This window comes from Streptomyces diastaticus subsp. diastaticus (assembly GCF_011170125.1).
GTDB lineage: Bacteria > Actinomycetota > Actinomycetes > Streptomycetales > Streptomycetaceae > Streptomyces > Streptomyces diastaticus.
On record NZ_BLLN01000003.1, the window covers coordinates 286265 to 343467 of the forward strand.

General features: G+C 72.8%; 48 protein-coding genes, 1 tRNA gene and 1 pseudogene (2 of these 50 running past the window's edge). 22 read left to right on the plus strand and 28 right to left on the minus strand.

The window, feature by feature from the left end:
- On the minus strand, positions 1-799 hold the 5' portion of the coding sequence (locus tag Sdia_RS09725) for a rod shape-determining protein (RefSeq protein ID WP_100452851.1). 245 nt of this gene lie to the left of the window's left edge; only the first 799 of its 1044 coding nucleotides appear in the window; it begins with the start codon at positions 797-799; the stop codon falls past the left edge of the window.
- A gap of 235 nt (positions 800-1034) precedes the next feature.
- Between Sdia_RS09725 and Sdia_RS09730 the strand changes: the two genes are divergently transcribed.
- The gene (locus Sdia_RS09730; protein ID WP_185393734.1) at positions 1035-2306 is read left to right on the plus strand and encodes an MFS transporter; all 1272 of its coding nucleotides are present in this window, start codon (positions 1035-1037) and stop codon (positions 2304-2306) included.
- 883 nt (positions 2307-3189) lie between these two features.
- On the opposite strand, the gene Sdia_RS09735 is transcribed toward Sdia_RS09730, so the two are convergent.
- The gene (locus Sdia_RS09735; RefSeq protein ID WP_100452853.1) at positions 3190-3612 is read right to left on the minus strand and encodes a MarR family winged helix-turn-helix transcriptional regulator; all 423 of its coding nucleotides are present in this window, start codon (positions 3610-3612) and stop codon (positions 3190-3192) included.
- Positions 3613-3700: 88 nt separating this feature from the next.
- On the opposite strand from Sdia_RS09735, the gene Sdia_RS09740 reads away from it, so the two are divergent.
- The 3 genes from Sdia_RS09740 (at position 3701) to Sdia_RS09750 (ending at position 6127) form a co-directional block, all read left to right on the plus strand.
- Entirely contained in the window at positions 3701-4720 is a 1020-nt protein-coding gene (locus tag Sdia_RS09740; protein WP_100452854.1) for an NADP-dependent oxidoreductase, read from the plus strand.
- An 81-nt stretch (positions 4721-4801) separates the two neighbouring features.
- Positions 4802-5230: an organic hydroperoxide resistance protein gene (locus Sdia_RS09745; protein WP_100452855.1), complete on the plus strand. Its 429-nt coding sequence runs from the start codon at positions 4802-4804 to the stop codon at positions 5228-5230.
- Positions 5231-5296: 66 nt separating this feature from the next.
- Positions 5297-6127, plus strand: a complete 831-nt coding sequence (locus tag Sdia_RS09750) for an EI24 domain-containing protein (protein WP_115068694.1) — start codon at positions 5297-5299, stop codon at positions 6125-6127.
- Between the two features lie 72 nt (positions 6128-6199).
- Here the strand turns inward: Sdia_RS09750 and Sdia_RS30005 are convergent, their stop codons facing one another.
- Entirely contained in the window at positions 6200-6331 is a 132-nt protein-coding gene (locus Sdia_RS30005) for a hypothetical protein (RefSeq protein ID WP_258057275.1), read from the minus strand.
- On the opposite strand from Sdia_RS30005, the pseudogene Sdia_RS09755 reads away from it, so the two are divergent.
- Positions 6267-7146, plus strand: a pseudogene (locus Sdia_RS09755) (fibronectin type III-like domain-contianing protein); the annotation flags it as partial. The gene Sdia_RS30005 and the pseudogene Sdia_RS09755 sit on opposite strands and share 65 nt — an antisense overlap.
- 47 nt (positions 7147-7193) lie before the next feature.
- On the opposite strand, the gene Sdia_RS09760 reads toward Sdia_RS09755, so the two are convergent.
- Complete coding sequence (locus Sdia_RS09760) at positions 7194-8090, minus strand: SGNH/GDSL hydrolase family protein (RefSeq protein ID WP_115068693.1); 897 nt, start codon at positions 8088-8090, stop codon at positions 7194-7196.
- A gap of 545 nt (positions 8091-8635) precedes the next feature.
- Here Sdia_RS09760 and Sdia_RS09765 point away from each other — a divergent pair.
- Positions 8636-9130, plus strand: coding sequence for a DUF3145 domain-containing protein (locus tag Sdia_RS09765; protein ID WP_100452858.1), 495 nt, complete (start codon positions 8636-8638; stop codon positions 9128-9130).
- A 93-nt stretch (positions 9131-9223) separates the two neighbouring features.
- Here Sdia_RS09765 and Sdia_RS09770 read toward each other — a convergent pair whose 3' ends face one another.
- The 5 genes from Sdia_RS09770 to Sdia_RS09790 form a co-directional block, all read right to left on the minus strand.
- Entirely contained in the window at positions 9224-10495 is a 1272-nt protein-coding gene (locus tag Sdia_RS09770; protein WP_100452859.1) for a beta-ketoacyl-[acyl-carrier-protein] synthase family protein, read from the minus strand.
- A gap of 156 nt (positions 10496-10651) precedes the next feature.
- A complete protein-coding gene (locus Sdia_RS09775; protein WP_100452860.1) occupies positions 10652-10900 on the minus strand; it encodes an acyl carrier protein in 249 nt (82 codons plus the stop codon).
- A 72-nt stretch (positions 10901-10972) separates the two neighbouring features.
- Positions 10973-11974 carry a ketoacyl-ACP synthase III gene (locus tag Sdia_RS09780; protein ID WP_100452861.1) on the minus strand — a complete coding sequence of 334 codons (1002 nt, stop codon included), beginning with the start codon at positions 11972-11974 and terminating at the stop codon, positions 10973-10975.
- A gap of 17 nt (positions 11975-11991) precedes the next feature.
- Positions 11992-12933 (minus strand): ACP S-malonyltransferase, encoded by a 942-nt coding sequence (locus Sdia_RS09785; RefSeq protein ID WP_115068692.1) that lies wholly within the window; start codon positions 12931-12933, stop codon positions 11992-11994.
- 89 nt (positions 12934-13022) lie between these two features.
- The gene (locus Sdia_RS09790) at positions 13023-14249 is read right to left on the minus strand and encodes a PucR family transcriptional regulator (protein WP_100452863.1); all 1227 of its coding nucleotides are present in this window, start codon (positions 14247-14249) and stop codon (positions 13023-13025) included.
- A 765-nt stretch (positions 14250-15014) separates the two neighbouring features.
- On the opposite strand from Sdia_RS09790, the gene Sdia_RS09795 reads away from it, so the two are divergent.
- Complete coding sequence (locus Sdia_RS09795) at positions 15015-15827, plus strand: pirin family protein (RefSeq protein ID WP_115068691.1); 813 nt, start codon at positions 15015-15017, stop codon at positions 15825-15827.
- 1572 nt (positions 15828-17399) lie between these two features.
- On the opposite strand, the gene Sdia_RS09800 is transcribed toward Sdia_RS09795, so the two are convergent.
- Positions 17400-18242, minus strand: a complete 843-nt coding sequence (locus Sdia_RS09800) for a serine hydrolase domain-containing protein (protein ID WP_189399666.1) — start codon at positions 18240-18242, stop codon at positions 17400-17402.
- Between the two features lie 439 nt (positions 18243-18681).
- On the opposite strand from Sdia_RS09800, the gene Sdia_RS09805 reads away from it, so the two are divergent.
- A protein-coding gene (locus tag Sdia_RS09805; RefSeq protein WP_238156524.1) for an IS5 family transposase occupies positions 18682-19499 on the plus strand; the annotation gives its coding sequence in 2 pieces (ribosomal slippage) (positions 18682-19039 and positions 19039-19499; 819 coding nt in all).
- A 445-nt stretch (positions 19500-19944) separates the two neighbouring features.
- Here Sdia_RS09805 and Sdia_RS09810 read toward each other — a convergent pair.
- The 6 genes from Sdia_RS09810 to Sdia_RS09835 form a co-directional block, all read right to left on the minus strand.
- Positions 19945-21162: an acyltransferase family protein gene (locus Sdia_RS09810; RefSeq protein WP_100452867.1), complete on the minus strand. Its 1218-nt coding sequence runs from the start codon at positions 21160-21162 to the stop codon at positions 19945-19947.
- Entirely contained in the window at positions 21159-22250 is a 1092-nt protein-coding gene (locus tag Sdia_RS09815; RefSeq protein ID WP_100452868.1) for an alpha/beta hydrolase, read from the minus strand. Before Sdia_RS09815 ends, Sdia_RS09810 begins: the two co-directional genes overlap by 4 nt.
- Positions 22251-22509: 259 nt before the next feature.
- The gene (locus Sdia_RS09820) at positions 22510-23193 is read right to left on the minus strand and encodes a response regulator transcription factor (RefSeq protein ID WP_100452869.1); all 684 of its coding nucleotides are present in this window, start codon (positions 23191-23193) and stop codon (positions 22510-22512) included.
- Complete coding sequence (locus tag Sdia_RS09825) at positions 23190-24614, minus strand: sensor histidine kinase (protein WP_189399671.1); 1425 nt, start codon at positions 24612-24614, stop codon at positions 23190-23192. The genes Sdia_RS09820 and Sdia_RS09825 overlap by 4 nt, the downstream gene beginning before the upstream one ends.
- A 182-nt stretch (positions 24615-24796) precedes the next feature.
- Complete coding sequence (locus Sdia_RS09830) at positions 24797-25669, minus strand: DUF4429 domain-containing protein (protein ID WP_100452871.1); 873 nt, start codon at positions 25667-25669, stop codon at positions 24797-24799.
- A gap of 76 nt (positions 25670-25745) precedes the next feature.
- Complete coding sequence (locus tag Sdia_RS09835; protein WP_100452872.1) at positions 25746-26984, minus strand: alpha/beta hydrolase; 1239 nt, start codon at positions 26982-26984, stop codon at positions 25746-25748.
- A 1094-nt stretch (positions 26985-28078) separates the two neighbouring features.
- On the opposite strand from Sdia_RS09835, the gene Sdia_RS30015 reads away from it, so the two are divergent.
- Positions 28079-28498: a peptidase inhibitor family I36 protein gene (locus Sdia_RS30015; protein ID WP_229830618.1), complete on the plus strand. Its 420-nt coding sequence runs from the start codon at positions 28079-28081 to the stop codon at positions 28496-28498.
- A 449-nt stretch (positions 28499-28947) separates the two neighbouring features.
- Here Sdia_RS30015 and aceE read toward each other — a convergent pair whose 3' ends face one another.
- Positions 28948-31680 carry a pyruvate dehydrogenase (acetyl-transferring), homodimeric type gene (gene aceE, locus Sdia_RS09845; RefSeq protein WP_100452874.1) on the minus strand — a complete coding sequence of 911 codons (2733 nt, stop codon included), beginning with the start codon at positions 31678-31680 and terminating at the stop codon, positions 28948-28950.
- A gap of 447 nt (positions 31681-32127) precedes the next feature.
- Here aceE and Sdia_RS09850 point away from each other — a divergent pair, with 447 nt between their 5' ends.
- From Sdia_RS09850 to Sdia_RS09875, 6 genes are all read left to right on the plus strand, one after another.
- Positions 32128-32565 carry a DUF3052 domain-containing protein gene (locus Sdia_RS09850; RefSeq protein ID WP_100452875.1) on the plus strand — a complete coding sequence of 146 codons (438 nt, stop codon included), beginning with the start codon at positions 32128-32130 and terminating at the stop codon, positions 32563-32565.
- Between the two features lie 207 nt (positions 32566-32772).
- Positions 32773-33231 carry a peroxiredoxin gene (locus tag Sdia_RS09855; RefSeq protein WP_100453349.1) on the plus strand — a complete coding sequence of 153 codons (459 nt, stop codon included), beginning with the start codon at positions 32773-32775 and terminating at the stop codon, positions 33229-33231.
- Positions 33232-33386: 155 nt separating this feature from the next.
- A complete protein-coding gene (locus Sdia_RS09860; protein WP_100452876.1) occupies positions 33387-33962 on the plus strand; it encodes a TerD family protein in 576 nt (191 codons plus the stop codon).
- Positions 33963-34119: 157 nt separating this feature from the next.
- Positions 34120-34695 carry a TerD family protein gene (locus Sdia_RS09865; RefSeq protein WP_189499937.1) on the plus strand — a complete coding sequence of 192 codons (576 nt, stop codon included), beginning with the start codon at positions 34120-34122 and terminating at the stop codon, positions 34693-34695.
- A gap of 52 nt (positions 34696-34747) precedes the next feature.
- Positions 34748-35890, plus strand: a complete 1143-nt coding sequence (locus tag Sdia_RS09870) for a DUF475 domain-containing protein (protein ID WP_100452878.1) — start codon at positions 34748-34750, stop codon at positions 35888-35890.
- 131 nt (positions 35891-36021) lie between these two features.
- Positions 36022-36774, plus strand: a complete 753-nt coding sequence (locus Sdia_RS09875; protein WP_100452879.1) for a TerD family protein — start codon at positions 36022-36024, stop codon at positions 36772-36774.
- A gap of 64 nt (positions 36775-36838) precedes the next feature.
- Here Sdia_RS09875 and Sdia_RS09880 read toward each other — a convergent pair whose 3' ends face one another.
- Positions 36839-37825, minus strand: coding sequence for a TerD family protein (locus Sdia_RS09880; RefSeq protein ID WP_100452880.1), 987 nt, complete (start codon positions 37823-37825; stop codon positions 36839-36841).
- 185 nt (positions 37826-38010) lie between these two features.
- Between Sdia_RS09880 and Sdia_RS09885 the strand changes: the two genes are divergently transcribed.
- From Sdia_RS09885 to Sdia_RS09895, 3 genes are all read left to right on the plus strand, one after another.
- Positions 38011-39183, plus strand: a complete 1173-nt coding sequence (locus Sdia_RS09885) for an HpcH/HpaI aldolase/citrate lyase family protein (protein ID WP_100452881.1) — start codon at positions 38011-38013, stop codon at positions 39181-39183.
- Between the two features lie 135 nt (positions 39184-39318).
- The gene (locus tag Sdia_RS09890) at positions 39319-41760 is read left to right on the plus strand and encodes a phosphoribosyltransferase (protein WP_124287123.1); all 2442 of its coding nucleotides are present in this window, start codon (positions 39319-39321) and stop codon (positions 41758-41760) included.
- Positions 41757-42575: an HAD family hydrolase gene (locus Sdia_RS09895; RefSeq protein ID WP_100452883.1), complete on the plus strand. Its 819-nt coding sequence runs from the start codon at positions 41757-41759 to the stop codon at positions 42573-42575. The genes Sdia_RS09890 and Sdia_RS09895 overlap by 4 nt, the downstream gene beginning before the upstream one ends.
- Before the next feature lie 527 nt (positions 42576-43102).
- On the opposite strand, the gene Sdia_RS09900 is transcribed toward Sdia_RS09895, so the two are convergent.
- From Sdia_RS09900 to Sdia_RS09915, 4 genes are all read right to left on the minus strand, one after another.
- A complete protein-coding gene (locus Sdia_RS09900) occupies positions 43103-43729 on the minus strand; it encodes a DedA family protein (RefSeq protein WP_100453350.1) in 627 nt (208 codons plus the stop codon).
- 201 nt (positions 43730-43930) lie between these two features.
- Positions 43931-44152 (minus strand): FmdB family zinc ribbon protein, encoded by a 222-nt coding sequence (locus Sdia_RS09905; protein ID WP_164378604.1) that lies wholly within the window; start codon positions 44150-44152, stop codon positions 43931-43933.
- Between the two features lie 127 nt (positions 44153-44279).
- Positions 44280-45674 (minus strand): coiled-coil domain-containing protein, encoded by a 1395-nt coding sequence (locus Sdia_RS09910; protein WP_185392954.1) that lies wholly within the window; start codon positions 45672-45674, stop codon positions 44280-44282.
- 153 nt (positions 45675-45827) lie between these two features.
- A complete protein-coding gene (locus Sdia_RS09915; RefSeq protein WP_185392953.1) occupies positions 45828-46607 on the minus strand; it encodes a DUF4097 family beta strand repeat-containing protein in 780 nt (259 codons plus the stop codon).
- Between the two features lie 255 nt (positions 46608-46862).
- On the opposite strand from Sdia_RS09915, the gene Sdia_RS09920 reads away from it, so the two are divergent.
- Positions 46863-46937 (plus strand) — tRNA-Val (locus Sdia_RS09920).
- A 137-nt stretch (positions 46938-47074) separates the two neighbouring features.
- Here Sdia_RS09920 and Sdia_RS09925 read toward each other — a convergent pair.
- Positions 47075-47305: a DUF2277 domain-containing protein gene (locus tag Sdia_RS09925; RefSeq protein WP_100452886.1), complete on the minus strand. Its 231-nt coding sequence runs from the start codon at positions 47303-47305 to the stop codon at positions 47075-47077.
- Between the two features lie 54 nt (positions 47306-47359).
- On the minus strand, positions 47360-47974 hold the full coding sequence (locus Sdia_RS09930) for a DedA family protein (protein WP_189499938.1): 615 nt from the start codon (positions 47972-47974) through the stop codon (positions 47360-47362).
- A gap of 256 nt (positions 47975-48230) precedes the next feature.
- Here Sdia_RS09930 and Sdia_RS09935 point away from each other — a divergent pair, with 256 nt between their 5' ends.
- Positions 48231-48875 (plus strand): superoxide dismutase family protein, encoded by a 645-nt coding sequence (locus tag Sdia_RS09935; RefSeq protein ID WP_189499939.1) that lies wholly within the window; start codon positions 48231-48233, stop codon positions 48873-48875.
- Between the two features lie 69 nt (positions 48876-48944).
- Here the strand turns inward: Sdia_RS09935 and Sdia_RS09940 are convergent, their stop codons facing one another.
- The 3 genes from Sdia_RS09940 to Sdia_RS09950 form a co-directional block, all read right to left on the minus strand.
- Complete coding sequence (locus Sdia_RS09940) at positions 48945-49391, minus strand: DoxX family protein (protein WP_100452889.1); 447 nt, start codon at positions 49389-49391, stop codon at positions 48945-48947.
- An 847-nt stretch (positions 49392-50238) separates the two neighbouring features.
- A complete protein-coding gene (locus Sdia_RS09945; RefSeq protein WP_115068678.1) occupies positions 50239-51912 on the minus strand; it encodes an alkaline phosphatase D family protein in 1674 nt (557 codons plus the stop codon).
- A 136-nt stretch (positions 51913-52048) separates the two neighbouring features.
- Positions 52049-52702 (minus strand): HNH endonuclease family protein, encoded by a 654-nt coding sequence (locus Sdia_RS09950; RefSeq protein ID WP_115068677.1) that lies wholly within the window; start codon positions 52700-52702, stop codon positions 52049-52051.
- A 989-nt stretch (positions 52703-53691) separates the two neighbouring features.
- On the opposite strand from Sdia_RS09950, the gene Sdia_RS09955 reads away from it, so the two are divergent.
- Complete coding sequence (locus Sdia_RS09955; RefSeq protein WP_100452892.1) at positions 53692-54357, plus strand: HAD-IA family hydrolase; 666 nt, start codon at positions 53692-53694, stop codon at positions 54355-54357.
- Positions 54358-54407: 50 nt separating this feature from the next.
- Here the strand turns inward: Sdia_RS09955 and Sdia_RS09960 are convergent, their stop codons facing one another.
- Complete coding sequence (locus Sdia_RS09960; RefSeq protein WP_229830487.1) at positions 54408-55355, minus strand: peptidoglycan-binding domain-containing protein; 948 nt, start codon at positions 55353-55355, stop codon at positions 54408-54410.
- Positions 55356-55606: 251 nt separating this feature from the next.
- Here Sdia_RS09960 and Sdia_RS09965 point away from each other — a divergent pair, with 251 nt between their 5' ends.
- Positions 55607-57203: the 5' portion of an MDR family MFS transporter gene (locus Sdia_RS09965; protein WP_371874243.1), read on the plus strand. 569 nt of this gene lie beyond the right edge of the window; the window shows 1597 of its 2166 coding nt (coding positions 1-1597); the start codon lies at positions 55607-55609; its stop codon lies off the right edge, out of view.

Genomic DNA, 57203 nt, shown 5'->3' on the forward strand with positions numbered 1-57203 from the left:
CGAGGACGCCGGTGAGCGGGATGTCGATGGCGCCGCGGAGCCCCGCCGTGTCCACCTCCACCGACCGGGCGAGCCCGGTGGCGACGTCCCGGCCGTGGATCTCCGTGGTGCCGGTGCCCCCCGTGGCCAGGTCGCCGCCGCGCAGCGCCAGGTGGAGCGGGCGCACCGACTGGCTCGGCAGCATCAGTTCGTGGTGGTGGCGCAGGTAGGAGACGACGGAGTGGTCGATGGCGTTGCCGCCGACCGGGACGCGCTCGGCCGTCACGATCGAGCCCAGCGAGAGGACCGCGATCTGCGTGGTGGCGGCACCGCAGACCAGGATCATGCTGGCCTCGGGCCGCTCCACGGGCAGCCCGCACCCCACGGCGGCGGCGATCAGCGTGTCGACCAGCTCCACCCGGCGCGCCCCGACCCCCACCAGCGTCTCGACCGTCGCCCGCTGGGCCAGCGGGTCCGCGTCGTACGGCGTGCAGGCGGCGGCCCGCAGGCGCGGCTTGCGGCGCAGCGCACGGCGCACCTTGTCGCCGAGGAGGTGGCGGAGCATCCGCTTCGCCATGTCGATGTCGACGACGGTGCCGCCGCTCACCGGACGGACCACCCGGATGTAGCCGGGGGTGCGGCCGGTCATCTGCTCGGCCAGCGTGCCGACCGCGATGAGCGCGCCGGTGCGCGTGTTGACCGCCGCCGCGCTCGGTTCGTCGACGACGACGCCCTCGCCCTTGAGGAAGACCCGGGTCCGCGCGGCCCCCAGGTCGACGGCGAAGTGGCAGCGGCGCAACTGCTCCAGACTGGCGGTCACGGCAGGTCCTCCCGAGTGCGGTGACGGAAACGAGCCCGGTACGGGCGGCTCTCCTCGCATCCTGCGGCCACCGGCCGCGCCCCGCCCGCCGGAAGGGTCCGCGCGGGTGGCCGGGCGAGCGCGTACCGCCTCGGACCCGCTCGGCCCGCCGGGCCGAGGTGACGCGTTAGCATCCGCTCCTGTGCACAGTGAGACCTCGCAGGACGAGCCCCCGGCCCCGGACGACGCGCAAGCGATACTTCCCCCACCCCGCGACCCCGTGGCCGCCCCGCCCCGGCGCCGTCTGCTCGCAGACCTGACACCTCTGCGCACCTCGGCCGACTTCCGGCGGCTGTGGATCGGCAACACCATCTCCTGGGTCGGCCAGGGCATGACCGCCCTCGCCGTCTCCCTCCAGGTCTACGACCTCACCCACTCCAGCTTCTCGGTCGGCCTGGTCGGTCTCTTCTCCCTGGTGCCCCTGGTCGTCTTCGGTCTGTACGGCGGGGCCGTCGCCGACACCGTCGACCGCCGCCTGCTGGGCCTCGCCAGCTCCACCGGCTCCTGGCTGCTGGCCGTCGCGCTCGCCGTGGCCGCGCTCGCCGGCTTCCACCAGGTGTGGTTCCTCTACGCGATCGTCTCGCTCCAGGCGGTCTGCGCGGCGCTGAACGCCCCGGCCCGCTCCTCGATGATCCCGCGGCTGCTGCCCGCCGAGCAGCTGCCCGCCGCCAACGCGCTCAACTCCATGACCACCACCTTCGGCACCATGACCGGGCCGATGCTCGGCGGCCTGCTGGTCGGCCTGTGGGGCTACCAGGCGGCGTACCTCATCGACGCCGTCGCCTTCACCGCCGCCCTCTACGCGATGTGGCGGCTCCCGGCGATGCGCCCGCAGCGGGAGGACGGCAGCCGCGGGCGGGCCTCGGTCATCGACGGCCTGCGGTTCCTCGCGACCCGGCCCAACATCCGCATGACCTTCTTCACCGACCTGTGCGCCATGGTCCTCGCCCACCCCCGTGCCCTCTTCCCCGCCGTCGCGGTGGTCTGGTACGGCGGCGACGCGACGACGGCCGGACTGCTGGTGGCCGCCCCCGCCGTGGGCGCCCTGCTCGGCAGTGTCTTCTCCGGCTGGCTGGGGCGCGTCCACCGGCACGGGGTGGCGATCCTGCTGTCGGTCGGCGGCTGGGGGCTGGCCGTGGCGGTCTTCGGCCTCACCCGCGACCTCCGGCTCGGCCTGTTCTTCCTGGCCCTGGCGGGGGCTGCGGACGCCATCTCCATGGTCTTCCGCTCGACCATGCTCCAGGCGGCCACCCCGGACGCGATGCGCGGGCGGCTCCAGGGCGTCTTCATCGTGGTCGTCGCGGGCGGCCCGCGCCTCGGCGACTTCCTCGCCGGCACCGTCGGCGACCTCGCCTCCCCGACGGTCGCGGTCACCGGCGGCGGCCTCCTCTGCGTCCTCGCCGTCACCGTGCTCGGCCTGCGCTGGCGCGGGTTCTCCCGCTACGACGCCCGCGACCCGCAGCCCTGACCCGCACACGGCGACGGCGCCGCCTCCCCGTGGGACGAGAGGGGGCGGCGCCGTACCTGCCCGGCCCCGACGTCCGCCGCGCGCTTCCGACAGGTGCCGCACCGGCCGGCCGACGCAGTGGACCAGACCGGCGAGGACGTCGGTGAGCAGGTTCGTGAGAAGGATCTGCTCGGTGTTCGCACGGCCGGGGACAGGGCGTTCGGGAACGTGGCACACGGGCTCCGCACAAGGCGGCCGAGCCGATCGCGGTGGCGGTGCCCACCTCATCGGTCGCTGAACGCGAGCATGGTGCTTCGTGACGTGCCCACGCGATCTCTCGTGGCACGACCACCTGATCAAGGGGACATCCGCCCGTCTGTCCGTTCAGGCTCCGGCGCGTCAGGGGTCAGCCCGCCTCCGTGCCCGCCGTCGCCGTCACCTGCTGGAGCAGCCCCCAGGTGGACTCCACCACCGCCCCCGCCCGGCCCCGTCCTCGTGCCCCGCCCGCTCCCGCTCTCCCGCCGCCTCACGGCCACACCACCGCCCCGACCGTCCTTCCGGCCCGGTCGCCGTCTCCGGCCCGGGATGCCCCCGGCCCGGCCGGTGCCTCTGCTTCGGCTGTCCTCCGGCGCGGTCGCTTCCCCACAGCCCCGCCGTCGGCCCGGCGGCCACTGCGGAAGCCCGGCCGGCGTTCGATGCCACCTGAACGGCCATGCCGGGAACGCGGCCGCCCCTCCGTCAGCCCGGCCGGCGCTTGAGGCGTCCCGAACGGTCACACCGGGCGGCCCTGAGCCCACCACCGAGCCCGGCCGGCGTTCGAGGCCACCCCGGAGCCCTCCGCACCACGGCCACGAAACGGCCCGGCCGCCCGCAGGGCGGTGCCCGGCCCCGGGCCCGACAGGGCTCACTCCCCGGCCATCCTCCGCAACATCCCCCGAAGGGCCTCCCGCTCCTCGCGGGAGAACCCGGCCAGCGGCTCCCGGGCGAAGTCCAGGGAGTCGCGCAGTACCCGGGCGACCTCCCGCCCCTCCGCGGTCAGAGCGGCCACCTTGATCCTCCGGTCCCCGGGATCGGCCCGCCGCTCGACCAGCCCCCGCAGGGCGAGCCGGTCCACGATCCCGGTGACGTTGGACGGCTCGCACTTGAGCCGGCGGGCGATCTGCCGCATGGGCAGCGCCTCGATGGACAGCAGCCCCAGTACACGCGCCTGCGCCCCGGTCAGCGCCTGCTCGGCGGCGGCCCGGTCGTACTCCTCGTGGTACCGCGCCACGACGGCGCCGATCAGCTCGACGACTTCGAGGGTCAAGGGGTCCGTGCGGGTGGCCATGCGCCCCAGGATAGCCGGTTGCTTGACAACATGAAATATTCAGACGCATTGTTGTTTCACCTCATGAAACATTAGGAGGAGACACCGCATGACCGCACTTCCCTCGTCCGGCCGCGCATGGCACCTCGTCGCCCGCCCCGACGGCTGGCCCACCCCCGAGGACTTCGCCCTCCGCGAGGTCCCGGTCGAGGCCCCCACGGCGGGCCGCATCCTCGTCCGCAACCTGTACTTCTCGGTCGACCCGTACATGCGGGGCCGGATGAACGACGTCAAGTCGTACGTCCCCCCGTTCCCGCTGGACGCCCCCATGGACGGCGGCGCGGTCGGCGAGGTCATCGCCTCCGAGGCCGAGGGCTTCGCCGTCGGCGACCACGTCCTGCACGGCCTGGGCTGGCGCGAGTACGCCGGCCTCCCCGCCAAGCACGCCAAGAAGGTCGACGGCTCGCTGGCTCCCCTCAGCGCCTACCTCGGCGTCCTCGGCATGCCGGGCCTCACGGCGTACGCGGGCCTGCTCGACGTCGCCTCGTTCAAGCCGGGCGACGCCGTCTTCGTCTCCGGTGCGGCCGGTGCCGTCGGCAGCGAGGTCGGCCAGATCGCCCGGCTCAAGGGCGCCTCCCGGGTCATCGGCTCGGCCGGCTCCGACGAGAAGGTCCGGCTCCTGACGCAGGAGTACGGCTTCGACGCCGCCTTCAACTACAAGAACGGCCCCGTCGCCGAGCAGCTCAAGGAGGCCGCGCCCGACGGCATCGACGTCTACTTCGACAACGTCGGCGGCGACCACCTGGAGGCCGCCATCGGCCGCCTCAACCAGTTCGGCCGGGTGGCGCTCTGCGGCGCCATCGCCCAGTACAACGACACCGGTGCCGCCACCGGTCCGCGCAACATCGCCCTCGCCATCGGCAAGCGGCTGCGGCTCCAGGGCTTCATCGTCGGCGACCACAGCGACCTCCAGCCGCAGTTCGTCGACGAGGTCTCCGCCTGGGTCCGCTCGGGCGAGCTGAAGTACAACGAGACCTTCGTCGAGGGCATCGACAACGGCGTGGAGGGCTTCCTCGGCATGCTCCGGGGCGAGAACACCGGCAAGATGATCATCGATCTGTCCCGCTGAACGACTCCCTCGTCTAGGCTCGTGCACGGCCCGCCGGGGTCGTGGGCGCGAGCTCCGGCGGAACAATCAGGAGGAACACGTATGTCCGTCCAGCAGATATCCGTCGCCTACACCGCCGTCGCCACCGCCGAGAACGGGCGCGACGGCCGGGTGGCCACCGACGACGGCAAGCTCGACGTCGTCGTCAACCCGCCCAAGGAGATGGGCGGGAGCGGCGCCGGCACCAACCCGGAGCAGCTCTTCGCCGCCGGTTACAGCGCCTGCTTCCAGGGCGCGCTGGGTGTCGTGGCCCGGGCCGCGAAGGCCGACATCTCCGGCTCGACCGTCACCGCGCAGGTCGGCATCGGCAAGACCGAGGCGGGCGGCTTCGGCCTGGAGGTCGAGCTGGTCACCGCGATCCCGAACGTCGACCGCGCCACCGCCGAGGAGCTCGTCGCCAAGGCCCACGAGGTCTGCCCGTACTCCAACGCCACCCGCGGCAACATCAAGGTGACCCTCACCGTCGCCTGAGCCCCTCACCGTCGCCGGCCCACCCGCCCCGCGCACGCGGTCCGGGTGGGCCGGTAAGGTTCCCGCATGGGTGATCTCGGCGTCGGTTTCCGGTACTTGATGAGCGGCCAGCGCTGGGCGCTGTCTCATGGCAAGACCTTCGGGCTGGGGCTGCTGCCCGGCCTGATCACCCTGGTCGTGTACGCGGCGGCGCTGGTCGCGCTCGCTTTCGGCGCCGACGACCTGATCGCCTGGGCCACCCCCTTCGCCGACGGCTGGGGCTCCCCGTGGCTCGGCCTCTTCCGCGGCTTCCTCACCGCGGTCCTCTTCGCGCTGGGCCTGATGCTCGCGGTGATCACCTTCACCTCGGTCACCCTGCTCGTCGGATCCCCCTTCTACGACGCGGTCTCCGAGCGCGTCGACGCCTCCGTGGACGGCAACGTCCCCACCTCGGGCCGCTCCTTCTGGTACGACCTGTGGGTCTCCACCCGCGACAGCCTGCGCATCCTGGTCCGCGCCGCGATCTGGGGCGTGCTGCTCTTCGCGCTCGGCTTCGTCCCGGTCGTCGGCCAGACCGCCATCCCCGTCGTCGGCTTCTTCGTCACGGGCTTCTTCCTCACCGAGGAACTCGCCTCCGTCGCCCTCGCCCGGCGCGACGTCGACCTGCGCGAACGGCTCGCCCTGCTCCGCTCCCGCCGAACCCTGGCATGGGGCTTCGGGGTTCCACTGGCCCTGGCCTACGTGATCCCCCTCGTCGCCGTCTTCCTGATGCCCGGTGCCGTCGCCGGGGCCACGCTGCTCTCCCGCGACCTGCTCGGCGAGCCGACCGCCCCCACCGGGGACGCCGCCCCCGACACCGGCCAGGCCGCCCCCGCCGGCCTGGCGAAGCCCCCGGCCGACGCCCCGGCCGAGCGCTGACCGGCCGCAACACCCCTCCTCGGGAAGCCGGTTCCTCGCCGAGCAGCACGAGGAGGTCGCGGAAGGCCACCGTCAGTCGACCGCCTCCGGGACCAGCAGCCACGGGTACTGGGGCCTGTCCCACACCGCCACCAGCGGCGGGGCCGCCGCCCGCGAGGCCCGCGCCCTCGGCGGCGGCTCGGCCACCGTCTTCCCGCCGCACATCACCTCTCCGCTGGAGGGCCTGTGTGCCGCTCTCGGGGGAACAGGCCGTTCGGCGCCGACCCGCAGCACGAGATCGGCCCGGCCACCCAGGGCTTCGCCCTGACAGCCGTCTGCCGCGACGCCCAGGGCACCGTCCTCGGCACCGCGCCCGTCCCCGGCGGAGCGCCGACCAGTGGGTCGGCAGCGACCTGCCCGAGGGCGTCACCCACGACACCCTGCACAGCATCGAGATCACCGGCAGCTACACCCCGCCCGAGTCCGGCCGCCACACCTTCGGCACCCGCGGCCTCGGCGCCTTCCGCCTGACCGTCGGCGGCCGCGAACTCTGGTCCGGAACGCAGGGCCTCGGCGAGGGCCGCGACCCCTTCGAGGCGTTCTTCGGCGCCCCCACCGAACGCGCCACCGCCGAGCTGACCGCCGGCACCCCCGTCGACATCAGCCTGGAGTACGTCCGCACCCGCCTGCCCGACGCGCCCCTGGAGGGCGTCAGCGTCTCCCTCGTCCACCTGCTGCCCCAGCGTGATCCGGACGAGTTGATCGCCGAAGCCGCCCGGCAGACGGAGACGGCGGTGGTGGTCGTCGCCACCACCGAGGCCGGCGAGCCCGAGCGGCCCGCCCAGCGCCTCGCCGGGTTCGCCCTCGCCGAGGCCTCGCCCGGCGAAGCCACCGAGGTCACCGTCGACCTGCCCGACCGCGCCTTCGAGACCTGGGACGAGTCGACGGGCGGCTGGGTCCGCCGGCCGGGCCACTACGAACTGCGCGCCGCCCGCTCCGCGGCCGACCCGCGCCTGGCCCTGCCCCTCCGGGAGGACTGACCGGCCCGGCGGCCCGGGGAGACGCCCGGCGGCCCGGGCCGCCGGGCTCAGCCCTTCGCCGTCACCGCCCGGTAGGCGATGCGCGCGATGTGCGCCTGGCCGTTCCTGCTGGGGTGGAACCAGTCCCACGGCGAGAGCTGCGTCCCGGTGAAGCGGAAGTCGAACACCGCCCCGCCGTCCGTCCGGCAGAGCCGGTCCTGGGCGCACACCTGCGCCAGCACCCTGTTGTACGCCTTGACCCGCTTGTGCACCTTGGCCCGGCGCTTCACCGATTTCCTGTCGACCGCGTCCGGCTCCGACAGCATCGACCGGCAGATGCCCAGCGCCCACACCTGTTTGCCCAGCTCGCTGGTGCGCCCCTCCGACCAGAGCCGCTTCAGGTCCGGCACGCTCGCCATGTACACCTGGGTGCGGGGAAGCTCGGCGCGCAGAATCTCCATCGCCTCCTCCACCGACTTCCGGAAGTCGGCCACCTTGGTCATGTGGCGGGTGGAGGACCGGCACGCGTCGTTGGCGCCGACCATCACCGTCAGCAGCTCCGGCCGGTCCTGCACCGCCCGCTCCACCTGCGCCGGGAGGTCGGCCGCGCGTGCCCCCGAGACCGCGTGGTTCCAGCTCCGCTCCACCGCGCCCCGCTCCCCGAGCAGCCGCAGCGCCAGTGAGCGCACTCCCGGATCGCTGCCCGTGGCCCACGAGGCCTCCGGGCAGTCGGCCAGCACCGAGCAGGCGTCGAACCCCCGCGTGATCGAGTCCCCGACCGCCGCCAGCGAGGCCGGACGGGTGTCCCACCCCGTCTGCTCCCTGGCCCGGGGCGCGGCCAGCTCGTCACTGTCCTGTGAGGACGGCGCGCTCTGGCAGGCGGGCAGCACCGCCCCGAGGAGCAGCGCGAGGACGGCCGCGGTCCCGGCTCGCGCCCTGCGCCCCCGCACGTCCCGCTCACCCATCACGCCTCCTTCCGCCTGCCGTCCCGTGCCCGCCCTCGGGCGGGAGCCCCACCCGGTCAACGGTTCCGCGGTCCGGCGCGGTTCCGCGCCCCGCCGCGAGAACCGTCACAGGGCCCCCGGTACCTGCGGCACGGCTCCGGGGCCGCCATCGTCGCGCGGCACGGACCCCGGCGCGCGCTGCGCTCCGCCGGTCCGGTGCCAGGTGCCCCCGGCCGGCCCACCCGCGCGGGCCGGCCGTCACCCGGCCGCCGGAACGCCGCTCGGCCGAGCGGGTGGCGCCGGGCGTACGCCGGGCGCGCCCCGCCGGGTGAAAGCAGGCGGGTCCGGGGCGACCGGCCCGACGGTACGTCACCCCGCCACCCGTGCGGCACGGTAGCTTTGGCCCCGGGCAGTCCGGCCGGTGGCGTACGGACGCCCCGGGGGCGGCGCGGCCCACCGGTTCCGCTAAGTTACATCACGTCACATCTGTCCCATTTGGGAAATTCGCTCGGCACGGGTGCGAGGCCGCTCGGGACAGCGCCCTCGGTCCCACACTGGAGGTTCCGGTGACGACACGTGGAGTCCTGTACGTGCACTCCGCACCGCGCGCGCTGTGCCCGCATGTCGAGTGGGCCGTGGCCGGTGTACTCGGCGTGCGCGTCAGCCTCGACTGGATCAGGCAGCCCGCCGCCCCGGGCACCTGGAGGGCCGAGTTCTCCTGGCAGGGCCAGGTGGGCATCGCCTCCCGGCTCGCCTCCGCGCTGCGCGGCTGGCAGCAGTTGCGCTTCGAGGCGACCGCGGAGCCCAGCCCCGGCGCCGAGGGCGAGCGGTACAGCTCCACCCCCGGCCTCGGCATCTTCCACGCCGTCACCGGCATCCACGGCGACATCCTCATCCCCGAGGACCGGCTGCGAGCCGCCCTGGTCCGCTCCCAGGCCGGCGAGACCGACCTGGAGGCCGAGATCGCCCGTCTCCTCGGCAAGCCCTGGGACGACGAGCTGGAACCCTTCCGGCACGCGGGCGAGGGCGCTCCGGTCCGCTGGCTCCACCAGGTCGTCTGAGCGCTCCCGGCCCGCCGCCGCGCGCGACCGGAACACCGAAGGGCCCGCCTCCCCCGAGGGAGGCGGGCCCTTCGCCCGGCGTACGCGGGCCGGTCAGACCGTGCGGAAGGCGAGAACCACGTTGTGGCCGCCGAAGCCGAACGAGTTGTTGATCGCGGCGACGGTGCCCTCGGGCAGCGCGCGGGCCTCGCCGCGCACCACGTCCGCGCCGGATTCGGTGATCGCCGGGTCCAGGTCGTCGACGTTGAGCGTCGGCGGCGCCTTGCGGTGCTTCAGCGCCAGCACCGTGGCGACCGTCTCGACACCGCCGGCGCCGCCGAGCAGGTGGCCGGTCATCGACTTGGTCGCCGAGATCGCCACGTGCTCCAGATCCTCGCCCAGGATCTGGCGCAGCGCCTTCACCTCGGCGATGTCGCCCTGCGGGGTCGAGGTGGCGTGCGCATTCAGGTGCACGACCTCGGAAGGCTTCAGGTCGGTGTCGTCCAGCAGGTTCTGGAGCGCCGTCGCGATGCCCCGGCCGGTCGGCTCGGGCTGCGCGATGTGGTGGCTGTCGGCCGACAGGCCCTGGCCCAGCACCTCGCAGTAGACGCCGGCCCCACGGGCGGCCGCGTGCTCGGCCGACTCCAGGACGACGACGCCCGCGCCCTCGCCGAGGACGAAGCCGTCCCGTGCGGTGTCGTAGGGGCGCGACGCCTTCTCGGGCTCGTCGTTGTTCTTCGACATCGCCATCATGTTGGCGAACGCGACCACCGGCAGCGGGTGGATGGCCGCCTCCGTGCCGCCCGCCACGACCACGTCGGCGCGGCCGGTGCGGATCATCTCCACCGCGTAGCCGATCGCCTCGGCGCCGGAGGCGCATGCGGAGACCGGGGCGTGCACGCCCGCCCTGGCGTTGACCTCCAGGCCGACGTTGGCCGAGGGGCTGTTCGGCATCAGCATGGGCACGGTGTGCGGGGAGACGCGCCGGGCGCCCTTCTCCTTCAGCACGTCGTACTGGTCCAGGAGCGTGGTGACGCCGCCGATGCCGGAGGCGATGACCGTGCCGAGGCGCTCCGGGCTGATCCGCTCGTCCTCGCCCGCCATCGCCGTGTAACCGGCGTCGGCCCAGGCTTCACGGGCGGCGATCAGCGCGAACTGCGCCGAGCGGTCGAGCTTGCGCGCCAGCGGGCGCGGCAGGACCTCGGCCGGCTCCACCGCGATCCGCGCGGCGATCCGGACCGGCAGGTCCGCGTAGCGTTCGTCCTCCAGCGGACGGACGCCGGAGCGGCCCGCGATCAGACCTTCCCAGGTCGATGCGGCGTCGCCACCCAGCGGGGTGGTCGCGCCGATACCGGTGACGACCACGGTGCGATTGGTCGGGCTCACAGGGCTTGTCTCCACAGGTCAGAGGGTCGAGCGTCAAGGCGCGCCACCACCGGCGGGCGGGGTCGGGCGCCCGGGCCGGGCTCCGGCGGGCAGAAGGCCGGGGGCGGGCACGGGGAGCGGACCCGGAAGGCCGGGGCCGCTCCCGGTGCGCCGGGATCAGCCCTGGTGCTTCAGGATGTAGGACGTGGCGTCGCCCACGGTCTTGAGGTTCTTGACGTCCTCGTCGGGGATCTTCACGTCGAAGCGCTCCTCGGCGGCGACGACGACCTCGACCATGGACAGCGAGTCGACGTCCAGGTCGTCGGTGAAGGACTTGTCCAGCTGGACGTCCTCGGTCGGGATGCCGGCGATCTCGTTCACGATCTCCGCGAGACCCTCGACGATCTCTTCCTGCGTGGCGGCCATGATGGCGCTCCTTCGTTGGTGTTCAGAGGTGTACGGTTCCGCGTGCCCCGGAAGGCCGGGGGTGCGCGGCGCCTAGGGGAGAGTAACGACCGTGGCGGCGTAGACGAGACCCGCCCCGAAGCCGATGACGAGCGCCGTGTCGCCGCTCTTGGCCTCGCCCGTCGCCAGAAGCCGCTCCATCGCGAGCGGGATCGACGCGGCCGAGGTGTTGCCGGTGGTCTCGATGTCACGGGCGACCGTGACGTGCTCCGGCAGTTTGAGGGTCTTCACCATCGAGTCGATGATCCGCATGTTGGCCTGGTGCGGGATGAAGACATCGAGGTCCTCCGCGGTGATACCGGCGGCCTCCAGCGCCTGCTGGGCCACCTTGGCCATCTCGAAGACGGCCCAGCGGAAGACGGCCTGGCCCTCCTGCGTGATCGCCGGGAACTTCTCCGGGTGGCCGTCGCGGTACTCCGCCCACGACGTCGTCTGCTTGATGGTCTCCGACTTGTCGCCCTCGGAGCCCCACACGGTCCGGCCGATGGCCGGGACGTCCGAGGGGCCGACGACGACCGCGCCCGCGCCGTCACCGAAGAGGAAGGCCGTCGCGCGGTCCTCGTGGTCGGTGAGGTCGCTGAGCCGCTCCACACCGATGACCAGCACATGCTCGGCCGACCCGTCCACGACCATGCCCTTGGCGAGGGTCAGGCCGTAGCCGAAGCCCGCGCAGCCGGCGGAGATGTCGAAGGCGGCGGGCTTGCCCGCACCCACCAGGTGCGCGATCTCGGTCGCCACCGCGGGGGTCTGCTTGAAGTGCGAGACCGTCGAGACGACGACGGCGTCGATCTCCGACGGGGCTATGCCGGCGTCGGCGATGGCCTTGCCCGCCGCCTCCACCGACATCACGGTGACGGTCTCCTGGTCGTCGGCCCAGTGCCGGGTGGCGATGCCGGACCGCGAGCGGATCCACTCGTCGGAGGAGTCGATCTTCTCCAGGATCACCTCGTTGGGCACCACCCGTGTCGGGCGGTAGCCGCCGACGCCGAGAATGCGCGCGTACGGGGCACCCTTGCTGGGCTTGATCTTCGCCATGCTCTCGGTGCTCCTTCTCAGGCCGTCTGCGGGTCCGCCGGCGCGGCGGGGGAGTGCTCGGCGATCAGGGCGCGTGCCGCGTCGAGGTCGTCGGGGGTCTTCAGGGCGAGCGTCTTGACGCCCGGCATCGCGCGCTTGGCCAGTCCGGTCAGCGTGCCGCCCGGGCACACCTCCAGCAACGCGGTGGCGCCGAGCTGCTGGAAGGTCTCCATGCACAGGTCCCAGCGGACCGGGTTGGCGAGCTGGCCCACCAGCCGCTCCAGGACCTCCGTGCCGGTGGCCACCCGCGCGCCGTCCCGGTTGGAGACGTACGGCACGGACGGGTCGGCGGGGGCCAGCTCCGCGGCGGCCTTCTCCAGCTCCGACACGGCCGGGGCCATGTGCTCGGTGTGGAAGGCGCCGGCCACCTTGAGCGGCACCACCCGGCGCACCCCCTCCGGCTTCTGCGCGACCAGCGCGTCGATCTGCTCCAGCGTGCCCGCGGCGACGATCTGGCCGGCGCCGTTGACGTTGGCCGGGGTCAGGCCGAGCTTCTCCAGGTGCGGGAGGGTCACCTCCGGGTCGCCGCCGAGCAGGGCGGCCATACCGGTGGGGGTGACGGCGGAGGCCTCCGCCATGGCCTGGCCGCGGCGGCGTACCAGACGCAGCGCGTCGGTGTCGTCGAGGACCGAGGCGAGGGCGGCGGCGGTGATCTCGCCGACGCTGTGTCCCGCGACAGCGCCCGGGGCCACCTCGCCGAGCGCGGTGGCGGAGAGCAGCCCGGCGGCGACCAGCAGCGGCTGGGCCACCGCGGTGTCACGGATCGCCTCGGCGTCCGCCTCGGTGCCGTAGTGCACCAGGTCGAGGCCGATGGCGTCGGACCAGGCCGCGACGCGGTCGGCGGCACCGGGGAGTTCGAGCCAGGGGGTCAGGAAGCCGGGCGTCTGGGCGCCCTGGCCGGGAGCGACGAGTACGAGCACTCTCACACTCTCTCTTGGGGAGGGCCCCGACGGCCGGTGGGGACAGGGACCAAGAACCGTCAGGGGAATTGTTGGTGTCCGACAAAATCCTAGAGTTGCGCCTCGGCGTCCGCCAAGCGCCCCAGGATCAGCGCGATACGCAGCGTGAAGGCCGATCGCACATCGGAGGGCGACCACCCGGTGACGTCAGTCACACGTCGAAGCCGGTAGCGCACGGTGTTCGGGTGGACGAACAGCATCCGCGCGGCCCCTTCGAGGCTGCTCGCCTGCTCCAGGTAGACGCTCAGCGTCTCCAGGAGAGCCGACCCCGCTTCCTCCAACGGTCTGTAGATCTCCTCCACCAACTGGTCCCGCGCGGCGGGATCGCCCGCCATCGCGCGCTCCGGCAGCAGATCGTCCGCGAGCACGGGCCGCGGCGCGTCCTGCCAGGCCGCGCACGCCTTCAGTCCCGCCGCGGCGGCCTGTGCCGACCGGGTCGCCGCCAGCAGGTCCGCCACCACGGGGCCGGCCACCACCGGGCCCGCCGCGTACGGCCCGATCAGCGCCTTCGCCACGTGCAGCGGGTTGTCGCTGCCGCCCGCGATGACCACCAGCCGGTTGCCGAGCACCCCGGTCAGGACCTGCACCTTGGCCTGGCGGGAGGCCCGCCGGATCGCCTCCACGGTCAGCTCGCTGTCCCCGTCGGGGGCGGTGCCGAGGATCACGCAGACGTGCTCGGGGGAGTTCCAGCCGAGCGCGGCCGCCCGGGAGACGGCGCCCTCGTCCGCCTCGCCGGAGAGCACGGCGTTGACCACCAGCGACTCCAGCCGGGCGTCCCAGGCGCCGCGCGCCTCGGCGGCCTGCGCGTAGACCTGAGCGGTGGCGAAGGCGATCTCCCGGGCGTAGACCAGCAGCGCCTCCCGAAGCACCGACTCGTCACCCGGCGCCGCGACCTCGTCGATCGCCGTCTCCATGACCTCGATCGTGGTGCGCACCATCTCGACGGTCTGCCGCAGGGTGATCGCCCGCGTCAGCTCGCGCGGCGCCGTGCCGAACACGTCGGTGGAGATCGCCTGCGGCGCGTCCGGCTGCCGGAACCACTCGGTGAACGCCGCGATACCCGCCTGTGCCACCAGGCCGATCCACGAACGGTTCTCCGGCGGCATCGCCCGGTACCAGGGCAGCGTCTCGTCCATCCGCGCGATGGCGTTGGCGGCGAGCCGCCCGGAGGAACGCTCCAGCCGCTTCAGCGTCGCGGTGTGCGGATGGGCGGCCGCAGCCTCTGGAGGCTGCTGCTCGGCGGGGTGGTCGGGTGGTGTGGATTCGGGTTGGGACACGGGACAAGACTGCCTTATCGCAGCGGGGCGGTGAGGTGGAGGGTCACGGGCAGGGCCGGGCGCGTGGCGGCGGCCGGCCTGGTGGCGGAGGGGAGAGACGGTTCAGGGGGCGCGGGCCGGTGCGTGGCCCCGGTGGTGTGGGGCGGGGCTTTGCGGGGTGGGGGTGTGATCGCTGTGGTGTGGGGCGGGGCTTGTGGGGCGCGGGACTGCGATCGCCGGGGGTGTGGGGCGGGGCCCTTGCGTGGTGGGGCTTGGGCCGTCGGGGCGCGTGGCGGGGGCGGGCTGTGCCGCAAGGTCTCCGGTGATCCGGTGATCCGGTGATCCGGTGATCGGCGTGGTGGGGCTTGGGCCGTCGGGGGCGGGACTGGGACGGGCTGCGCCGCGTGGGCTCCGGTGATCCGGTGACCTGCGTCGAGGACGACGAGCTGCCGGTCTTGCCGTCGGCCCGGTGCCTGGCCCGGGGGCCAGATGCCGGGCCCGGGGTCAGGTGCTGGTCAGGCGCTGGGCACCGGCCCGGAGGGGCTCGGCACCGACGGGTTGTGCCTGTGGGGAGGCGGTGATCCAGGAGCCTGCGGCCGCGTGTCGCTCCGTGCGCGGGCCGTGGTGCGGCTCCGGGTGCTGAGGTGGCGACGGTCGGCTGAGTCGTTCTCCGCGCCGGGCCGTGCCGGGCCCGTCCGCGGCTCGTCGCAGTGCAGAGGCGATGTCGAGGCGGAACCAGGTCCCTGGCGGGGTGGGCCTCCGTCTCCGGCCAGGTCAGGCCGTACCGTGGTGCGGGTGATCGACGTACGGCGCTCCGGCGACCGGTACCAGGGCGGCGAGCCCTCGGCCGGTATCAGCACCCTGCACGCCTTCTCCTTCGGCGCGCACTACGACCCGGACAACCTCCGTTTCGGCCCGCTCATCGCCTGCAACGAGGAACGCCTCGCGCCCGGCGCGGGCTTCGACGAACACCCGCACAGCCATACCGAGATCGTCACCTGGGTCGCCGAGGGCGAGCTGACCCACCAGGACTCCACCGGCCGCACCACCGTCGTACGACCGGGCGACGTCCAGCATCTCAGCGCGGCCACCGGCGTCCGCCACGTCGAGCGCAACGACGGCCCGGCCCCTCTCGTCTTCCTCCAGATGTGGCTCGCGCCGCTCACCTCGGACGGCGCGCCCACCTACTCCCTGGCCCGCCGCGAGAATCTGCCGCAGGACCGGCCCGACACCGTCGTCCTCGACCTTCCGGCCGCCGGAGCCGCGCTCCACCGCCTTCTCCTCGTCCCCGGCCGACCGAATCCTCTCCCGCCTGCCGCGCTACGCCACGTCCACGTCCTGACGGGAGACGTCGAACTCAGCCCGGCCTCAGTCACCGGCGAGGACAATTCCCCGCCGGTACGACTCGGCCCTGGCGACTCCGCCCGCGTCGGCGAGACGGCTCCAAACCCCCGAACCCTCATTTCTGCCGATCTCGATGCCGCTGACGCCCGCGGCGGCAGCGGTCAGGAGGGAGGCGAGTCGGCCGGGCGACCCTTCACCGTGACAGGGCGCGGCGAGAGCACCGCCGAACTGCTGGTCTGGACGATGAGGGGATAGGTCCCCCGGAAAGCGGGGCGCCCGTTTGACGGTGGGACAGAGGCGGCCGGACACTCGACGCTCGACTCCGCCGCGTGTGTCGCCACGTGGCCCACATCTCCGGTCCGGGCCGGAACGTGAGCCTATGCCCGGGCTCGAACCCCAGACGCTCGTAGAACCCCGGGTTCCGTACGTTGCCCGACTCCAGGAACACCGGACGCCCGTCGGTGTCCGCCTGCTCCGGGAGCCCGCCGAGCACCGCCGTTCCCAGTCCCGTGCCGTGGGCCTCGGCACGCGCCCCAGGAACTCGACGTACCAGTGCGGTGGCACCCCCGGATGCCGCCGTTCCAGAGCGAGCAGCCGTGCCCCGAGCCTCGGCAACTCCCCTCTGCCCGCGCGCACCAGCGTCCGCGCGTTCCGCAGCAGGTAGACCGTCGGCAGCTTCCAGGCACCGGCTCCGCCCACACGCACGCCACCCGCCTGCCGTCGTCGGTCCACACCCGCCCGTGCGGGATCTGCTGCCCGAGACGCCCTCGGGAACAGCAACCGGAGCCGCCACTTGCGGTCACGCGGTATCAACCACGACCAGACAGGATCGTCCCGATACGCACTCGCCAACACCCCGGCGAGCCCCTCCGCGTCAGCCGCCCCGGCCCGCACGAGTCGCACCATGCTGGGAAGGTACGCGCCGGGAACCGAGCCTGCCAGGGTTACCGCGGCCACGTCCCGCCTGGCGACGTGACCAGGGAGTGGCTGGGGGCCCGGGACCTGCGGCCCGGTGGTCCGACTGGGGCTGCTCCCGGGAAACCGGCGGTCCTGCGGGTGAGCGGGCTTCACCCGGGGCCGCCTCTTGGCGGCGGGGACAGCAGTGGCCAGGTTCGTCGTGTGCGGGCCGTGCATACGGACGCCGACACCGAGGCGCACTGACGGGGCTGCCCTGCGTCCGAACTGGCGGGGTGGCTGACTGGAGGGTGCCGGGGCGAGCTGGCACGTGGCTGACTGATCCGGCAGCAGGGCGTAGGGCGCCTTCGTAGGGCGCCCTCGTAGGGCAAGGGATCGTTCGGGTGAGGGGCAAGGAGGGGAGCGGCAAGGAGGGGAGCGGCAGAGCGAGTCCTCTGCGCGGAGCCGGGCCGATGAGCAGGCACGCGAGGCCGGTCACCGAGACATCCGCCTTCCGCTGGGATGGGCGGGGTCTGGCGGGGTGGGACGGGGTGGGGCGAGCGGCGGGATGTCGGGCGGGTGCTGTGAGTTGAGAGTTGGCGACTGGGGCCCGGAGCGGCGGGCTGGCGGGCCGGTTAGCCCCGTGCACAGGACCACACGTCGTATCGGACGGGACGCCCACTGCTCCGAGCCCCGCCTCCCGGGCTCGGGGAGCCCGGCCAGGACTCCGGCCCGACGCTGCTGACCGTGCCGCCCCGCCACAACCGAGGCCTGTGGTGTCCGCCCCGGTTACCGCCCCCCTGGCAGCCCGCCACCCCTGTTGCGTCAGTTCGGGTCCAGGGCCGGACCCGAACCCAGGGCGGAGCCGGCCCAGACCCGGAGCCGTCCGCCTCGGACCACCCACCTCGCCGCTCGGCCCGAGACCGGTCCCGCTCAGCGACCCCCGCCCTGGCCCAGTTCCTTGAGGATCGCGTCCGTGAACCCCGGCCAAGCCTCGATGGCCCAGGGCCCGAAGTCCCTGTCGGTCAACGCGACAGCGGCCGCCCGGGCGTCCGGGTCGATCCAGAGAAACGTCCCCGACTGGCCGAAATGCCCGTACGTCCTCGGTGAGGACGCCTGCCCCGTCCAGTGTGGCGACTTCCCGTCCCGGATCTCGAAACCCAGCCCCCAGTCGTTGGGGTTCTGGCTCCCGTATCCGGGCAGCACCCCCTTCAGCCCCGGATGCACGACCGATATGGCCTCGGCGACCGTACGGGCGTCCAAGAGCTGGGGCGCCTGCACCTCCGCCGCGAACCGGATCAGGTCGTCCACCGTCGACCACCCGTCCTTCGCGGGAGACTGCTCTCCTTCCAAAGACGTCGCGCGCATCCCCAGCGGCTCCAGCACGGCCTGCCGTAGATACTCCGGGAACGCGATGCCCGTCGCCTCGGCCAGGTGCTCACCCAGCGCCTCGAAGCCGGCGTTCGAGTAGATCCGCCGGGCTCCGGGCTCCGCCTGAACCCGGTACTCGTCGAAGGCCAGCCCACTGGTGTGTGCCAGCAGATGCCGCACCGTCGACCCCTCGGGCCCCGCCGGTTCGTCGAGTTCCACGGCTCCTTCCTCATACGCCACCAGCACGGTGTACGCCGCGATCGGCTTCGTCACCGAGGCCAGCGCGAACCGCCGGTCGGTGGGCCCGTGGGTCCCGGCCACCGTCCCGTCGGACCGCACCACGGCCGCAGCCGCGTGCGGCACCGGCCAGTCGTCCACCCACGCCAGACTCTCAAGGCTTCGCATGTCGGCGAGTCTAGAACGGGCATCCGGGACGAGCAGGTGACGGCTGTCCCCACCGAGGACCGCGGAGGTGCTCGGCCCGCCACCGGGCACTCCGGTGCCGGAGCGGGTGGCGAGACGGGCCCCGACAGTCGCGGGCGCATCCGCGGTTGCGCGGAGTGCGCCTGGACGTTCCGGCGCGGAGAGCATGAGGGTGACGAATGCCACCTCCCTCCCCGCTGTGGTCCGAGCCTGCTCGACCGCACACGACCCCCTTCCTCGCTCGGACAGCGATGACCACTACACGATCAGGAAGGGGCACCGAGCTGACCGGTCCCACCGCCCGCCCTCAGGCGGTCCGGGCGCGTCGGCCTTACGCGGCGAGTCGACCGCTCGCCCTAAGAGGCCCTAACAGAAGTTGTTGATCATGTGACTTTAGGCTTGAGTGGTCGTTGGTCCGTTCGTGGGGAAACGACAGTCGCGGCCCTGGGTCGTGTCGGACGAACTGTGGTCGCTCATCGAGCCGTTGCTGCCCGAGCCGGGACCCAAGCAGGTGGAGGGCAGGCCGCGGGTCCCGGACCGGCAGGCACTGTGCGGAATCCTGTTCGTGCTGCACACCGGCATCCAGTGGGAGTACCTGCCCCAGGAGCTGGGCTTTGGCTCGGGGATGACGTGCTGGCGGCGCCTGGCCGCCTGGAATGAAGCCGGTGTCTGGGACGCACTGCACCTGGTGCTGCTGAAGAAGCTGCGGGCCGCGAAGAAGCTCGACTGGTCCCGGGCGGTGATCGACTCCTCCCATGTCCGGGCCGCTCGGCGCGGCCCAAAAGCGGGCCCAGCCCGGTCGACCGCGCACGACCGGGCAGCAAGCACCACGTCCTCACCGACGGCCAGGGCATCCCGCTCGCGGTGTCGCTGACCGGCGGAAACCGCAACGACGTCACCCAGCTGCTGCCGCTGCTGGACAAGGTTCCGGCCGTGGCGGGCACCGTCGGCCGGCCCAGACACCGGCCAGACGCACTCCTCGCCGATCGCGGCTACGACCACGACAAGTACCGCCGCCTGCTGCGACAGCGCGGGATCCGGCCGGTCATCGCCGAACGAGGCGTCGAGCACGGCTCTGGCCTGGGCGTCTTCCGCTACGTGGTCGAGCGCACGATCGCCTGGCTGCACGGCTTCCGCCGACTGCGAATCCGCTGGGAACGACGCGACGACATCCACGAAGCCTTCCTCGGACTCGCCACCTGCCTCATCACCCACCGCCACGTCCAACGCCTTTGTTAGGACCTCTAAGAGGAGCGCCGCTACCGCAACGGTGCCCCGCGCTGACTGTCCCACGTCGGCCAGCCGCGACTCGCCGGTATCTCCGTGGCCGCCCTGATCCGCTACGCCGGACTGACCCGAGCCGGAGACCACATCTCCCCGAGCGCCAGGAGCTGCTCCGTCCCACCAGCCAGGAGACCCGGCCCCGGATCGCGGAACCCCAGGCCACCCTCTGCGTACCGGACCAGGAGATCGGCCACTACGCACGTGCACAGGCGACCGGAGCCGAACCGCCTCACCGGCAGGTCCCGAGCCCGCGACCGGCCGGCCGCCTCGACGGCGTGAGGCGCCGTGGTCACCAGCCCGACCTGGACCGCGCCTCCGCAGGGACGACCGCGGGAACGGGGCGGCTCCGTCCAGGTTCTTCTCCTTCCTCCTGTTCCCGTCTCCTTCTTGTTCTTGTCGCTCATGCCAGCCGAAGAGCGAATATCGCGAAACCCGCCGCCAGGAGGGCCACGGTCACGCGCATTCCTCGGCCGGTTCCCGTCCATGGTGCGTCGAGGCGCCGGGCGGACCGTGCCGTCACCACGAGGAGGACCGCGAAGAGCGGCATCCACAGCACTCTCATGGCGATCCAGGCCACCGTGTCCGGGGCGGAGGTCAGCCCGGGCACCACCCCGAGCACCGCCCCGGGTATCGCGGCGGTGAGCATCGCGGTCTGGTGCCAGCAGAGGATGGTCATGGCCGACAGGTTGACGGCGACGACCGGCGCCCACCAGGCGGGGCGACGGAGCAGCGACGCGAGCCGGTCGCGCAGCAGCACCGCTGCCCCACTCTGGAAGGAGGCCAGCGCCAGCACGAGCAGCGAAGGGGGATGCGAGTTGGTCCGCGTCTCGCCCGGCACCCCCACCATGGAAATCGGATAGCCGAACTCCCAGAGCAGCACGGCGAACAGGACGGCGCCGCCGGCCAACAGCACCCTTGCCGCGTGGCGGCTCACCCGCCCTTCGCCCCAGCTCACCCCCAACTGGTAGGCGAACAACCATCCCGGCAGCAGGTTGAGCAGGCTCAGCCAGGAGGGCATCCCGGCCGACCAGGGACCGTAACGGAGCAGGTCCACCACGGCGACCGTGCCGAGGAGCGGTGCCGCGGCCCACACTCCCGCCTTCCTGGAGGCACGTACACACCATGGCGTCAGCGTGGTGACCGCCCCGTAGACGCCGACGAACCACAGGGGCTGGATGACGAGGGTGGCCGCTGTGTGCAAGGTGGCGTCGGGAACACCCGCCCACCACATCACCACCAGCAGGCCGGCCCAGACAGACGTCACGCCCAACACGGGGCGGCCGAGCCGCACCAACCGTCCGGCGACCCAGGAGCGCGCGGGCTCGCCCCGCCCCGCCGCCCGCCGGTAGGAGAGCGCCGAGGCGTGTCCTCCGACGAGGAAGAAGACGGCGAGCATCTGCAAGACCCAGCTCAACGGCGCGAGCGAGGGAAAGGCGGAGAGCGGACTGGCGTTGTGGAGGCCACCTGCGCTGTCACGTGTGAACCCGCCGAGGAGCCAGTGACCCGCGGGCACCGCGAGCAGGGCCAGGGCCCGCAGCCCGTCGAGGGCACGGTCGCGGTGGGCCGGAGTCGCCGCCTCGACGGATGCCGCGGCACGGCGCAGCCAAGTCGCCCTCATGCCGCCCTGCCTTCCGCTATGGCGGCGAAGACCGCGAGGGCGTCCGTACCGGGAGCGAAGTAGTCGGAGTGGCCGCTCACCCGGTGGGCGGGAACGGAACGGGCGCCGAAATCCGGGGCGGTCGGGTCCGCGCCGTGACCGAGTTCGAAGAGGCGCAGGTGTGGCACGTTTCCGATCCAGTCCCCGGAGCTGCGGGCCGCCCAGATTCGAGCGGTGGTGCCCAAGGACGCCGAATCCGCTGCCCGCATCCCCGGGGAGCCGAGGACGACCAGGTCACTCATGCGAAGCTGGGAGGCGGCCAGCCCGCACACGACCGATCCGTAGCTGTGGCAGAAGACCGAAGGGCGGGGGAGGCCCGTGGCGGCCAGTCCGTCGACGAAGCGCTTCAGCCGTGGCGCGCCCGCTTCGGCCAGGCGGCCGGTGGCGGCATCGGGTCCGAGCCCGACCGGCGTGGTGTAACCGACCCAGGCGATGACCGCGGTCCTCTCGTCCGTCACCCTCGCGAGGGAACGGGCCATGCCCGCAGGAGTGCCGTAGGGATTCCGTGTCCGGTCAAAGGTGCTCAAGTCGATGTCGGAACCCGGCACGACGACCGCCACGTGCCGGGCGGTGCCGAGATCGCCGAAGACCTCCGCCACCTGCCCCCGGCCCCGAGGGTCGAAGGCGAGGATCCGGCGTCCTGCCGCCAGCAGACCGTGGTATCTCCCGGCACGCCTGGCCGCTCGGTCGCGGTCCTCGGCACTCAACCGCGAGTCGGCGGCCTTCTTCCGCTCGCCGGCGCGTGCGTCGGCCAACGCCCGGCGGTTGGCGGCGTACCGAAGGCGAGCCGGAGCGCCGTCCAGATTTCCGAGCACGCGCGGGTGGCGCTCGACAAGGCGTTTCAACTGCGGTGCCGTCAGATCACCCAGGAAGTCGTGGACTTCTGAGGGCGGGGCATGGGCCGGGTCGGGGAGTCGGTGCCCCGTCGAGGTGTCGTTCCGCCAGGCCGCCACACCGGGCGGCGGCCCCGTCACGGGTGTCTGCTGACCAGCCGACGCCCAGCCGGTCGTGGCCGTCAGCAGGGTGGACGCCAGCATGAGCCCCGCCATCGTGCGTCGGCCTCGTGAACGCGCCCCGCGCCTGGCTGAACGCCACCGCAACCTCTTCATCGGTCCCCGTCTCCCCGTCCGGCCGGATCTCGTCCCCGGCCTGTTGGAGAGAAGGTAGGAGGGCGACACCCGCTGGGGCTTCACACCGGAGAGCCAAGTGCGGCCTCATACCCCAGTAGGGGGTGGATGAGGCTCCGGCGGTGGAGGACACGGAGCGAGACGGAGGGAGGTGAAGAAGCGGGAGAGGAGGAGAGGCAGGTCAGCGCACACTGTCACCGGGCTTGACCAGCCCGGATTCGTAGGCGGCGATGACCGCCTGAGCGCGGTCGCGGATGCCGAGCTTCGCGAGGATGCGGCTGATGTGGGTCTTCACCGTCTGCTCGGCGAGGACCAACTGCTCGGCGATCTCCTGGTTGGACAGTCCGCGGGCCACCAACTCCAGCACCTCCGTCTCCCGTGGTGTGAGGCCGTTCAACCGGAGAAGGGGGTCGCGCCGCGGGCGTGGGCGCCGCCGGATGATGTCCTCGATGAAGTGGCGGGTCACCGCGGGATCGAGCAGAGCGTTCCCGGCGTGGATGACGCGGACCGCCGTCACCAGGCTGGCCGGCGGCGAGTCCTTCAGCAGGAAGCCGGAGGCTCCGGCGTGCAGCGCCTCGTACACGTAGTCGTCCACGTCGAAGGTGGTCAGCATGATGACCTTCGGACGATGGGCCGCTCCCGAATCCGGGCTCAGCAGCTCCCGTGTCGCCGTCAGGCCGTCCATCTCCGGCATCCGCACGTCCATGAGGACGACGTCGGGGAGGGTCTTGCGGCTCACCTCGATGCCGGTCCGTCCGTCGGCCGCCTCGCCGACGACGTCGATGTCCGACTGGGCGGACAGCAGGGCGGCGAACCCCGCCCGCACCATGCCCTGGTCGTCAACGATGATCACGCGGATACTCATGGGGAGTCGGGTTCCTTCTCGTGACGGGGGAGCCGAGCGGCGACACGGAATCCTCCGCCGGGCAAGGGGCCGGTGTCGAGGGTCCCACCCACGAGACGCACCCTCTCCCGCATGCCCACCAGTCCGTGGCCCGTCCCCGTGGCCTCCAGAGGCACCCGACGCGTGCGGCCCGGACCGTTCACGATGATCACGGTGACGTAGGCGCCCTCCAGGTGGACGGAGAGGGTCGTCGGTGCCTCCGGTGCGTGACGGACGACGTTGGCCAGGGCTTCCTGGACGATCCGGTACAGGGAAAGGTCGACCGAGGCGGGGAGGTCGGCCAGGATCGCCGCGATCTCCACCTCGGTCCGCGACATGGTCACCGGCACCCCCGCCCGGACGGTGGCGTCCACCAGCTGGCTCAGTTGCCGAAGACCTGGTTGCGGCGTCCGCTCCCCCTCGGCGTTCTCGCTGCGCAGCACCGAGAGGACGCGCCGCATCTCCTTCAACGACTCGCGTGCGCTGTCCGCGATGGAGCTGAACTCCCGCGCCGCCGCCTCGTCGAGCTGCGGTATGCGGTAAGGCGCCGAGTCGGCCTGCACGGTGATGAGTGACATGTGGTGGGCGACCACGTCGTGCAACTCCCGCGCGATGCGGTTGCGCTCCTCCAGCAGCGTCCGGTACGACCGCTCCGCCTCACTGATGGTCTCCTGCTCGACCAGCTTCCGCTGCGCGTCGCCCCTCTCCCGCAGTGTCGCCGAAAGTAGCAGGAGGGCTCCGGACAGCGTGAAGACGAGCAGTTGGCTGCCGTCGCTGTGCTCCTGGGAGAGGACTTCGAAGAACAGGCCCGCGCACCCCGTGGCGAGCCAGACGGCGAGCAGCGTCCGCCGACCGGCCCGCAGCCCCAGGCAGACCATGAGCAGTTGGTATCCGACGATGTTCATCGGCGTCCACGGCCAGGACCTTCCGTCCAGGCCCGGTACGCCCAACATCACCACGGCGGCGACGACGTCGGCGGTGAAGATCACCCACCACGCCTGGACGGGGCGCGAGACGGCCAGGAGGAGCGGCGCGGTCTGCGCGGTGGCGAAGGCGCCGGCGAGGGCTCCGTTCATTCCGTAGTCCTGGACCAGCACGGTGGTCGTGACCGGCAGCAGAGCCGCCACCGCCCCGAAGGCGAGCACATGGGGCAGGCGGCGTATCCACGGACTGCGTGCCCGTGAGAGCAGGGGGCGAGCCGAGTCGGCCGGCGTGCCCAGGGCCAGCCCCAGGGAACGCAACTCCTCGCGGGACGAGCGCACCGCCGGAAGGGCTGCCGTGCGCCGGCCCCAGGCTCCTGCACGGTCGAGCGCCCCGCGAAGGGAGCCGGGCTGGAGAAGGCCCCGGCGGCCGCGAGGCCGGGGAGACTTGTCATCGCGGTCACGCGGCGGTTCGGTCTTCATGACTCGCACAGCCTAGGCAGCGGAGTGCGGGACCGCGTCATACCACGGAGCTGCTTCTCGGGTCATACCTGGGTATGCGGACAGGTGCCCCAAAGGGGGGCATTGTCCTCGGTCTGCCAGAGGCCGCGTCCCCGGGCACAGTTCCGCGGCGGGGACAGCCGCCAGGTGGTCCGTCCGGTTCCTCACAGCTCTGACAGCAATTGTGTCTTCTTGCTGACGAACTCCTCATCGGTCACCAGGCCGGCCTGGTGCAGCTCGCCGAGGTGGCGGATGCGCTCAGCGATGTCCGCCGGGTCGCGACGGAGCGGAATGCGGGAGCTCTCCGCGGGACGGCTCTCCGGCGTGCGCTCAGCGGCCCGCACGGCGGCCAGCACGGCCGCGGCGAACGGCAGCGACTCGTGCACGGGGCCGTAGCCAGGGCCGAACACCACGCACGTCGGGTCCAGTTCGGGGCGTGCGGGCTGTGCCGCCGGCCCCGATCGGGGAATCAGGCGCAGGCAGCCGTCGAAGACCTCGGGCGAGCGCCACTCGACATCGGCCAGCTCGGCCACCGGGAAAGTCTGGTCGCCCGCCTTCCATTTCTCGGTGGACGCGCCGGTCGGTGACCAGCGGAACGAGACGGCCGCTCCGTCGAACGAGGCTTTGCCGTCGTACGCCTTGAAGTGCAGTGGCGCCTCGGGAGGCGCCACGAGACCGCGGACGCACGCGGGCGCGGGCCGGTCCGCGATCAGCTTGTTCAGCTCGTCCACGTGTTCGCGGGCGTGCTGTTCCTGGGTCGAGGGCAGCACCAGGCGGTAGGGGTCGCAGCCCTCCTTCAACTGGCCGGAGGCCGCGTCCATCAGGGGATCGGCGCCCGCTCTGGCGACCGCGCGCAGCACCACGGTCCCGCGTCTGCCGGGCGCCAGCGAGACCGTCTCCAACGCCTCCAGCGGGATACGCCGTTCACCGAGCGCCTGGAAGAGCTTCGGCGTTCGGATACCCCGTTCGAAGCGGATGAGCACGGAGTCGGAGTCGACCTCCCAGGCGGCATGAGATCCAGCCAATACGTCACCCATGCGGCTCATCGTATGCGCCACGCTGCTCCTCGTCCCCTTTCCCGGCGGGCCCGCCGCCGGTCCGTCTCTACGCGCGTCAGGCAGAGAAGACGTCCTCGGCGCCGTGACGACAGGCGTCCGTGTCCGCCGCGCACCGTACGGTCCGGTAGGCGCCCACACCGATCCGAGCGAAGTTGTCGAGGCTCTCCGTCCCGGGCTCGAAATAGCCCGCGTGTCCCGAGGCGCCCCGGGCGGAGAGCACGCGCGCCCCGAACTCCGCCGACACGGGATCCGTGCCGTGTCCCACCCCGGCCAGTTCGAGGTTCGGGATCTCCCCGATCCAGTCGTCCCGGTCGCGCATCGCCCAGATCCTGGCCTCCGTGTTCAGCTGAGCGGCGCTGGCGGCACGCATACCGGGGCTCCCGGCGACCGCGATGTCCGTCACCCGTGACGGCAGGTCGCGTGCGGAGACCCCGCAGACCACCGATCCGTAACTGTGGCAGTACAGTGCGACAGTCTTCTGCCCAGGCAGGCTTGTGACCAGGTTGGAAAGTCTCACCGCGCCGTCCTTCGCCCGCTTGGCCGTGACGGCGTCCACACCGATGCCCGCCGGAGAGGTGTAGTCGGCCCAGGCGATGACCGCCACCCGCGGAGCCCCCGACGCGGAGCGGGGCAGAGTGCCCTCGCGCTGGGCGCGTTCGGCCTTGTACAGCGACTTGGCCATGCCCGCGGGGGCGGAGAACGCGCCGTAGGTCCGTTCATAGGTCAGCACATCGGTGTCGACACCCGGCACGACGACGGAGACCCGGGCCGCACGGTCGAGATTCCCGAAGACCTCGGCGACCCGTCCCCGTCCGGTCGGATCGAAGGCGAGTACGTGGCGCTTGGGGCGCAGCAGGGAAAGGAAGCGGTGCATCCGCCGGTCGGCCTCCTGCCGCCCTTCCACCGAGAGCCGGGGGTCCATGGTTCTCTCCCGTTCCACGCTCACCGCCTCCTTGAGCGCGATCCGGTTGGCCAGGTAGCGCAGTTTCGGTGGCGCGCCGTTCATGTTCCCCACCGCCAAGGGGTACTTCTCGGCCAGGCCGCGCCGTTGATCGCGGCTGAGCGAGGCGAAGAAACCCGCCAGCTTGGTCGAGGGCGCGTCGGCGGCCGGCAACGACGTGCCGTGGATACGGCCGTCACTCCACGCATTCAGCGCCCGCTGCAAGGGATTGGTGTCGCCCCGTTGATGGCGTGCGGCTGTCCAGCCCGAGGTTGCCAGCATGACAAGGACGATCGCCAGGGCGAGCAGTGTGCGCCAGACGTTGAACTGGGGAGAGGAGTCGAAGGAAGTCACTGCGGGACACCCTAGGAGACGGTCGGCGCGGCTTCGGGCAGCCGTGGGTCAGATCACTGAACCGGGCGGGCCTTTACGGCAAACCGGGTGCATGTGCTTTCGTCAGTGACTTTCCGTGCCCAAAGGCGCCGTCGAGCGAAGCCGTCGACGCGCTGGACTTGTCCGTGCGCGACACCTCGCGCCCGACCGGCGGCACGGAGGGCCGTGGCCCGACCTGGCACCGGGCGCCCGTGCCGCCCTCGGGCGCCGGACGCGATGCTGTCACTCGTTCGAGGACAGGATCACGCGGGTGGTGAGGGCCCCCGACCGCCGTCCGGCCCTGTTCCGGCCAGGGCTTCGGCCCTCTCGCGTGCGAGAACGTCGATCGAGCCGCCCTCTGTCGGAACCGGGTGCTTCCCCACCGAAGGCGGAACAAGCGCTACCGGTAGTAGCTGCGCGTGAAGTTCACCTATCAGGCTGGTCGCGGCCCGGGAGGCTTCCCTGCGGGTCCTCGGCCGGTCCACAGTTCACTCACCGGCCGCACCGTCGACGTGTCGGGCCCCGGCCTGAACATCGACCGGTGCCTTGTCCGCCAGCACGGCCGGGAGCCGGGACCTTGCCACAGACGCGCACGCCGCATCAGCGGCGCATTCGTCATGGACGCGCTCCGGCCATGACGCCGCCCCTTCACCGCGGGCGGGCCGACTTCCGGGCGCAGGGCTCCGTGATCCACCTGTCCACCCGCCCACGGGCGACGGCGCCACCACGCGCCGCCACGCCTCCCGTCCAGCGTCACTGAAAACTCCGAGGGTGACCGGTCGGCCACCGACCCGTCACACGAGCAACCGAGACATCGAGAAACAGAGAAACGGGGAACCGACATGACCAAGCCGATGAAGCCGACGAAGCACTCCGAGCCGATCGCGCCTCACCCGGGACACGGCATGCACCGGGACCGCGTGGTGGCCCCGTCCGCCCGCCGCCGCCCGCTCCAGCCCCGTACCGTCCGGCACACCGCCGCACCGGCGGCCTCCCGGCCCGCGGGCGCCGACGACAAGGGACGGGTGAAGAACTTCGTTCGGGGGCTGCTGGCCCACGCCTCGGCCAACCGCCGCCTGGCCCCACTGACGGTCCTGGCCGTCGCCGTGCTGTCCACCGCGCTCGCTCTCGCCCCCACCTCGGCGGATCCGGCCTCGGCGGTTCCGGCCGGCGCGGCGGGGCACGCCCGTGCTGAGACGGCCGGGCAGGGCGGACTCGCCCCCTGCGGCGCCGGACAACTGTGTCTCTGGCAGAAGGCGGAGTTCGCGGGGAAGCGCCATGTCTTCGAACTGTCCGGCACCGACATCGAGAGCTGCGTCCCCCTTCCCTCCGGCGCGGTGGCGCACGCTCTCGCCAACCGGACAGGGCGCCCGGTCACCACCTACCAGTCGGCCGAGTGCGCCGAGACCGGCGAGTTCGACACCCACCCCGGCAGCGGGACCTGGCAGCCCTCGTCGCCCTACGGTGTGCGCGCGTTCAAGATCTGGGAGAACTGATCGTGCGGCGTCGCGGTCCGCGACTTCCGCGGGCCTTGCCCCGTCCGGTCGTACCGAGCGCCGCCGCGCCCGGTCCGGCAGCGTCAGCCTCGGCCGTGTACCAGTGGGTACGGCGGAACCGGGCGAGCCGCCCCGGCATCAGGCGGGCACAGCCGAGCCCGGCCGGCCGCGTGAGCATCGCGCCGCCGGCAAGTCGAGGACGCGGCGCCGCCCGAGGCGCCTCACATCACATCCGCTCACCTCGCGCACCACGGCGCGCGAGCCAGGACCTTCTCGGGCCTTGGCGCCGTGCGGACTCCCGGCGTGCCAGGCACCGCCCGACTCCAGCGGCGCGCCGCTGGACCGGGCGCCTCGCGGCCGGGACGGCCGACCTGCTCCGGACGTGCCGGAGGGCGGCGGAGACCTTCACTACTCCGCCGCCCTCCGGGCCGGACCTCGAGGTGCGCGGGTCAGGCGTCGCCGCCCGCCGCTCCCGGGTCCGCGGCGGCCACGTCGAGCAACTGGTACCGGTCCATCGCCTGCTTGGGTGCGGCCCGGTCGACCTTGCCCTCACGGGCCAGCTCCGTCAGCACCGCCAGCACGATCGACTGCGCGTCGATGTGGAAGAACCGCCGGGCGGCGCCCCGGGTGTCCGCGAAGCCGAAGCCGTCGGCGCCGAGCGACTGGTAGGTCCCGGGCACCCAGCGGGAGATCTGGTCGGGGACCGCGCGCATCCAGTCGGAGACCGCCACGAAGGGGCCTTCCGAGCCGGACAGCTTCCGCGTCACGTACGGGACCCGCTGCTCCTCCTCGGGGTGCAGCAGGTTGTGGCGCTCCACGTCGATCGCCTCCCGGCGCAGCTCGTTCCAGGAGGTCGCCGACCACACGTCCGCCCGCACGTCCCACTCCTGCGCAAGGATCCGCTGGGCCTCCAGGGCCCACGGCACGGCCACGCCGGAGGCCAGGATCTGCGCCGGGATCTCGCCGGAGTCGCCGGCTCGCAGCCGGTGCACGCCCTTGAGGATGCCCTCGACGTCGACGTCCTCCGGCTCCGCGGGGTGCTGGATGGGTTCGTTGTAGACGGTGAGGTAGTAGAAGACATCCTCACTGTCGGGCCCGTACATCCGCCGCAGACCGTCCTGGACGATGTGGGCGATCTCGTAGCCGTAGGCCGGGTCGTAGGCCACGACGGCCGGGTTGGTGGAGGCGAGAAGCTGGGAGTGGCCGTCGGCGTGCTGCAACCCCTCACCGGTCAGGGTGGTCCGCCCCGCGGTGGCGCCGAGCACGAACCCGCGGGCCAGCTGGTCCGCCATCTGCCAGAACTGGTCGCCGGTGCGCTGGAACCCGAACATCGAGTAGAAGACGTAGACGGGGATCAGCGGTTCGCCGTGGGTGGCGTAGGCGGAGCCGGCCGCGATCAGCGACGCCGTGCAGCCCGCCTCCGAGATGCCGTCGTGGAGCATCTGCCCGGTCGGCGACTCCTTGTAGGCCAGAAGCAGTTCACGGTCGACCGACTCGTACTGCTGCCCCAGCGGGTTGTAGATCTTGGCGCTGGGGAAGAAGGAGTCCATGCCGAAGGTCCGGTACTCGTCCGGGGCGATCAGCACGAAGCGCTTGCCGATCTCCTTGTCCCGCATGAGGTCCTTGAGGAGGCGGACGAAGGCCATCGTCGTGGCGATGGCCTGCTGACCCGAGCCCTTCTTCACGCTGGCGTAGGTCTTGTCGGCCGGCAGTGCAAGCGGCTTGGCCCGCACCACCCGGGTCGGCACGTACCCGCCGAGCGCGCGCCGGCGGTCGTGCATGTACTGGATCTCCTCCGAGTCGGGGCCCGGGTGGAAGTACGGCGGCAGACCGTCCTCCAGCTCCTTGTCGGGGATCGGCAGGTGGAGCCGGTCGCGGAAGCCCTTGAGGTCGGCGACGGTCAGCTTCTTCATCTGATGTGTGGCGTTGCGGCCCTCGAAGTTGGGCCCGAGGGTCCAGCCCTTGACGGTCTGCGCCAGGATCACCGTCGGCTGACCCTTGTGGGCCTTGGCCGCGGCGAAGGCCGCAAAGATCTTCCGGTGGTCGTGACCGCCGCGCCCCAGGTGCAGGATCTGGTCGTCGGTCATGTTCTCGACCATGCTGCGCAGCCGCTGGTCGGTGCCGAAGAAGTGCTCGCGGATGTAGGAGCCCGTCTCGGTCGCGTAGGTCTGGAACTGACCGTCCGGGGTGGTGTTCAACTTGTTGACCAGCAGGCCGTCGCGGTCCTGAGCGAGCAGCGGGTCCCAGGAACGGTCCCAGACGAGCTTGATCACGTTCCAGCCCGCGCCGCGGAACTGCGACTCAAGCTCCTGGATGATCTTGCCGTTGCCGCGCACCGGGCCGTCGAGGCGCTGGAGGTTGCAGTTGACGACGAAGGTGAGGTTGTCGAGCCCCTCACGGGCCGCGATGGAGAGCTGCCCGAGCGACTCCGGCTCGTCCATCTCGCCGTCGCCGAGAAAAGCCCACACGTGCGAGGCGGTGGTGTCGGCGATGCCCCGCGCCTCCATGTAGCGGTTCATCCGCGCCTGGAAGATAGCCCCGAGCGGGCCGAGGCCCATGGAGACGGTGGGGAACTCCCAGAAGTCCGGCATGGAGCGCGGGTGCGGATAGCTGGAGAGTCCGTTCGGTGCCTTCGACTTCTCCTGACGGAAGCCGTCGAGCTGCTCCTCGGTGAAGCGGTCCAGGAGGTAGGCGCGGGCGTAGATGCCGGGGGAGGCGTGGCCCTGGAAGAAGATCTGGTCGCCGCCGTCGCCCTCGTCCTTGCCACGGAAGAAGTGGTTGAAGCCGACGTCGTACAGCGAGGCGGAGGAGGCGAAGGTCGCGATGTGGCCGCCGACGCCGATGCCGGGGCGCTGCGCGCGGGAGACCATCGCCGCGGCGTTCCACCGGGTCGCGTTGAGGATCTTCCGCTCGACTTCCTCGTTGCCGGGGAAGAACGGCTCGTCCTTGGTCGCGATCGTGTTGACGTAGTCCGTGCTGCGCATCTCCGGCACGGCGACGCGCTTCTCGCGGGCCCGCTCGATCAGGCGGAGCATGAGATAGCGCGCCCGCTGCCGGCCGCGCTCGTCGACGGCGGCGTCGAGGGAGTCCAGCCATTCCTGGGTCTCTTCGGGATCGAAGTCCGGGACCTGGCTGGGCAGGCCGCCAATGATGATCGGGTTGCGATCGGGTCCGGAAGCCACGCTGTTCCTTCGCTGTTCGGTCGTGCACGTCAGGGAGGTCGGGCCGCTCCCCATGGTCCATCGGCGGGACGGTTCCGTCATCTCTACCCGGCGGTAACCGCCATCCGGGAGAGTCCGGCCGACGGCTCCCCGGGGGTGGTACGGCGTGTGCCGACCCAAATCGCAACGATACGCCCGGGACCTTCACGGATATCGCATGACCGTTCGGCCCAGGGCGCCCGCTGGAGCCCTCGGGAGGGCCGTTCCGCGCGCTCGACCGTGACCGTCGGCACGGACCTGCGTAAACTCGTGGTGTCGGATGCGTCGGGACGGGATGGAACGTCACCGTTTCGGCGGTCTCGACGGCCGGGTACTTGCGCGATCCGTCGCGCCCGTGTGGACTACGGCCAATGCCTCGCGCCCGCGCGTGGCAGCAGCATTTCCCGAAACATGATCAGGAGGCACACCGTGAGCGCGACCGCGGACCACGCGGAGGAGCGGACCAACCCTGCCGCAAGGCTGGGTTTCCAGCCCGAGCAGGTGGTCCAGGAGATCGGCTACGACGACGATGTCGATCAGGAGCTCCGTGAGGCCATCGAAGCCCTCATCGGCGGCGAACTCGCCGACGAGGAGTACGACGATGTGGCCGACTCCGTCATGCTCTGGTTCCGCGAGGACGACGGCGATCTGACCGACGCACTGGTCGACGCCTCGCAGCTCGTCGAGGACGGCCAGCCCGTGTGGCTGCTGACCCCGAAGACGGGCCGGGACGGCTACATCGAGCCGAGCGACATCAACGAGGCCGCTCAGACGGCGGGCCTCGCCCAGACCAAGAGCATCAACGCCGGCAAGGACTGGACCGGCAGCCGTCTGGTCACGCCCAAGGGCGCCAAGTCCAAGCGCTGAACCGCTCCCGTCACGAAGCGGGCGGTAACCACCGCCGCCCGCCACTGTCCGGAGCGGCCGTGCCGTCCGCCAGGCCCCCTCGGCCGTGACCGAGGGGGCCTGGCGCGTCCAGGGGCGGGAGGGCGTGCGTAGGGTGGGCTCACCTCCCTGGGGCCATGTCCGGCCTGCGGGGAAACGCTCACCGGCCCAGTGAAGGGATGCGTCACCATGGCGATCGAGGTTGGCACCAAGGCCCCGGACTTCGAGCTGAAGGACCAGCACGGCCAGACCGTGAAGCTCTCGGACTTCCGTGGCGAGAAGAACGTGGTGCTCCTCTTCTACCCGTTCGCGTTCACCGGCGTGTGCACGGGTGAGCTCTGCGCGCTGCGCGAGGAGCTGCCCAAGTTCGTCAACGACGACACCCAGCTGCTCGCCGTCTCCAACGACTCGCCGTTCGCCCTGCGCGTCTTCGCCGAGCAGGAAGGGCTGGAGTACCCGCTGCTCTCGGACTTCTGGCCGCACGGCGAGGCGTCGCGTGCCTACGAGGTCTTCGACGAGACGAAGGGCTGCGCGGTCCGTGGCACCTTCATCATCGACAAGGAGGGCGTCGTCCGCTGGACCGTCGTCAACGGTCTGCCGGACGCCCGCGACCTCGACGACTACCTGAAGGCGTTGGACACGCTCTGACCGGTTACGGGTAACAGCCGGTGCGCGTGGGAACCCGTCACTAGTATCCAGACGTTCATCCGACAGCACTGAACGACGACGGGGGCGGTCGGCCCGCGCGGCAGCGCCGCGTCCGGTCCGGCCCACCACCCCCTCGACACCGAATGGGAGGACTCGTGGGAGTCAGCCTCAGCAAGGGTGGCAATGTCTCGCTGACCAAGGAGGCGCCTGGCCTGACCGCGGTCACCATCGGTCTGGGGTGGGACGTCCGTACCACCACGGGTACCGACTTCGACCTCGACGCCAGCGCCATCCTGACCAACGCGGACGGCAAGGTCACCAGCGACCAGGGCTTCGTCTTCTTCAACAACCTCAAGAGCCCCGACGGCTCGGTCGAGCACACCGGCGACAACATCACCGGTGAGGGCGAGGGCGACGACGAGCAGATCAAGGTGAACCTGGCCGGCGTCCCGGCCGACGTCACCAAGATCGTGTTCCCGGTCTCCATCTACGACGCGGAGAGCCGCCAGCAGTCCTTCGGCCAGGTGCGCAACGCGTTCATCCGCGTGGTCAACCAGGCCAACGAGCAGGAGATCGCCCGGTACGACCTCTCCGAGGACGCGTCGACGGAGACCGCCATGGTCTTCGGCGAGCTCTACCGCAACGGCGCGGAGTGGAAGTTCCGCGCCATCGGCCAGGGGTACGCCTCGGGTCTGCGCGGCATCGCGCAGGACTTCGGCGTCAACGTCTGACCGCCCGCACCGGACGGTCGGCCCCTCGTCGCACCCGGCCGTCAACGTCCGACCCGAGCAGTCTGCCAGGCTGTTCCCGTCCGGCGCCGCACGCTTCCGTGCGGCGCCGGACCTCGTCAAGAATGCGTACGTCGTCACATCGGGGAGGATCACGATCATGGGTGTCACGCTTGCCAAGGGGGGAAACGTCTCCCTCTCCAAGGCCGCACCGAACCTCACACAGGTACTCGTCGGCCTCGGCTGGGATGCCCGCTCCACCACTGGTGCCCCGTTCGACCTTGACGCGAGCGCGCTGCTCTGCACCTCGGGGCGGGTGATGGGCGACGAGTGGTTCGTCTTCTACAACAACCTCACGAGCCCGGACGGTTCGGTGGAGCACACCGGCGACAACCTCACGGGCGAGGGGGACGGGGACGACGAGTCCCTGCTGGTCGACCTCTCCAAGGTGCCCGCGCACTGCGAGAAGATCGTCTTCCCCGTCTCCATCCACGAGGCGGACGTCCGGGGGCAGACGTTCGGACAGGTGAGCAACGCGTTCATCCGTGTGGTCAACCAGGCGGACGGGCAGGAGCTCGCCCGGTACGACCTCAGTGAGGACGCCTCCACGGAGACAGCCATGATCTTCGGCGAGCTGTACCGGTACGGGGGCGAGTGGAAGTTCCGAGCGGTCGGACAGGGGTACGCGTCCGGTCTGAGGGGCATCGCTCTAGACTTCGGGGTCAGCGTCTCCTGAAGCCGGGTACGGGCGGGGGAGCCTCGTAGTACAGACAGGGATTGGGTATCCAGTGCTTCTGAAAACCTTCGGCTGGTCCTTCGTGGTCACCGCGCTCGGACTCGTCGCAGCCGTGCTCTACGGGGGGTGGGCGGGGTTCGGGGTCGTGGCGATCCTGTCCATCCTCGAGATCTCGCTGTCGTTCGACAACGCGGTGGTCAATGCCGGGATCCTGAAGAAGATGAATGCCTTCTGGCAGAAGATCTTCCTCACCATCGGCATCCTGATCGCCGTCTTCGGCATGCGCCTGGTCTTCCCCGTCGTGATCGTCGCCCTCAGCGCGAAGATCGGCCCGATCGAGGCCGTCGACCTGGCGATGACCGACAAGGACCGCTACCAGGAACTCGTCACCGACGCGCACCCGTCGATCGCTGCGTTCGGCGGAATGTTCCTGTTGATGATCTTCCTCAACTTCCTCTTCGAGGACCGGGAGATCAAGTGGCTCGCCTGGATCGAGCGCCCGCTGGCCAAGCTCGGCCGCGTCGACATGCTCTCGGTCTGCATCGCGCTCATCGTCCTGCTCGTCTCGGCGATGACCTTCGCGAGCCAGGCGCACCAGCACGGCGGGACCTATGCCAACAAGGCGGAGACGGTACTGCTGGCAGGCATCGCCGGCCTCATCACGTACCTGATCGTCGGGGGGCTCTCCAGCTTCTTCGAGGACAAACTGGAAGAGGGCGAGGAGCGCGAGCACGAGGCTGAGGAAGAGGCCAAGCGCGCGGGGAAGCCCGTCTCGGCGGTGAAGCTGGCCGGCAAGGCGGCGTTCTTCATGTTCCTCTACCTGGAGGTGCTCGACGCCTCCTTCTCGTTCGACGGCGTGATCGGCGCGTTCGCCATCACCAACGACATCGTGCTGATGGCGCTCGGCCTGGGCATCGGTGCCATGTACGTCCGATCGCTCACCGTCTACCTGGTCCGACAGGGCACCCTCGACGACTACGTCTACCTGGAGCACGGCGCGCACTACGCGATCGGCGCCCTCGCGGTGATCCTGCTCGTCACCATCCGCTTCCAGATCAGCGAGTTGATCACGGGCCTGATCGGCGTGGTGCTGATCGGCCTGTCGTTCTGGTCGTCGGTACGCCGCAACAAGAGGCTGGCCGCAGAGGGCGGCGAGGGCACCGAGGAGAAGGCCGGAATTCCCTCCGGGGTCTGACTCCGGCCGGGCCGCGGGTGTGACGGGGCCCGAACTGAGGAACGCTCCCAGCGGGGCGGTTGTCGAGACGACCTCGGCGCCGCCCCGCAGGCATGGGCGCAGCGTGGAATCCGAAGGTTTCTGGGGGTGGCATGTCCTTCTGGGACGGTCTGCTGGGTGGCCGTAACGCGGCGGCGCAGTTCGACTCGGGCAGCGTCGGCAGCAACTCGATACGCCTGACCAAACGCCAGCCGCAGGTGTCGCTCGTGAAACAGGGAGCCGCGACCGGCAACCTGCGCGTCAACCTCTCCTGGCAGATGCGGCCGGCCGACTTCGGCAAGCGCTCCACGACGCCCTCGCGGACCTTGCTGCGCCACCCCCTCAAGGCGTTCCAGCCGGAGATCGTGCAGGCGCACACCCAGGGCGTGGTCAACGTCGACCTGGACATCGGTTGCCTCTACGAGATGGCCGACGGCAGCAAGGGGGTCGTCCAGCCGCTCGGCGAACTCTACGGCGACCTCAACACCGCGCCCTTCGTCAAGCTCAGCGGGGACGACCGCTTCGGCTCAGGCTCGGGCGAGACGCTCTACGTCAACCTCGACCAGCGCGAGGAGATCAAGCGGCTCCTCGTCTTCGTCTACATCTACGACAAGACCCCGGCGTTCGACCGCACCCAGGCCGTCGTCACCCTCTACCCGGCCACCGGACCGCGGATCGAGATCGAACTGGAGGAGCGGGCTCCGCAGGCCAGGTCCTGCGCGGTCTTCCTGCTCGACAACAACAAGGGGGAACTGCTGGTGCGCCGCGAGGTGAAGTACGTGTACGGGTTCCAGTCCGAGATCGACCGGCTGTACGGCTGGGGACTCCAGTGGGGCCGGGGCTACAAGAGCACCGGCGCCCGCTGACCGGCCACCGGAGGGGGCGCGGCCCCGACGCCCGTGACCGGCGGTCACGGGCCCTCGGTGCGCCTCAGCGGCCGATGAACTGCGGGCCCTGCGGCGGCAGCCGGAACGACCCGGCGGGCCCGCCGACCGCCTGCGGGTATCCGTAGGCGGGCTGGTGCGGCGGCGGGGTCTGTGAGGGGTGCGAGGGCGGCGGCCCGGGCTGCGGGTAGCCGTAGCCCGCGGCCGCGGGCTGCGGATAGCCGTAGGCGGGCTGCGGGGGAGGGGCCTGCGGCGGCAGCGGCGCCCTGGTCGCGTCCGGGTCCGGGGCGGGTGGCGGGAAGTCCGGCGGTGGCGGGACGGCCGGCTGCGCCGGGGGCTGCGGACCGGCGGTGGTGGGCGGCAGCGGCTGGGGCGCCGGGGGCGCCGACGTCTCGGAGGCGGCCGGGAACTCCGGTGCGTCCGGTACCTCGGCGGGCTCCGCCGGGGCCGCTGCCTCGGCCGGCTCCTCCGAGTCGTCGACGGAGATGCCGAAGTCGGTGGCGAGGCCCACGAGGCCGTTGGAGTATCCCTCGCCGAGCGCCCGGAACTTCCAGCCCTCGCCCCGGCGGTACAGCTCGCCGCAGATCAGCGCCGTCTCGGCGCCGGTCTCGGGCTGCACCTCGAACGTGGCCACGGGGGCGCCCTCGTCGAGGGTGCCGGTCCCGTCCGAGCCGGAGGTGTCGTACAGGTCGATGCGGAGGGAGGGGACGCGTTCGAAGGGCAGCTCGTCGGTGGAGGCGACCAGGAGTATGCGCCGCACCTGTGGCTCCAGGCCCGCCAGGTCGGCCTGGAGGGTGTCGGTCCAGCCGTCCGGCAGACGTCGCTTGCCGAGTCGCCACACGGCGCCGGAGGGGTGCCGGGGCTGGTTGTAGAAGACGAAGTCCTCGTCGGAGCGCACCCGGTCGTCGTCGGCGAGCAGCAGCGCCGACGCGTCCACGTCCGGCACGTCCGGAGCCGCCGTCCAGCACAGGACGGCGCGGACGGCCGTCGCGTCGAGCGGGACGTTGGACCCCTTCAGCATGGCGTGCGTCATGCGGTCATCCTGCCTGTTGCGAGGCGCGGCGGACAATGCGGGGGGCCCGCCGGGCTCGGCGGCAGCGCCGCGGCGGAAGACCCCGTTACCAGAAATTCATGCCGGTCGGGAACCCTGGATGTGCGCTTCTACGTACTATTACCGGCCACATGTTCGCGGCCACCCAGGCACTACGGGGGATTCACATGCGTCATTTCGGGCATCTTGCCCCTGAAGCGCGGCGGCGCCTCTTCCATCGGGAGCCCGCCGTCTTCACGGCCGAGTCGCCGGCCCCCGTCCTGGCCACGGCGCTCGGGGCGACGCTGTACAGCCCCGCCACGCGGCCCACCCTCGCCGACGACGTCCACAAGCAGGCCGCCCGAGGCGTCGTCTCGATGGTGCTCTGCCTGGAGGACTCGATCGCCGACGCCGACGTCCCCGGCGCCGAGGCCAACCTCGTGGCGCAGTTCGCCGACCTCGCCGCTCGCGAGGAGGCCGGTGAGGCGGAGGCCCCCCTGCTCTTCATCCGGGTCCGCGACCCCGAGCAGATCCCCGACCTGGTGCGCCGGCTCGGCCCCGCCGTCCGCCTGCTGTCGGGCTTCGTCCTCCCGAAGTTCACCGAGGAGCGCGGCGTGCCGTACCTGGAGGCGCTGGCCGCCGCCGAGGCGCTCAGCGGCCACCGCCTCTTCGCGATGCCCGTGCTGGAGTCGCCCGAGCTGCTCCACGTCGAGACCCGCACCGCCACGCTCACCGGGATCGCCGGCACCGTGGACAAGTACCGGGACCGCGTCCTGGCGCTGCGGCTGGGTGTCACCGACTTCTGCTCGGCCTACGGGCTCCGCCGCCCGCCCGACATGACGGCCTACGACGTCCAGATCGTCGCCTCCGTCATCGCCGACGTGGTCAATGTCCTGGGCAGGGCCGACGGCACCGGCTTCACCGTCACCGGGCCGGTCTGGGAGTACTTCCGTGTCCAGGAGCGCATGTTCAAGCCACAGCTGCGGCGCAGCCCCTTCCTGGGCCGTGCCGAGGAGCTGCGTGCCTCGCTCATCGAGCACGACATGGACGGCCTGCTCCGGGAGATCGAGCTGGACCGGGCCAACGGCCTGCTCGGCAAGACCTGCATCCACCCGTCCCACGTCCTGCCCGTCCACGCGCTCTCCGTCGTCAGCCACGAGGAGTACAGCGACGCCAAGGACATCCTGCGGCCGGAACGGGACGGGGGCGGAGTAATGCGTTCCGCCTACACCAACAAGATGAACGAGGTGAAGCCGCACCGGGCGTGGGCCGAGCGCACCCTGCTGCGCGCCGAGGTGTTCGGTGTCGCGGCGGAGGACGTGGGCTTCGTGGAACTGCTGGGCGAGGCCCTCTCCGGCTGACCCACCCCCGGTGGCTCACCTCGGCGGCCTCGCCGGGCAGCCGCCCGCCACCGCACAAGAGGAACACGGCGCCCGGCAGGCGCAGGCTTGTAGAAGCGCCCGCGGGCGCGCCCCCAGAGAGAAGAGACGAACGACGTGGTGTGGACCGGAACCTGGGTCTCCGACCGGCTCGGCATAGAGCTGGCCGGTGACGACGAGCTGCGCGGCCTGCTGGGCCTCGCGCTGCGCCGCAATCCCAAGCGGGCGCACCTGCTCGTCTCCGGCGTCCTCGGCAAACACGTTCCGCAGCACCCCTCGGTCGTCCACGACCACGGCGTCGGACTCGGCCGCCGCGTCCGCGCCCTTCTCGGCGCCGACGCCGCCGCCCGGGCGGTGGTCCTCGGCTACGCGGAGACGGCCACCGCGCTCGGCCACGCCGTCGCGGACGGCCTGGAGAGCGCGCCCTACCTGCACTCGACGCGACGCCCGGTCGCCTCGGTCCCCAGCGCCGGAGGGTTCGAGGAGTCGCACTCGCACGCCACCTCCCACCTGCTGCTCCCCGAGGACCCCGCCTTCTTCGACCGGGGCGGGGAGACGGACCGGGGGCCGCTGGTCCTGGTGGACGACGAGTTCTCCACCGGCAACACCGTCCTCAACACCCTGCGCGACCTGCACGGCCGGCACCCGCGCGACCACTACGTGATCGTCGCCCTGGTCGACATGAGGGCCCCCGGAGACGCCGGCCGGCTCGCCGCCTTCGCCGAGGAGACCGGCGCCCGCATCGACGTCGTCGCCCACGCGCGGGGCACGGTCAGGGTGCCGGAGGACGTCCTCGCCCGGGGCCTGCGGCTGGTCGAGGAGCAGGACAGCCGCACCGCGGGCACCCCCGCGCACCGACGGCCGGCCGCTCCACCCACGCGCCTGGAACTGGGCTGGCCCGCCGGGCTGCCCGACGGCGGCCGGCACGGCTTCACCCCCGACCACCGGGCCCGCCTCCGCGAGGCCCTTCCGGCGATGGCCTCCCGGATCATCGACGGGCTCGGCGGTCCCGAACAGGCCGGCCGCGTCCTCGTGCTCGGCTTCGAAGAGCTGATGTACGCCCCTCTGGTGCTCGCCAGGGCCCTGGAGGAGACCGGGCTCGACGTGCGGTTCTCCACGACCACGCGCTCGCCGGTGCTCGCCGTGGACGACCCCGGCTACGCCATCCGCACCCGCCTCACCTTCCCGGCCCACGACGACCCGGCCGACGGGCCCGGCGAGCGGTACGCGTACAACGTCGCGGGTGGCGGCTTCGACACCGTCCTCGCCGTCGTCGACAGCGCCGCCGACACCCCGGCCCTCCACGCCCCCGACGGCCTGCTCGCCCGGCTCGGCACCGCCGCGCCCCGGGTGGCCCTCGCCGTCGTCCCCGCCCACACGCCCGCACCCCGCACCTCCGACCGGCAGGAGCCCACCGTGCTGCCCGCGCCCCTGCGTGGCCCCGACTTCTCCTCGTACGAGCCCGACGACGTCGGGTGGCTGCTCCAGGACCTCTCCGCCGTGCGGCTGGAGGCCCCCGTCGAGGAGCGTGAGGAGGCCGTCCAGCGCGGCGGTGCCCACTACGCCGAGTCCCTGCCGGTCGAGTACCAGCCGACCGCGGAGTACCAGGAGCTGTACCGCGAGGCCCTCGCCGGATCGGCCGGGCGGATCGCGCGGGCGGTAGGCACCGTCACCGAGCTGGTCCTCGCCGAGCGCTCCCCGCGGCCCGTCCTGGTCTCGCTGGCGCGGGCCGGCACGCCGGTGGGAGTGCTCATGCGGCGCTGGGCCCGACACCGGCACGGACGGGAACTTCCGCACTACGCGGTGTCGATCGTGCGCGGCCGCGGCATCGACGCCAACGCGCTGCGCTGGCTGGCCGCCCACCACGACCCGGCGGACGTCGTGTTCGTGGACGGCTGGACCGGCAAGGGCGCCATCACGCGGGAGCTGGCCGACGCCCTCGCGGAGTTCCCCGGCTTCGACCCCGAGATCGCGGTCCTCGCCGACCCCGGCTCGTGCGTCCGTACCCACGGCACCCGCGAGGACTTCCTCATCCCCTCGGCCTGCCTCAACTCCACCGTCTCCGGACTGATATCCCGCACCGTGCTCCGTGCCGACCTGGTCGGACCGCACGACTACCACGGTGCCAAGTTCTACCGCGAGCTGGCCGGCACCGACGTGTCCCGGGCCTTCGTCGCGGCGGTCGAGGCGCGGTTCGACGAGGTCACCGACGCCGTGGACCAGCAGGTCAAGGAGTCGGCCTCGGCCGACCGCGCTCCCACCTGGGAAGGCTGGGCGGCGGTCGAGCGGATCAGCGAGGAGCAGGGCATCCACGACGTCAACCTCGTGAAACCGGGCGTCGGTGAGACCACCCGCGTCCTGCTGCGACGCGTCCCCTGGAAGATCCTGGCCCGCCGGGGCGCCGACGCCGACCTCGCCCACATCCGGCTCCTCGCGGAGCAGCGAGGCGTGCCGGTGGAGGAGCGCGACGACCTCCCGTACACCTGCGTCGGCCTCATCCACCCCCGCTACACCCGCGGTGCGACCGGCGCCGACGGCAAGGCGGTGGGCAGCGCGTGACCACCCTCGTCGCCAGCGACCTCGACCGCACCCTCATCTACTCCGCCGCCGCCCTCGGCCTCACCGCCCCCGACGCCGAGGCCCCCCGCCTGCTCTGCGTGGAGGTGTACGAGAGCCGGCCCCTCTCCTACCTGACGGAGACCGCGGCCGGGCTCCTCGCCGAACTGGCCCGCGAGACGCTCTTCGTCCCCACCACCACCCGTACCAGGGAGCAGTACCGCCGCATCCGCCTGCCGGTGCCCACTCCCGGCTACGCGATCTGCGCCAACGGCGGTCACCTCCTGGTCGACGGCGTCGCCGACGAGGAGTGGAACCGCTCCGTCCGCAGCCGGCTGGACTCCGAATGCGCACCCCTCGCCGAGGTCAGCGCCCATCTGCGCACCACGGCGGACCCCGCCTGGCTGCTCAAGGAACGCGTCGCGGAGGAGCTTTTCGCCTACCTCGTCGTCGACCGGGCCGAACTCCCCGCGAGCTGGCTCAAGTCCACCGCCGCCTGGGCCGACGAGCGCGGCTGGACGGTCTCCCTCCAGGGCCGGAAGGTCTACGCCGTCCCGCGTCCGCTGACCAAGAGCGCGGCCATGCGCGAGGTGGCCCGGCGCGCCGGGGCGGACACCGCCCTCGCCGCGGGGGACTCCCTGCTCGACGCGGACCTGCTGCTCGCCGCCGACCACGCCTGGCGCCCCGGCCACGGAGAGCTGGCCGAGGAGGGCTGGACGGCGCCCGGGCTCACCGTGCTCCCCGAGCGGGGTGTCGCTGCGGGGGAGGAGATCCTGCGCCGGTTGCTGTCGGCGGCGCGCGGCGGGCGCGAGGACTGAGCGGCCGGTCCGCCCGGCGTGCGGCACGCGGGCTGCTGTGCCGCGGACGCCGGGGCGGTCGTGTGCGGCGAGAGCGGTGGGCAGGCCGCCCGGGCGTGACCGCCTCGCCGGGGCCGACGCGCCCCGGCCCCGGCAGGGGAAGGTGCGACGTGCCCCTCGGGCCGACCCGAGGGGCACCGACGTCGGCGCAGTGCCCGCGACACCTCCGCGCCGGCAAGGCGCGCGTGCCGCCGGCGTCGCCGGCCGGGGAAGGCCGACCGCGTCCGGCGGGGAGGGTGCGGAGAAGGAGGTGGCCCCGGCGGCCGGCAGCCGGCGTACGCCAGATCGCGACGGGCCCCGGACGTCCGGGAATGCCCCGCCGGACGCCCGGGACGCCCTGCCGCACGTCCGGCTTTCCTCCCGCCCGTGAAGTGGGGGGAGCCGCCCTGCGGAGGCGGCACGGGAGGCGTTGGCGGCCACGCGACGGAAAGGGCGCCCGCTCCCGGAACTCCCCGGGGCAGGCGCCCGTGCGGCACGTGCGCGAGAGGTCAGCCGCGCCGCTGGCCGCCGCCCGGCCGGAAGACGCGTACGCCGAGGAAGACGAGGACACCCAGCACTGCCACCGCGAGCACGACCTTCGAGTACACCGAGACGTACTCGGTGACCGTCTCCCAGTTGTCGCCGAGCAGGTAGCCGGCCATGACGAAGAGGGTGTTCCAGATGGCGCTGCCGAGCGTGGTGAGAGCCAGGAAGACCGGTAGCGGCATCCGCTCGATGCCGGCCGGTACGGAGATGAGGCTGCGGAAGATCGGCAGCATCCGGCCGAAGAACACCGCCTTCGTCCCGTGCTTGGTGAACCACGCCTCGGTCTTCTCGATGTCGGCGACCTTCAGCAACGGGATCTTGGCCGCGATGGCCACCGTGCGGTCCCGTCCGAGCAGTGCGCCCACCCAGTAGAGCGCCAGCGCGCCGACGACCGAACCGACCGTCGTCCAGATCAGTACGGCCACCAGGTTCATCTGGCCGGTAGCCGCCGTGAAGCCGGCCAGCGGCAGGATCACCTCGGAGGGGATCGGGGGGAAGAGGTTCTCCAGCGCGATGGCGATGCCCGCTCCCGGCGCGCCGAGGCTCTCCATCAGGCCGGTGATCCACTGAGGTGCGCTGCTGTCGCTCATGGCGGCCACGCTAGAGCGCCGAAGCTGAAGAGTTCCTGAAGCCCGTCGGGCACCGGGCGATCACTCCGGGTCCCCCCTGGCGAGGGATTCTCCGCCCCGCCGCCGGAGTGTCGGGCCGTCGCGCCGAGGCGGCGGACGCGCCGCCGCGTACAGTGCGCGCCGCCGGTCCGCAGGGGGGCCGGCGGCGCGGCGGCACGCGGGTCAGCCGCAGCATCCTCCGCCGCAGCAGCCGCCCCCGCCGCCCGAGGGGGCCCCAGCCGGACCGGAGGAGGCGGTGGAACCGCCCACGGCGACGGTCGACAGCAGCTTCACGGTGTCGGAGTGACCCGCCGGGCAGGCGGCCGGGTCGGAGGACTCGGCCATCGGCCGGCTGATCTCGAAGGTGTCACCACAACTGCGGCAGCGGTATTCGTAACGAGGCATGGCCACAGGCTAGCGGCACGGGGGGCGGTGCCACAGAGTGCTGAGCCCCTCCGTGCCGGGACGGAAACCTGGTGGCTGACCGGTCCGGTGCGGGGGCGTCCGGGGCCGGCCCGGCGTCCGGGCGTCGTCAGCCCGCGCCCCGCTCCTCGCGTATGTGGGAGACGACCTCGGCCACCGTCGTCCGCACGGCCTCGGTCTCGGTCAGGAAGTGCCAGTAGTCGGGATGGCGCCCCTCCAGGCCCGCCAGCGCCCGGTCCAGGCGGGCCACCGAGGCGTCGAGCGGGCCGGCGTGGCGCGGGTCCGGGGTGTGGCGGCCGGCCATCGCCAGGCGCTGGGCGTCCCGGATGGCGAAGCGGGTCCGCTCCACCTCCTGCTGCGGGTCCTCGGCCACCTCGTTGAGCCGGCGGAGGCGGTCGCCGGCGGCCGAGACGGCCTCGTCGGTGGAGTTGAGCAGCGCCCGCACGGTGGAGAGCAGGGCCGTCGCGTCCGGCCAGCGCTGCGCCTCGCGGGCCGTCCGCGCCTCCCGGAGCTTGGCCTCGGCCTGCTGGACGCTCTCCGCGGCCTGCTGGGGGACCGGCTGGAGGTCCTGCCAGCACGCGGCCGAGAAGCGCCGCCGCAGCTCGCTGAGGACCGGCTCGACCTGGCTGGCGCGGGTGGTCAGCGCCTGCGCCCTGGTCCGCAGACTCACCAGCCGCCGGTCGATCTCGGCCGCCCGCTCGGGCAGCCGCTCGGCCTCCGCGCGGATGGCCTCCGCGTCCCGCAACACCTGGTCGGCGCGGTGCAGCGTCTCCTGGACGCCGTGCTGCCCGGCGCCCTGGTTCAGCTTGGTCAGCTCCGGGCCGAGGGCGGCCAGCCGCGCCGCCAGGTCGTCGGCGCGCAGCCCCGCCTCGCGGGCGGTGTCCAGGGCCTGGCTGGCGGCGAGCAGCGCCTGCCGGGCCCGCTCGACGGCGGGGGCCAGCCGCGCCAGCTGGGTCTCCGCCTGGTCCAGCAGGGGAGCGAGGCCGCGCTGGAAGCGGTCGAGTTCCTGGCGCACCCGCACCAGGTCGTCCTTGGCCCGGGTCAGCTGGGTCCTGGCCTGGGAGGCGACCGACGCCTCCAGGTCGTCCCGGTCCAGGTCGTGGGCGTCGACCGCCTCGATGTAGAAGTGGCTGACGTCGTCGATGCGCTGACCCAGCGCGACGAACTCCTCCTGGGCCCGGCGTGCGGCCGGCGACGGGTCGACCGCACCGATGGTCTCGACGGAGATGCGCAGGTCGCGCTGGGCGGTGTCCAGCTCGTAGAAGGCCGCGGCCGCCGCGTCCTTGGCGGCCTGGGCGTCGGCCCGCTGGCTCTCCCCGCGTCCGCCGAACCACCGCTTGGTGCCCCCGCCGGCGAACGCGGCGGGCACCGCCGCCAGCAGCAGGGGCAGGGGCAGCAGCGCCAGCGTGAGGGCGTCCCGCAGCGCGGAGCCACGGCGGACCGTGACCCCGCAAGGGGTCCGGCCGCCTGTCGGTGTGTCCGGCTGCGAAGGTGTCGCCGTCATCCCTCTCCCGTGCTGGTTCCGCCCTGCCCGGCTTCATTCTCCCACCGGTTAATGACGAACACGGGAGCCGGAAAGTTCGCGCCTGGGGCCGTGGGTTCTCCTCTGGCCGCGCGGCGTGCGCCCGGGCGCACGGAGAAGGCCGCTCCGGTGGTGTCAGCCCGCCGGCCGCACCGTGACGTTGCCGTCCTGGGTGGTGATGGAGACCACCCGGGAGCTGGCCCGGTCCTCCAGCACCGAGACGTTCGTCCGGCCGTCCTGGACCTTGGTCCGCACGTCGTAGGCGGCCTCGGGGAGTTCCACCGTGACCGAGCCGTCCTCGCTGCTCGCGTCGATCCGCTGGGGCGCCCTGGCCAGGGCGAGCGTCAGCGAACCGTCCTCCGTGCGCGCCCGCACCCGGGACGAGGAGACGGACCGGGCGGTGATCGCGCCGTCGGCACTGTGCAGGTCGAGCGGGCCGGAGACGTCCTCGACCGTCAGCGAGGCGTCGGAACCGCGCAGGGTGAGCGGCGTGGTGAAGCCCTTCGCGGTCACCCCGCCGTCCTGGGTCCGCAGACTCACCGCGACGTCGGCGGGCACCTCGATCCGGTGCTCGGCGTCGCAGGTGGTCACGATGCCGCTGCAGCTGACGCGCAGCTTCAGTTCGTCCCCCTCGACCGTCCAGTCGGCCCGGGGTGTGGAGCCCAGCAGGGCGCGCCCGGTGAACCAGCGGGTCACCCGCACCTCGTCACCGTCCCCGGTCACCAGCTCGATCCGCGAGTCGTCGGAGTCGACGGTGAGGGTGCGTCCCGACAGGGCGAAGCTCTTGTGCTCCGGCTCGGCGCCGCCGTCGGCCGAGGCGTCTCCCGCGCACCCCGTGGTGAGCAGGGCGAGGGCCGCCGCACCCGCGCCGAACGCCGCCAGCCGCCGGGTCCGGGACGCTGTCCGTGCACTCATGAGCCACTCCTCCAGGTCGGACCGCCGTGTCCGGCAGATCCCGGCGGTCCGCCCCGGAGCTGCCCGGAGCCCGGTGCGGCCGGGCTCCCTCATCTGTTGGAAGCCTAGGAATCCCGGGGCTCTCCCCGACATCCGGCGGACCACCCGGTACAGGTGGGGACAACCCCCGTACGCCCCTCTCCGGACCCCCTTTTCCGGGGCCGGAACGGGTTTGCCGGGCAGTGGCGGCGGCAGGGTAGGCTGTCGATTCGACCCGGGCGCGTAGCTCAGGGGTAGAGCGCTGCCCTTACAAGGCAGATGTCGGCGGTTCGAAACCGTCCGCGCCCACCAGGCCGAGGCAGTGAGAAGGCCCGGACCACCGGAGTGCATCCGGGAGTCCGGGCCTTCTCCGTGTCCTGCGGCCCGCCAGGCCGTTCAGAGCGGGCCCGCCGCACGCTGCGGCACGGCGCCGCGGGGGCGTAGGCCGCTCACGCCGTCGACCGGCCGGACGCACCCCGCACCTCCAGCCCCGAGAGCAGGGCGCGGGTGGCGTCGGTGACGGCCTCGACGGCCGTGTCGAAGACCTCCTGGTTGTGCGCGGCCGGAGCCCGGAAACCGGACACCTTGCGGACGTACTGGAGGGCGGCTGCGCGGATCTCTTCCTCGGTCGCCTCCTCGGGGAGCGCGGGCGGACGGAGGGTCTTGATGCTGCGGCACATGCTTCCAGTGTCGCGCGTACGGGGCCGCGCCGCCCGGTCCCCGCGGAGGCGGTCTCAGCCCGTGGGCGCCGGACGGCGCAGCAGGCACGCGGCGCCCGCCCCCGCGGCGAGGAGGGCGAGCACCGAGACGCCGGTGGCGAGCCAGTTGGCGCCCAGCCAGTGGCCGCCGAAGTAGCCGAGGCCCACGCTGTAGCAGGCCCAGGCGACCCCGGCCGCCGCGGACCAGGGGAGGAAGTCGCGGGTGCGCCGGTCCGTGGTGGCGCCCGCCCCGAGCGACATCAGGGAGCGTCCGGCCGGGGCGAAGCGGGCGAGGACCACCAGCGGGCCGCCGCCACGCGCCAGGGCGCGGCCGAGGCTCTGCTGGCCGGCGTGCAGGCGGCGCGAGCGGGCGAGGGCCCGGTCGAGGCGGACGCCGCCGCGCCGGGCCAGCCGGAAGGCGGCGAGGTCGCCGAGGACCGAGGCGGTGGCGGCGATGGCGATGAGGGCGACGATGTCGGGGACCGTGTGCAGCTGCCCGGCGGCCCCGGTTCCGGCCGCGGCGGCGGTGGCCGCGGCGATCACCAGGACCCCGCTGGGCAGCAGCGGCAGGAAGACGTCCAGCAGCACGGAGGCCGCCACGACGGCGTAGATCCACGGGCCCGCGGTCAGTGGCCCCATGCTCTCGAACACCCAGAACTCCCCGGTACGGACAGCTCCGCGATGTCGCGGGGAGCGGCAGAGGCGGCTGTCCCTCGGCCGCCCAGGTTACGCCGCGGAGAACTCCGGTGGACCGTGGGGCGCACGGTCGTTCGTCACACGGCTGCCAGCGGCCCGCCGTCACTCGTCCGGGTCAGCCGATGCGGTGTACGGACCGGTAGTCCCGTAGCAGTGAACCCGACGCGTACGTGCCCGCCGCGGGCACGGTCGGAGACGAGGAGTGAGCGCGATGGGTGCTGGGACCGCGGGACTACTGGCCGGAGCCGCGCTGGCCGCGCTGGTGACCGGCGCGGGGGCGGGCAGCGGCGTCACGGCCGAACCGGCGGCGGCCGCGGTCACGGGCGGTCCGGTGGCCCCGCCCACCGACGGGGGGCCGAAGGACCGCCGGCTGCGTGACGAGGCACGCTTCGCCCCGGTCGGTGCCTTCGTCCCGTCGGAGGCGGTCACCTACGACCTCGACCTGGTACCGGCCGGTGCGTGGATCAGGGTCGACCAGGCCGTCTCGCGGACGGGTACGACGGTCGTCGCCGAGGTGCGCGGCCTTCGTCCGGGGCGGGCGTACGGGGCCCACGTGCACACCGGTGTCTGCGGCGCCGACCCGCAGGACGCCGAGGGCCACTACCAGCACAAGGCCGACCCCGTGCAGCCGTCCACCGACCCCGCCTACGTCAATCCGCGCAACGAGGTCTGGCTGGACTTCACCACGGACACCGAGGGGGCGGCGCGGGCCGTCGCCCGGCACGCTTGGGGGTTCCGGCCCGGTGAGGCGGCCTCCGTGGTGATCCACGGTGAGCAGGGCGGGTCGGGGGCGCGGCTGGGGTGCTTCAGCGTGCCGTTCGCCTCGCCCGACGACGCGCCGGGGGCCCGGGGCTGAGGGCCGCCCCGGACCGTCCGGTCGGCGTGGGTGGGAACGGACGGTCCGGGGCGGGGCCGGGGGGCAGGATCAGGCCACGCTCGGTGCGCGGTCCCGCGGGCGGGGTTCGGGCGCCGTCCGCCCGGCGAGCACGCGGTCCAGTCCGAGGGCGCCGGAGCCGGTGAAGACCAGGAGCAGCAGGGCCCAGCAGAACACCGCCGAGAGCTCGCCGCCGTTCTGCAGCGGCCAGAAGGCGTCGGGCTGGTGCACGACGAAGTACGCGTACGCCATCGAGCCGGAGCCGACGAAGGCGGCGGCGCGGGTGGCGAGGCCCAGGGCGACGAGACCGCCGCCGACCAGTTGGATCAGGGCGGCGTACCAGCCTGGCCAGGCGCCCGCCTCCAGGGCGCCGCCGCCGTGGGCGCCGCCCAGGACGCCGAAGAGGGAGGCGGCACCGTGGCAGGCGAAGAGCAGGCCGAAGACGATGCGGTAGAGGCCCAGGGCGTACGGCTGGGCGCTGTCGAGACGAGACGTCATGGGGAAGGACTCCCTCGGCTGGGGTGGGGTGGAGCCGGGCGGAGGAGCGGAGATGCGTGGCGTACCGAGCGCCCGGGGCGCGGCGAGCAGGAGGAGCCGGGTGTGCCGGAGCGACCGGGGAGCACGGAAGGGCCCGAGAGGCCGGAAGAAGGGGGGAAGCTGGATTCCGGGCGGGTACGGGCGGCGTCGGCCGTACGGGCGCCGGGTGGGTCCGGCTGGGGACTGCCGGTACGGCGTGAGGCGGGGCAACGGTGCGCAAAGGCTAGGCGGAGCGGATGCTGCGGGGACGGAACGCTTCTGACCAGCGGGACTGTTATTTGTCTAGACCAAGTTCGCGAGGGTCGTCAATCATCGGGGGCTGACATCGGCCGTTCCGCATCCGCCCCGTGGCCGATGTGTGCCTCCTGCACCGGACGGTCGCTCCGGCGCGCGCCCGCCGGGCTTGCGAGGGCCGGCCGGGGGCGGTAGCTGCGGTTCCCTGTCGGTGGGCCGCTCGCCGGGTGGCGCGGCCCGCGCGTCCGCCGGTCTGCGGCGGGAGGTCTGGGAGCGCGACCGTGAAGGGGGTGCGCGTGGCTGAAAAGCGATGTCGAGGAGTGGGGGTGGGGCGAGGAACTGGCGCGCGGGGCCCCCTCCCTCGGGGGCGCGAGAGGGTGGCATCCGGGGGCCTCGTTCGGCCGGGGGTACGGCAAGTCTCCGTACCTTTCAGGGGTGTTGGGCGCGTTCGCCGGTTAAGTGCTCTCGGGTGCCGCCGGCCGGACGGCAGCCGGACAGCCGGACAGCCGGACAGCCGGACGGGAGGAGCCGGGCGTGCCTTCCGTCGGGAGTGACGCACCCGCCCGGCTGTCCTTCAGCCGTCCAGCCGCCCCTCCCACACCCGCTCCAGACGGCCCGGTCCGCGGCCGGGGCGGGCCTGGTCCAGGTGGAGGTCGGCGCGGCGGCCCTTCAGGGTCAGGGTCATGAGCTGGTTGCCGAACCACGGGCCGCCCGACCGCCGCCAGGTCACCGGTGCGCGGCCGGTGCGCCCGTGCCGGGCGAACACCCTGCCGAGGGCGCGCCCGACGCCGCTCCAGCCGAGCCGGAAGCCGGCCCGTATCGGCAGGGGGATGGCGTTGTGGACCGGGGAGCAGGTGAGCTGGTGCACCCGGCCCCGCGCGGGCGGGGCCGTGCCGGCGGCGGGGTCGGCACGAGTGGGGTGGCTCTCGGCGGCGTAGGCGTGGTGGACGTCACCGGACAGGACGCAGACCGTGGCGGGGCCGTCGGGGGCCGTGGCGGCCTCCTCGGTGAGGTGGGCGAGGCGGTCGAAGGAGGCGGGGAAGGCGGCCCAGTGCTCCAGGTCGGCGGCGCGGCGCAGTCGTTCGCCGAAGCGGGCCCAGCGGGGGCCGCGCCCGCCCCGGCAGAGCGCGGCGTTCCACCGCTCCGCCTCGTGGACCAGGTGCGGGAGCAGCCAGGGCAGGGAACTGCCGATCAGCAGGTGGTCGTGGCGACCGGGGTCGGTGAGCATCTGGTCGCGCAGCCACGCCTCCTCGTCGGGGTCCAGCATGGCGCGCTCCTCCTCCGCGAGGACCCGGGCCATGCGGGTGTCGACCATCAGCAGGCGGACCCGCCCCAGGTCGCGGCGGTAGCTCCAGCGCGTGCCCGGCCGGTCGGCGTCGGCCCGCGCGGCGAAGGAGCGCAGCGCGTCGGTGCCGTCGGGGGCGGAGCGGACCGCCTTGTACAGGGGGTCGGTGGCGAGATCGGCGGGGGTCAGGTTCCCCAGGTGCTGGTAGACCCAGTACGACATCAGGCCGCTGACGATGCGCTGGTGCCACCAGGGCGTCGCGCGCATCTCGGCGAGCCAGGACGCGCTGGTGTTCCAGTCGTCGATGACGTCGTGGTCGTCGAAGATCATCAGGCTGGGCACGGTGGAGAGCAGCCAGCGGACCTCGGGGTCGGTCCAGGACTCGTCGTAGAGCCGCGTGTACTCCTCGAAGTCGGCGACCTGTTCGCCCGGGGGCTCGGTGATGTCGCGCCGGGAGGCGATCCAGCGGCGGGTCTGTGGAGAGGTCTCGTCGGCGTACACCTGGTCGCCGAGAAGAAGGAGCAGGTCGGGGCGGTCCGCCCGGGGGTCACCGGCGATCCGGGCCGCGAGGGCGTCGAGGGCGTCGGGCCCCAGCGGGCCGTCCTCGCCCGACGGGGGAGAGGACCAGCGGCAGGAGCCGAAGGTGACGCGGACCGCGCGGCTCCCGTCGGCCTCGCGTGGGGCGGTCCTGATGGTGGACGGCGGGAAGGGGGAGCCCGGTGGCGGCCAGACCGGCTCGCCGTCGAGCCGCACCTCGTACGGGGTGTCGCGGTTCGCGGCCAGGTCCGTGACCGGGATCAGGGCGTAGTGGTGGCCCTCGACGGTGAAGGTCGCGGAGGAACCGCCGCCCCCGCCGTCGGGACAGTGGACCTCGGCGGTGCACGGACGGTCCGTCTCCACCCACACGGTGGCGGAATCGGTGTCGGCGTACCGCAGTACCGGTCCCAGGCGCAGCCCGGCCAAGATGGCTCCCTTCGTCAGCTCGCAGGGTACGGAACGCCCCGGGGGCCGTGCGAGGTTCCCCGGTTCCGTCTCCGCGGCGGCGCGGGGCCGCGGCCGGCGGCGGAGTCCGCCGCCGGCCACGGCGCGGGCGGCGGGATCAGCAGCTGTTGAGGACCGACTGGAGGGCGGACTTCTCGGCGGAGTCGACGCTGAGCTCGTAGTGGTGCTTCACGTGGACCCACATCCGCGCGTACACGCACTTGTACGAGGCGAGCGGCGGCATCCACTCGGCCGGGTCCTTGTCGCCCTTGGACTGGTTGACGTTGTCCGTGACGGCGATGAGCTGGGGGCGCGTCAGGTCGTTGGCGAGCTGCTCGCGCTCGGCGTTGGTCCAGCCGCTGGCGCCCGAGCGCCACGCCTCGGCGAGGGGGACGACGTGGTCGATGTCGACGTCGGAGGCCTGGGTCCAGGTGGCTCCGTCGTAGGCGGACTTCCAGGTGCCGGAGACGGCCTTGCACGCGGAGTCCTGCTCGACGCCGGTGCCGTCGCGCTTCAGGACGACCTCGCGGGTGTCGCAGTTCCCGCTCTGGTTCGACCAGTGCGGGAACTTGTCCCGGCTGTAACCGCTGGAGGAACCTTCCGCCTTCTCGGTGAGGCCGGAGAGGTACGTCTTCGCGGTGGCGACGCTCACCGGGGTGGGCGGAGCGGCCTGGGCCGGGGAGCCGGAGAGGAGGGCCGCGGAGGAGGCGAGAGCGGTGAGCGCGGCGAGGGTGGCGGGGCGCATCCCGCGACGCGCGTAGATTCCTGACATGCGTACTCCCTGAGGTGTGGGGGGCGACAGCCGCTACCGGCCCGTCGGGCCCGGCCATCCTGGCGCCCGTGGGTTTCGTGAGGGCGGGTGCCAGGTAACAGAGTTGCGTCATGCGCACGACACATCAAGGGGGCTGGCGGAAGGTCATCCTCCTTTCGGGTCGGCCTCATTGGCGTACGTGGTGGTGCGTCCCGGCATGGGGGAGCGGGTTCCGCGCCCCGAGGGGTGCCCGCCGCCCGGCGCGTGCGACGGGGCGCAGGGAGGGTGTACGGGGGCGGGGCCCGGCCCGTTCCCCGTCCGCGCCTGGCCTTCGGTGGAGCTCGGGGCGGAGCCTCGACGGCGAGAGAGGCGGTCGGTCCGGGCGGCCGCTCCCGCCCTGGCCGGCGAGAGGCGCCGACCGGCCCGGAACGCCGGCGCGGGAGGCCGCCGTTCGCAAGGTCGTCGTGGGGTGCGGGGGTGGACGGGCGGCCCGGGCCGTTTGCCGCCGCTGCGCGCTCCGGACGTGGAGATCGGCTGCTTCGACGGCGGGGGCGTCGCCGGGCGGGAGGTGCTGGGCGTGGCGCCGCGTGCCGCGCTCGCCTCGTCGCTCGCCGAGGACGCACCGCCGTCAAGGGCGCGGGCTTCCCGCGGGACGGTGTCGCCGTGGTGGCCGCCGTCGAGTGCGTCGCGGCTTCCGGGCGGAGGCGGGTGGAGGTGGTCCGGATCCGCCCGCCGCCTCGGGGCGGCTCACCCATGTGCTGATCGGGGGCGAGGGCGGGGTCCGGCGCATCGCGTTCGCGCGGCCGAGGCCGGTCACGCGTCTGACGGCTCGGCGGCGGCCGCGCGAGGAGCCCGCTGGCGCCGGACGGCTTTGTTTTGTATGGTGAACAAACAAAGTGATCCCGTCCGCACTCCCTGACCGGCGGACGGGGTCACTTGTGCACCGAGCCACGCCGGCGGGGGGCGTCCGAGACCGTCGGGCGGGCCCGACCACCCTCTGGAGCTGCCCGATGACGGCGACCCGTACCGTGCTGACCACCCGCGCCCTGCTGCTGGACATGGACGGCACGCTCGTCGACTCCGACGCCGTGGTGGAACGCTGCTGGCGCCGCTGGGCCGCCCGGTACGGCCTCGACGAGGAGCACGTGCTCGCCGTCGCCCACGGCCGCCAGGGATACGCCACCATGGCCGAACTCCTCCCGGACCGGCCGATGGCACTCAACCACGCGGACAACCGCGTCCTGCTCGCCGAGGAGACCGCCGACACCGACGGCGTCGTCCCGGTGCCCGGCGCCCCCGCCTTCCTCGCCGCCCTCGCCGGCGTCCCGCACGCCGTCGTCACCTCCGCCGACGACGGGCTGATGCGCAGCCGGATGGGCGCCGCCGGTCTGCCCCTGCCCGAACTGCTGATCACCGCCGAGCAGGTGTCCGCGAGCAAGCCCGACCCCGAGGGGTTCCTGAAGGGGGCCGCCGCGCTGGGCGTCGATCCGGCCGACGCCGTCGTGTTCGAGGACTCGGGCGCCGGAATCGCGGCCGGCCTGGCCGCCGGGATGCGGGTGGTCGGGGTCGGGCCCCGGGCCTTCGCGCACGCGCCGACGGCGCACGTCACCGATCTGCGCGCGGTACGTGTGGAGACGGCCGGTGACGGAGCGGTGCGACTCCACCTCGGTGGCTGACCGGCCGTCACGGCCTGCGTGACCCGCCCGGCCAGGTGGCGCTCAGCCCGTCACGGCGGGGAGGTCTCGCTCTCCAACCGCCTGCGCGTCGGACCGTCGTAGACCCCCAGGCTGCCGTGGAGCCCACGCGCCCACTGGTACGTCCGCAGCGCGTCCTCCAGACGCCGGCCGAAGTCGCCGTCGGCCCGTCCCCGGTAGAGGTGCAGCTGCTGGAGCCGCTGCTGCAGCTCGCGGACCCGCGGGCCGGAGTCGCCCCGGCGCAGCACCGGTTCCTCCTGGGGCGGCTGCTCGGGAGACGGCGCGGTGGAGGGCTCGGCCGGAGTCCGGCTCGTCGAGGGCTTCGGGGGCGCCGGTCCGTCGGGCCCCGCCGCCGGAGTGGGCGAGGCGGCGGGCCGCATCTGCCCGGGGGTGGCCGAGGGCAGGGCTGACGACGCCGTGGCCGAAGGGGCGGCGGGCGAGGACGGCGCGGGGGAGCCGGGGGCCGAGGGCGTCGCCGGGCCGGGGGCGATCGTGCGGGGCGCGGTGGCCGACGGCGTGGGCAGAGCACGCTCCTCAGGCCTCTCGTCGGGGAGCGAGTCGGTGGCGACCGCGCCTGCCAGAGCCACCACCACGACGGCCCCGGCCGACACGCCGAGGACCGCCGCCCGCCGCCTGCGCGCCGCGCGGGCGGCCGTCCGCCGGGGCCTCGCGCCGGAGGCCGGCGGCGTGATGTCGGCGGTGGTGGTGCCGTGCTGTCCCTCACCGTCCGCACTTCGCTCATCCGGCGGGAAGAGGTCCAGGTCCGAGACCTTGGGCAGGGGCGCGGTCACCTCGTGGGCCCGCCCGGATACGGCGAGGGGGCCGACGGCCGGGGGCGGCGCGACGCCCTGGGCCGCGGTTGTGGAGAAGTCCTCGCCGGCCTGCCGGTCCGCCTGGCCGTACCCGGTCGGCGCCTCATGGATCCGCGGGGCGCGGGCTTCGTACGCCGGGCCCGCCGGGGTGGGCGGAGCCCCGGCCACGTGTGGACCCAGATACGGGCGGACTCGTTCCCGGTGGCTGTCCTCGGCGCCGGGAACGGCGTCGCACACGCACGCCGCGCCCTGGCCCGTCCCGGGTCTCTGCCCGCCGCACTCCGTGCACCGCTGGCTCATCGCTGCCCCCTCCTCGGCCGCCCCGACTGACGCGATTATGCCGACGCGGCCGCCGCCCCCGCGCGGTGCCCCGCTGAACGGAACGTCCCGACAGGCCGTAAGGGGGCGCAACGCCCAGGATGGTGCCAGGCGACGCCGGTCGCCGGAGCGGCGGGCGGGCGCGGTGCCCGGCGGGTGCGCCGCGCGCGAGGAAGCCGGGAGGACACGATGGCGCAGGACGCGACCGGGGAGGCGGCCCCCGGCCCCGGGGCGGAGGCCGACGGGCAGCCGCCGCGCCGGGTGCTGGCTCCGTCGGGGCGCTCCTGCTGGGCATGCTGCTGGCCGCCCTCGACCAGACCATCGTCGCCACCGCCCTGCCCACCATCGTCAGTGATCTCGGGGGCCTGAACCATCTCTCCTGGGTGGTGACCGCCTACCTCCTCGCCGCCACGGCGGCCACCCCGCTCTGGGGCAAGCTCGGCGACCAGTACGGGCGGAAGAAGCTGTTCCAGACCGCCATCGTGATCTTCCTGGCCGGTTCGGTGCTCTGCGGCGTCGCCCAGGACATGCCGCAGCTCATCGGATTCCGCGCCCTCCAGGGGCTGGGCGGCGGCGGACTGATGGTGCTCTCCATGGCCATCGTCGGCGACCTCGTGCCACCCCGGGAACGCGGCCGCTACCAAGGACTGTTCGGGGCGGTCTTCGGCGCCACCAGCGTCCTCGGGCCCCTGCTCGGCGGCATCTTCACCGAGCACCTCAGCTGGCGCTGGGTCTTCTACGTCAACGTGCCGCTCGGAGCGGTCGCCCTCGTGGTCATCGCGACCGCCCTGCACCTCCCGGCGCGTAGGACCCGGCACGTCATCGACCACCTGGGAACCTTCCTGATCGCCTCGGTCGCCGCCTGCCTGGTCCTGGCAGCTTCCCTCGGCGGCACGAGCTGGGCCTGGGGCTCCCCGCAGAGCATCGGGCTGGCCGTGCTCGCCGTCCTCCTCGGCGCCTGGTTCGCCCGGGTGGAACGCCGGGCCGCCGAACCGGTACTTCCGCTGCGCCTCTTCACCATCCGCACCTTCACCCTGTCGGCGGTGATCAGCTTCGTCATCGGTTTCGCCATGTTCGGCGCGATGACCTACCTGCCCACCTTCCTCCAGGTCGTCCACGGCATCAGCCCCACCCTCTCCGGGGTGCACATGCTGCCGATGGTCGCCGGTGTCCTGCTCGCCTCGACCCTCTCCGGCCAGCTCATCACCCGCACCGGCCGCTGGAAGGCCTTCCCGGTCGCGGGCACCGGCGTCACCGCCGTCGGCCTGCTCCTGCTGCACCGGCTGCGGCAGAGCACCGGCGATGTGGAGATGAGCCTCTACTTCTTCGTCTTCGGTGTGGGGCTCGGCCTGGTCATCCAGGTCCTCGTCCTCGTCGTGCAGAACGCCGTCCCCTACGAGGACCTGGGCGTCGCCACCTCCGGAGCCACGTTCTTCCGGTCCATCGGCGCCTCCTTCGGCGTGGCCGTCTTCGGCACGGTCTTCACCAGCCGCCTCGACGCGGAGATCACCGAGGTGCTCACCGGCCGTCCGCTGCCGCCCGGTGTCGACGCCGCCACCCTGGAGGCCGACCCGCGCACCGTCGCCGCGCTCCCCCCGCACCTCCGCGAACAGGTCCTCGGCGCCTACTCCACCGCGATCACCGACGTCTTCCTCTACGCGGCACCGGTCGTCCTCCTCGCCTTCGCCCTCGCCTGGT

Bases quoted from the DNA above. Each gene is read 5' to 3' on its own strand.
- Sdia_RS09735 (WP_100452853.1), bottom strand. From the start codon at position 3,612: ATGGCCACCCGCACGGACCCCTTGACCCTCGAAGTCGTCGAGCTGATC.
- Sdia_RS09740 (WP_100452854.1), top strand. From the start codon at position 3,701: ATGACCGCACTTCCCTCGTCCGGCCGCGCATGGCACCTCGTCGCCCGC.
- Sdia_RS09745 (WP_100452855.1), top strand. From the start codon at position 4,802: ATGTCCGTCCAGCAGATATCCGTCGCCTACACCGCCGTCGCCACCGCC.
- Sdia_RS09750 (WP_115068694.1), top strand. From the start codon at position 5,297: ATGGGTGATCTCGGCGTCGGTTTCCGGTACTTGATGAGCGGCCAGCGC.
- Sdia_RS30005 (WP_258057275.1), bottom strand. From the start codon at position 6,331: ATGTGCGGCGGGAAGACGGTGGCCGAGCCGCCGCCGAGGGCGCGGGCC.
- Sdia_RS09760 (WP_115068693.1), bottom strand. From the start codon at position 8,090: ATGGGTGAGCGGGACGTGCGGGGGCGCAGGGCGCGAGCCGGGACCGCG.
- Sdia_RS09775 (WP_100452860.1), bottom strand. From the start codon at position 10,900: ATGGCCGCCACGCAGGAAGAGATCGTCGAGGGTCTCGCGGAGATCGTG.
- Sdia_RS09780 (WP_100452861.1), bottom strand. From the start codon at position 11,974: ATGGCGAAGATCAAGCCCAGCAAGGGTGCCCCGTACGCGCGCATTCTC.
- Sdia_RS09800 (WP_189399666.1), bottom strand. From the start codon at position 18,242: ATGCGAAGCCTTGAGAGTCTGGCGTGGGTGGACGACTGGCCGGTGCCG.
- Sdia_RS09810 (WP_100452867.1), bottom strand. From the start codon at position 21,162: ATGAGGGCGACTTGGCTGCGCCGTGCCGCGGCATCCGTCGAGGCGGCG.
- Sdia_RS09815 (WP_100452868.1), bottom strand. From the start codon at position 22,250: ATGGCGGGGCTCATGCTGGCGTCCACCCTGCTGACGGCCACGACCGGC.
- Sdia_RS09820 (WP_100452869.1), bottom strand. From the start codon at position 23,193: ATGAGTATCCGCGTGATCATCGTTGACGACCAGGGCATGGTGCGGGCG.
- Sdia_RS09825 (WP_189399671.1), bottom strand. From the start codon at position 24,614: ATGAAGACCGAACCGCCGCGTGACCGCGATGACAAGTCTCCCCGGCCT.
- Sdia_RS09830 (WP_100452871.1), bottom strand. From the start codon at position 25,669: ATGGGTGACGTATTGGCTGGATCTCATGCCGCCTGGGAGGTCGACTCC.
- Sdia_RS09855 (WP_100453349.1), top strand. From the start codon at position 32,773: ATGGCGATCGAGGTTGGCACCAAGGCCCCGGACTTCGAGCTGAAGGAC.
- Sdia_RS09865 (WP_189499937.1), top strand. From the start codon at position 34,120: ATGGGTGTCACGCTTGCCAAGGGGGGAAACGTCTCCCTCTCCAAGGCC.
- Sdia_RS09875 (WP_100452879.1), top strand. From the start codon at position 36,022: ATGTCCTTCTGGGACGGTCTGCTGGGTGGCCGTAACGCGGCGGCGCAG.
- Sdia_RS09880 (WP_100452880.1), bottom strand. From the start codon at position 37,825: ATGACGCACGCCATGCTGAAGGGGTCCAACGTCCCGCTCGACGCGACG.
- Sdia_RS09885 (WP_100452881.1), top strand. From the start codon at position 38,011: ATGCGTCATTTCGGGCATCTTGCCCCTGAAGCGCGGCGGCGCCTCTTC.
- Sdia_RS09900 (WP_100453350.1), bottom strand. From the start codon at position 43,729: ATGAGCGACAGCAGCGCACCTCAGTGGATCACCGGCCTGATGGAGAGC.
- Sdia_RS09905 (WP_164378604.1), bottom strand. From the start codon at position 44,152: ATGCCTCGTTACGAATACCGCTGCCGCAGTTGTGGTGACACCTTCGAG.
- Sdia_RS09910 (WP_185392954.1), bottom strand. From the start codon at position 45,674: ATGACGGCGACACCTTCGCAGCCGGACACACCGACAGGCGGCCGGACC.
- Sdia_RS09915 (WP_185392953.1), bottom strand. From the start codon at position 46,607: ATGAGTGCACGGACAGCGTCCCGGACCCGGCGGCTGGCGGCGTTCGGC.
- Sdia_RS09925 (WP_100452886.1), bottom strand. From the start codon at position 47,305: ATGTGCCGCAGCATCAAGACCCTCCGTCCGCCCGCGCTCCCCGAGGAG.
- Sdia_RS09935 (WP_189499939.1), top strand. From the start codon at position 48,231: ATGGGTGCTGGGACCGCGGGACTACTGGCCGGAGCCGCGCTGGCCGCG.
- Sdia_RS09940 (WP_100452889.1), bottom strand. From the start codon at position 49,391: ATGACGTCTCGTCTCGACAGCGCCCAGCCGTACGCCCTGGGCCTCTAC.
- Sdia_RS09950 (WP_115068677.1), bottom strand. From the start codon at position 52,702: ATGTCAGGAATCTACGCGCGTCGCGGGATGCGCCCCGCCACCCTCGCC.
- Sdia_RS09955 (WP_100452892.1), top strand. From the start codon at position 53,692: ATGACGGCGACCCGTACCGTGCTGACCACCCGCGCCCTGCTGCTGGAC.